Annotated in this window: 54 protein-coding genes (2 of these 54 running past the window's edge); 29 read left to right on the top strand and 25 right to left on the bottom strand. The window is 68.2% G+C overall.

Features of this window, described 5'->3' with window-relative positions:
* The 10 genes from ACFY3V_RS00885 to ACFY3V_RS00840 form a co-directional block, all read left to right on the top strand.
* Positions 1–256: the 3' portion of a GNAT family N-acetyltransferase gene (locus ACFY3V_RS00885; RefSeq protein ID WP_362895816.1), read on the top strand. The gene continues 194 nt to the left of window position 1, outside the view; 256 of the gene's 450 nt are visible here — the last part of the coding sequence; its start codon lies off the left edge, out of view; the stop codon is at positions 254–256.
* Positions 257–410: 154 nt separating this feature from the next.
* Positions 411–1,010, top strand: a complete 600-nt coding sequence (gene coaE, locus ACFY3V_RS00880; RefSeq protein ID WP_362895244.1) for a dephospho-CoA kinase — start codon at positions 411–413, stop codon at positions 1,008–1,010.
* A 57-nt stretch (positions 1,011–1,067) separates the two neighbouring features.
* Positions 1,068–2,246: an SLC13 family permease gene (locus ACFY3V_RS00875; RefSeq protein WP_362895242.1), complete on the top strand. Its 1,179-nt coding sequence runs from the start codon at positions 1,068–1,070 to the stop codon at positions 2,244–2,246.
* A gap of 149 nt (positions 2,247–2,395) precedes the next feature.
* Entirely contained in the window at positions 2,396–2,548 is a 153-nt protein-coding gene (locus ACFY3V_RS00870; RefSeq protein ID WP_362895240.1) for a hypothetical protein, read from the top strand.
* Positions 2,549–3,188: 640 nt separating this feature from the next.
* Positions 3,189–8,762, top strand: coding sequence for a LamG-like jellyroll fold domain-containing protein (locus ACFY3V_RS00865; RefSeq protein WP_389768706.1), 5,574 nt, complete (start codon positions 3,189–3,191; stop codon positions 8,760–8,762).
* A gap of 93 nt (positions 8,763–8,855) precedes the next feature.
* Positions 8,856–9,068 (top strand): hypothetical protein, encoded by a 213-nt coding sequence (locus tag ACFY3V_RS00860; RefSeq protein ID WP_362895236.1) that lies wholly within the window; start codon positions 8,856–8,858, stop codon positions 9,066–9,068.
* Between the two features lie 1,294 nt (positions 9,069–10,362).
* Entirely contained in the window at positions 10,363–11,679 is a 1,317-nt protein-coding gene (locus ACFY3V_RS00855) for a cellulose binding domain-containing protein (RefSeq protein ID WP_362895234.1), read from the top strand.
* Between the two features lie 361 nt (positions 11,680–12,040).
* Entirely contained in the window at positions 12,041–13,249 is a 1,209-nt protein-coding gene (locus ACFY3V_RS00850) for a cellulose binding domain-containing protein (protein ID WP_389768701.1), read from the top strand.
* Positions 13,250–13,517: 268 nt separating this feature from the next.
* On the top strand, positions 13,518–14,792 hold the full coding sequence (locus ACFY3V_RS00845; RefSeq protein ID WP_389768698.1) for an endo-1,4-beta-xylanase: 1,275 nt from the start codon (positions 13,518–13,520) through the stop codon (positions 14,790–14,792).
* A gap of 315 nt (positions 14,793–15,107) precedes the next feature.
* Positions 15,108–15,965 carry an SAM-dependent methyltransferase gene (locus tag ACFY3V_RS00840; RefSeq protein ID WP_362895228.1) on the top strand — a complete coding sequence of 286 codons (858 nt, stop codon included), beginning with the start codon at positions 15,108–15,110 and terminating at the stop codon, positions 15,963–15,965.
* A gap of 128 nt (positions 15,966–16,093) precedes the next feature.
* Here the strand turns inward: ACFY3V_RS00840 and ACFY3V_RS00835 are convergent, their stop codons facing one another.
* Both ACFY3V_RS00835 and ACFY3V_RS00830 read right to left on the bottom strand, forming a co-directional pair.
* Positions 16,094–16,312: a DUF397 domain-containing protein gene (locus ACFY3V_RS00835; protein ID WP_362895226.1), complete on the bottom strand. Its 219-nt coding sequence runs from the start codon at positions 16,310–16,312 to the stop codon at positions 16,094–16,096.
* On the bottom strand, positions 16,294–17,121 hold the full coding sequence (locus tag ACFY3V_RS00830; protein ID WP_389768693.1) for a Scr1 family TA system antitoxin-like transcriptional regulator: 828 nt from the start codon (positions 17,119–17,121) through the stop codon (positions 16,294–16,296). Before ACFY3V_RS00830 ends, ACFY3V_RS00835 begins: the two co-directional genes overlap by 19 nt.
* A gap of 252 nt (positions 17,122–17,373) precedes the next feature.
* Between ACFY3V_RS00830 and ACFY3V_RS00825 the strand changes: the two genes are divergently transcribed.
* Together ACFY3V_RS00825 and ACFY3V_RS00820 are read left to right on the top strand one after the other, a co-directional pair.
* Positions 17,374–17,793, top strand: coding sequence for an ATP-binding protein (locus tag ACFY3V_RS00825; RefSeq protein WP_389768690.1), 420 nt, complete (start codon positions 17,374–17,376; stop codon positions 17,791–17,793).
* Positions 17,790–18,008 carry a hypothetical protein gene (locus tag ACFY3V_RS00820; RefSeq protein ID WP_389768687.1) on the top strand — a complete coding sequence of 73 codons (219 nt, stop codon included), beginning with the start codon at positions 17,790–17,792 and terminating at the stop codon, positions 18,006–18,008. Before ACFY3V_RS00825 ends, ACFY3V_RS00820 begins: the two co-directional genes overlap by 4 nt.
* 290 nt (positions 18,009–18,298) lie before the next feature.
* Here the strand turns inward: ACFY3V_RS00820 and ACFY3V_RS00815 are convergent, their stop codons facing one another.
* The 10 genes from ACFY3V_RS00815 to ACFY3V_RS00770 form a co-directional block, all read right to left on the bottom strand.
* On the bottom strand, positions 18,299–19,096 hold the full coding sequence (locus ACFY3V_RS00815; RefSeq protein ID WP_362895218.1) for a hypothetical protein: 798 nt from the start codon (positions 19,094–19,096) through the stop codon (positions 18,299–18,301).
* Positions 19,097–19,226: 130 nt separating this feature from the next.
* The gene (locus ACFY3V_RS00810; protein ID WP_362895216.1) at positions 19,227–20,045 is read right to left on the bottom strand and encodes a DUF4259 domain-containing protein; all 819 of its coding nucleotides are present in this window, start codon (positions 20,043–20,045) and stop codon (positions 19,227–19,229) included.
* A gap of 109 nt (positions 20,046–20,154) precedes the next feature.
* Complete coding sequence (locus ACFY3V_RS00805) at positions 20,155–21,042, bottom strand: alpha/beta fold hydrolase (RefSeq protein ID WP_389768684.1); 888 nt, start codon at positions 21,040–21,042, stop codon at positions 20,155–20,157.
* Between the two features lie 6 nt (positions 21,043–21,048).
* A complete protein-coding gene (locus ACFY3V_RS00800) occupies positions 21,049–21,507 on the bottom strand; it encodes a Clp protease N-terminal domain-containing protein (RefSeq protein ID WP_362895212.1) in 459 nt (152 codons plus the stop codon).
* Between the two features lie 7 nt (positions 21,508–21,514).
* Positions 21,515–21,718 (bottom strand): hypothetical protein, encoded by a 204-nt coding sequence (locus tag ACFY3V_RS00795; protein WP_362895210.1) that lies wholly within the window; start codon positions 21,716–21,718, stop codon positions 21,515–21,517.
* Positions 21,719–21,881: 163 nt separating this feature from the next.
* Positions 21,882–22,424 carry a dihydrofolate reductase family protein gene (locus ACFY3V_RS00790; RefSeq protein WP_362895208.1) on the bottom strand — a complete coding sequence of 181 codons (543 nt, stop codon included), beginning with the start codon at positions 22,422–22,424 and terminating at the stop codon, positions 21,882–21,884.
* 63 nt (positions 22,425–22,487) lie between these two features.
* The gene (locus tag ACFY3V_RS00785; protein WP_362895206.1) at positions 22,488–23,669 is read right to left on the bottom strand and encodes a sigma-70 family RNA polymerase sigma factor; all 1,182 of its coding nucleotides are present in this window, start codon (positions 23,667–23,669) and stop codon (positions 22,488–22,490) included.
* A 55-nt stretch (positions 23,670–23,724) separates the two neighbouring features.
* A complete protein-coding gene (locus ACFY3V_RS00780) occupies positions 23,725–24,498 on the bottom strand; it encodes a sporulation protein (protein ID WP_362506650.1) in 774 nt (257 codons plus the stop codon).
* A gap of 30 nt (positions 24,499–24,528) precedes the next feature.
* Positions 24,529–25,779: an SPFH domain-containing protein gene (locus ACFY3V_RS00775; RefSeq protein WP_362895204.1), complete on the bottom strand. Its 1,251-nt coding sequence runs from the start codon at positions 25,777–25,779 to the stop codon at positions 24,529–24,531.
* On the bottom strand, positions 25,779–27,380 hold the full coding sequence (locus ACFY3V_RS00770) for an SPFH domain-containing protein (protein WP_389768677.1): 1,602 nt from the start codon (positions 27,378–27,380) through the stop codon (positions 25,779–25,781). Before ACFY3V_RS00770 ends, ACFY3V_RS00775 begins: the two co-directional genes overlap by 1 nt.
* A gap of 199 nt (positions 27,381–27,579) precedes the next feature.
* On the opposite strand from ACFY3V_RS00770, the gene uvrB reads away from it, so the two are divergent.
* A complete protein-coding gene (gene uvrB, locus ACFY3V_RS00765) occupies positions 27,580–29,691 on the top strand; it encodes an excinuclease ABC subunit UvrB (protein ID WP_362895200.1) in 2,112 nt (703 codons plus the stop codon).
* 259 nt (positions 29,692–29,950) lie between these two features.
* Positions 29,951–30,592: a hypothetical protein gene (locus tag ACFY3V_RS00760; RefSeq protein ID WP_362895198.1), complete on the top strand. Its 642-nt coding sequence runs from the start codon at positions 29,951–29,953 to the stop codon at positions 30,590–30,592.
* 54 nt (positions 30,593–30,646) lie between these two features.
* Here the strand turns inward: ACFY3V_RS00760 and ACFY3V_RS00755 are convergent, their stop codons facing one another.
* The 4 genes from ACFY3V_RS00755 to ACFY3V_RS00740 all read right to left on the bottom strand — a co-directional run bounded on the left by ACFY3V_RS00755 (position 30,647) and on the right by ACFY3V_RS00740 (position 33,553).
* Positions 30,647–31,228 (bottom strand): Uma2 family endonuclease, encoded by a 582-nt coding sequence (locus tag ACFY3V_RS00755; protein ID WP_362895196.1) that lies wholly within the window; start codon positions 31,226–31,228, stop codon positions 30,647–30,649.
* A 178-nt stretch (positions 31,229–31,406) separates the two neighbouring features.
* The gene (locus ACFY3V_RS00750) at positions 31,407–32,021 is read right to left on the bottom strand and encodes a hypothetical protein (RefSeq protein ID WP_362895194.1); all 615 of its coding nucleotides are present in this window, start codon (positions 32,019–32,021) and stop codon (positions 31,407–31,409) included.
* Positions 32,022–32,097: 76 nt separating this feature from the next.
* Complete coding sequence (locus ACFY3V_RS00745; protein ID WP_362895192.1) at positions 32,098–32,691, bottom strand: DUF4126 domain-containing protein; 594 nt, start codon at positions 32,689–32,691, stop codon at positions 32,098–32,100.
* 28 nt (positions 32,692–32,719) lie between these two features.
* Positions 32,720–33,553 (bottom strand): acyltransferase, encoded by an 834-nt coding sequence (locus tag ACFY3V_RS00740; protein ID WP_389768671.1) that lies wholly within the window; start codon positions 33,551–33,553, stop codon positions 32,720–32,722.
* A 186-nt stretch (positions 33,554–33,739) separates the two neighbouring features.
* Between ACFY3V_RS00740 and ACFY3V_RS00735 the strand changes: the two genes are divergently transcribed.
* The 11 genes from ACFY3V_RS00735 to der all read left to right on the top strand — a co-directional run bounded on the left by ACFY3V_RS00735 (position 33,740) and on the right by der (position 45,502).
* A complete protein-coding gene (locus tag ACFY3V_RS00735) occupies positions 33,740–35,410 on the top strand; it encodes a CTP synthase (RefSeq protein WP_350948231.1) in 1,671 nt (556 codons plus the stop codon).
* An 80-nt stretch (positions 35,411–35,490) separates the two neighbouring features.
* On the top strand, positions 35,491–36,114 hold the full coding sequence (locus tag ACFY3V_RS00730; protein ID WP_389770175.1) for an NUDIX domain-containing protein: 624 nt from the start codon (positions 35,491–35,493) through the stop codon (positions 36,112–36,114).
* A 12-nt stretch (positions 36,115–36,126) separates the two neighbouring features.
* Positions 36,127–37,053, top strand: a complete 927-nt coding sequence (locus ACFY3V_RS00725; RefSeq protein ID WP_389770172.1) for a tyrosine recombinase — start codon at positions 36,127–36,129, stop codon at positions 37,051–37,053.
* Positions 37,054–37,152: 99 nt separating this feature from the next.
* A complete protein-coding gene (locus ACFY3V_RS00720) occupies positions 37,153–38,100 on the top strand; it encodes a ParA family protein (protein WP_350948232.1) in 948 nt (315 codons plus the stop codon).
* Between the two features lie 30 nt (positions 38,101–38,130).
* Positions 38,131–38,964: a segregation/condensation protein A gene (locus tag ACFY3V_RS00715; protein WP_350948233.1), complete on the top strand. Its 834-nt coding sequence runs from the start codon at positions 38,131–38,133 to the stop codon at positions 38,962–38,964.
* The gene (scpB, locus tag ACFY3V_RS00710; protein ID WP_362895187.1) at positions 38,957–39,676 is read left to right on the top strand and encodes an SMC-Scp complex subunit ScpB; all 720 of its coding nucleotides are present in this window, start codon (positions 38,957–38,959) and stop codon (positions 39,674–39,676) included. Before ACFY3V_RS00715 ends, scpB begins: the two co-directional genes overlap by 8 nt.
* The gene (locus ACFY3V_RS00705) at positions 39,676–41,610 is read left to right on the top strand and encodes a pseudouridine synthase (protein WP_362895185.1); all 1,935 of its coding nucleotides are present in this window, start codon (positions 39,676–39,678) and stop codon (positions 41,608–41,610) included. Before scpB ends, ACFY3V_RS00705 begins: the two co-directional genes overlap by 1 nt.
* A 75-nt stretch (positions 41,611–41,685) precedes the next feature.
* Positions 41,686–42,045 (top strand): chorismate mutase, encoded by a 360-nt coding sequence (gene aroH / locus ACFY3V_RS00700; RefSeq protein WP_350948236.1) that lies wholly within the window; start codon positions 41,686–41,688, stop codon positions 42,043–42,045.
* 34 nt (positions 42,046–42,079) lie between these two features.
* On the top strand, positions 42,080–43,162 hold the full coding sequence (locus ACFY3V_RS00695) for a prephenate dehydrogenase (RefSeq protein WP_362895181.1): 1,083 nt from the start codon (positions 42,080–42,082) through the stop codon (positions 43,160–43,162).
* A 262-nt stretch (positions 43,163–43,424) separates the two neighbouring features.
* Positions 43,425–44,081, top strand: a complete 657-nt coding sequence (gene cmk, locus ACFY3V_RS00690) for a (d)CMP kinase (protein WP_362895179.1) — start codon at positions 43,425–43,427, stop codon at positions 44,079–44,081.
* Positions 44,078–45,502, top strand: a complete 1,425-nt coding sequence (gene der / locus ACFY3V_RS00685) for a ribosome biogenesis GTPase Der (RefSeq protein WP_350948239.1) — start codon at positions 44,078–44,080, stop codon at positions 45,500–45,502. Before cmk ends, der begins: the two co-directional genes overlap by 4 nt.
* Before the next feature lie 55 nt (positions 45,503–45,557).
* Here der and ACFY3V_RS00680 read toward each other — a convergent pair whose 3' ends face one another.
* Both ACFY3V_RS00680 and ACFY3V_RS00675 read right to left on the bottom strand, forming a co-directional pair.
* Complete coding sequence (locus ACFY3V_RS00680; protein ID WP_350948241.1) at positions 45,558–46,253, bottom strand: response regulator transcription factor; 696 nt, start codon at positions 46,251–46,253, stop codon at positions 45,558–45,560.
* Positions 46,250–47,254 carry a histidine kinase gene (locus ACFY3V_RS00675; RefSeq protein WP_350948242.1) on the bottom strand — a complete coding sequence of 335 codons (1,005 nt, stop codon included), beginning with the start codon at positions 47,252–47,254 and terminating at the stop codon, positions 46,250–46,252. The genes ACFY3V_RS00680 and ACFY3V_RS00675 overlap by 4 nt, the downstream gene beginning before the upstream one ends.
* A 173-nt stretch (positions 47,255–47,427) precedes the next feature.
* On the opposite strand from ACFY3V_RS00675, the gene ACFY3V_RS00670 reads away from it, so the two are divergent.
* The 4 genes from ACFY3V_RS00670 to ACFY3V_RS00655 are packed head-to-tail and all read left to right on the top strand — an operon-like array spanning position 47,428 to position 49,898.
* A complete protein-coding gene (locus ACFY3V_RS00670; protein ID WP_362895176.1) occupies positions 47,428–47,772 on the top strand; it encodes a hypothetical protein in 345 nt (114 codons plus the stop codon).
* A gap of 34 nt (positions 47,773–47,806) precedes the next feature.
* Positions 47,807–48,109, top strand: coding sequence for a hypothetical protein (locus ACFY3V_RS00665; protein ID WP_389768659.1), 303 nt, complete (start codon positions 47,807–47,809; stop codon positions 48,107–48,109).
* Positions 48,110–48,153: 44 nt separating this feature from the next.
* Positions 48,154–48,615, top strand: coding sequence for a CBS domain-containing protein (locus ACFY3V_RS00660; protein WP_389768656.1), 462 nt, complete (start codon positions 48,154–48,156; stop codon positions 48,613–48,615).
* Entirely contained in the window at positions 48,612–49,898 is a 1,287-nt protein-coding gene (locus ACFY3V_RS00655) for an SLC13 family permease (protein WP_389768653.1), read from the top strand. The genes ACFY3V_RS00660 and ACFY3V_RS00655 overlap by 4 nt, the downstream gene beginning before the upstream one ends.
* Before the next feature lie 162 nt (positions 49,899–50,060).
* Here ACFY3V_RS00655 and ACFY3V_RS00650 read toward each other — a convergent pair whose 3' ends face one another.
* The 7 genes from ACFY3V_RS00650 to ACFY3V_RS00620 all read right to left on the bottom strand — a co-directional run.
* Positions 50,061–51,623: an MFS transporter gene (locus ACFY3V_RS00650; protein ID WP_389768650.1), complete on the bottom strand. Its 1,563-nt coding sequence runs from the start codon at positions 51,621–51,623 to the stop codon at positions 50,061–50,063.
* Positions 51,624–51,625: 2 nt separating this feature from the next.
* A complete protein-coding gene (locus ACFY3V_RS00645) occupies positions 51,626–52,306 on the bottom strand; it encodes an LppX_LprAFG lipoprotein (protein WP_389768647.1) in 681 nt (226 codons plus the stop codon).
* Between the two features lie 59 nt (positions 52,307–52,365).
* A complete protein-coding gene (locus tag ACFY3V_RS00640) occupies positions 52,366–52,830 on the bottom strand; it encodes a MarR family winged helix-turn-helix transcriptional regulator (RefSeq protein WP_389768644.1) in 465 nt (154 codons plus the stop codon).
* A 120-nt stretch (positions 52,831–52,950) separates the two neighbouring features.
* Complete coding sequence (locus ACFY3V_RS00635; protein WP_389768641.1) at positions 52,951–54,393, bottom strand: aminopeptidase P family protein; 1,443 nt, start codon at positions 54,391–54,393, stop codon at positions 52,951–52,953.
* Positions 54,394–54,512: 119 nt separating this feature from the next.
* Positions 54,513–55,805, bottom strand: coding sequence for an ABC transporter substrate-binding protein (locus ACFY3V_RS00630; protein WP_389768638.1), 1,293 nt, complete (start codon positions 55,803–55,805; stop codon positions 54,513–54,515).
* Between the two features lie 4 nt (positions 55,806–55,809).
* Positions 55,810–56,970, bottom strand: coding sequence for a branched-chain amino acid ABC transporter permease (locus ACFY3V_RS00625; protein ID WP_389768635.1), 1,161 nt, complete (start codon positions 56,968–56,970; stop codon positions 55,810–55,812).
* Positions 56,963–57,250 carry the 3' end of a branched-chain amino acid ABC transporter permease gene (locus ACFY3V_RS00620; protein ID WP_362766613.1) on the bottom strand. It continues 603 nt past the right edge of the window, so the window shows 288 of its 891 coding nt (coding positions 604–891); the start codon falls outside the window, past its right edge; the stop codon is at positions 56,963–56,965. Before ACFY3V_RS00620 ends, ACFY3V_RS00625 begins: the two co-directional genes overlap by 8 nt.

The following is a 57,250-nucleotide window of genomic DNA, read 5'->3' as shown; positions in this document are numbered from 1 at the left end:
CCGCGGCCGGATGTCCGGAACGACCTGCCTGGTCGGTCGCCTGGTGGTCGCCCCCGACCGGCAGGGCGAGGGCATCGGCGGAGCCCTGCTGGTAGCCCTGCACGAGGAGGCCGCCACGGCACTCGCCTTCGACCTGTTCACCGGCCACCTGTCGGAGGGCAACCTGCGTCTCTACCGCCGCCACGGCTACCGCGAGACGCGCAGGGAGCGGATGACCGACCATCTCACCCTGGTGCACATGCGCAGGGAGCTCTGAGGGCACCCAGGAGCGTCTTCGTGCGCGAATCGATCCCGTTGGAGCGTTCTGCGCCTGAAGGGCGGCAGGCGTGACCTCCGGCGCCGAGAGGGGCGACTCCGGCTTCCGAGCCGACCATGCCGCAGCACGGCCGGTACGGCGTATGCTGCGGATCATGTTGATGGTGGGGCTTACCGGTGGCATCGGGTCGGGCAAGAGCGAGGTCTCCCGGAGGCTGGGCGCCCGCGGCGCCGTGATCATCGACGCCGACAAGATCGCCAGAGAGGTGGTCGAGCCGGGAACCCCCGGACTGGCACGCGTGACCGGGGTCTTCGGCACGGGCATCCTGCGCGAGGACGGCTCGCTCGACCGGGAGAAGCTCGGCTCGATCGTCTTCTCCGACTCCGAGAAGCTCGCCTCGCTCAACGCCATCGTCCACCCCCTCGTCGGCGCGCGGGTCGCCGAGCTGCAGGAGCAGACGGCCCCCGGCAGCATCGTGATCTACGACGTGCCGCTGCTGGCGGAGAACAAGCTCGCCCCCATGTACGAGGTGGTGATCGTCGTCGACGCCTCCGACGAGGTGCGCCTCGCCCGGCTGGTCGAGCTGCGCGGCATGAGCGAGCAGGACGCGAGGGCGAGGCTCGCGGCCCAGGCGACCCGCGAGGAGCGGCTGGAGATCGCCGACATCGTGGTGCCGAACGAGGGCACCCTGGAGGAGCTGGAGGCCCGGATGGACGGCCTCTGGTCCGACCTGAAGGCCCGCGCCACCGACTGAGCCCCCTCACCCCTCCTGGAGCGATCCGCCCAGGTGAGGCGTGCGATCATTTCCGATGTGCTGCGACGACTGACCCTCCTGGACTGGATCCGGCTCGCGCTGCTGGGCCTCGGACTCCTGTTCGTCGCGACCGGCCTGCTTCCCCTGCGGGAGGCCGAGAGCCAGATGGAGCGGATCGCCCCCATCCTGCTCTTCCTCGCCGCGGTGGTCGTCCTCGCCGACCTCGTCAAGGAGGCCGGGCTCTTCGACGTGATCGCGACCCGGCTGGCGATGCTGGGCGGCGGTGGGTACGCCGTGCTCTTCCTGCTCTGCACGGCCTTCGCGTCGCTGGTCACGATCTTCCTGAACCTGGACACCACCGCGGTACTACTGACGCCCGTGATGCTCGCCCTCGCGGCCAGGACCGGGATCGCCGCACTGCCGCTGGCCATGACGACCCTCTGGCTGGCCAACACCGCCAGCCTGCTACTGCCGGTCTCGAACCTGACGAACCTGCTGGTCCTGGGACGGGTGGAGATGTCCACCCGCGAGTTCGCGGGAAGGCTCTGGATCCCCCAGCTCGTCGCGATCGCGATCACCATGCTCTTCCTGTGGGTGTTCTTCTGGCGCCGAGGCCGGCGCGGCGCCGACCGCTACACCCCGCCGATTCCCGAGCCGGTCGCGGATCGGGCGCTGTTCGCAATCGCGGCCGGGGTCTGTGCGCTTTTCGTCGCCGCGATCCTCCTGGAACTGCCGATCCAGTTCGCCGCCCTGGCCGGGGCGGCCCTGATGGTCGCCGCCTTCGCCTGGCGGGACCGCGCCAAGCTCACCTTCGCCCTGTTCCCCTGGCAACTGCTCGTCTTCGTGGTGGGCCTGTTCCTGGTGGTGCCCACGCTGAGCCGGCACGGCCTGGCCTCGGTGATGGGCACCCTGATCGGAACCCACACGGGTGACGGGGCCTACGGAGTGGCGGCCGTCGGCGCGGTGCTGTCCAACCTGATCAACAACCTGCCCGCCTACACCGCGGTGGAGCAGGTCATCCCCGTCGGCGACCGGGAGGCGCTGTTCGCCCTGCTCATCGGCACCAACGTCGGCGCGGTGATCACCCCGTGGGCCTCCCTCGCCACCCTGCTCTGGTTCGAGTGGTGCCGCCGCAGGGGAGTACGGGTGCCGATACGCACCTTCCTGCTGGCCGGGACCGCACTGGTCGTGGTGGCCGTCCCGGCCACCGTGGCGGCCCTGCTGCTCACCGCCTGAACGGCGTACGGCTTGCCGACACCGCCTGCGCGCTCTCGGCGGTCGGCCTCTGCCGGCGCGGCGCCCAGGCCGTGCGGCGCGCTGAACGAGTCGTTCGTCATCGAGGCGAGTGGAAATTGCGCACTAAATCATGGCCCTAAAGTGGTCGGATGGTCTACATCCGTACGGTGAAGATCGCCTCCGGAGCGCGTACGGTGCAGATCGTTCACTCCTCCCGCCAGATTTCCCGGAATATCGAGCATATCGGCTCGGTCCATAACGAGGTCCAACTCGAACTGCTCAAGACCGTGGCTCGGCAATGACTCGCCGCCGGGCAGGGAGAACTCGACCTAGGTCTGGACACCCCGCTCTAGACTGACGGCCCATTATCGATCATCGCTTCCCGTAGGGGCACCCAGGGGATGCCCTGAGCGCCGCTTATGAGACCCTCGGGTTCGATAACGCAAGCGGCGGTAATGAGGTCTTCCGGCACCTGGTCCTGGCCCGGATCATCGAGCCGATCAGCAAGTTGAATTCGTTACGCGTACCGGCCGACAGGGGCATCGACGAGCAGGTCCGTGCTATCGCAAGATCGAGATCCAAGCCGGCGATCACATCATCACGGCAGCCGACCCGCTACCGACCGACATCCGGTCGGCCATCGAGGCGATCAAGGCCTGAGCCGCTGCGCACTAAATTGGCCTAACTCGGGTTAGCTATCTGCGTAACCCGACAGAATCATTCAGTGATGTTGCAAATCAATTAACAGGGAATCAACTCGTCATAGATATAAATCTGTAACATTTGCCCCTCTTGCTAGATTTTGCTGGTGCGGATAAAACTTTTCTGACTGATCATCCGAACATCCGGTGAATGAGAGGGTTTGTGAACGAATTAAAAATTCGGCCCATCTTCCGGATTGGCAGGCCATCCGGACGACTGGCGATTGCGACCGTACTCACAATGGCGGCATCGCTGTTGGTGTCCGCGGCCACAGTGGCGTCAGCCGATCCCGAACCTACTCCTACCGTGAAATCCGCTCCACCATCGATGACGACTTTTCCTAAACCGGAAGACCCGGACGCTCCGCTGCGGGCGGCGGTGGAGCAGGCGCGTCAGGCTGGCCGACCGGTGCCGGTGGAAGACGCCTTCACGGAGACCTCGCGGGTGTGGGCACTCCCTGACGGGCGTCTCACCACGCATGCCTACGGCGGGCCGGTGCAGCTCAAACAGGCCGATGGCACGTGGGGCTGGGTCGATACCAGCCTCGTGGAGCAGAACGGCGTGCTGAAGCCAAAACTGGCCAAGGCGGATGTGAGCTTCTCTCTGGGCGGCGACGGACCCTTCGCCTCGCTGACACGGGGTGACAAGCAGAGTCTCGCCCTGTCCTGGGATGCGCCGCTGCCGCGCCCCGAGATCACCGGCAACGTCGCCCGGTACATCGACGCGGCCGGCCCCGGTGCCGATCTTGTCGTGACGGCCCTGCCCTCGGGGTTCCAGCATGACGTGGTGTTGCGGGAGCGGCCTGCCAAGCCGGTGGAGTTCCGCCTGCCCGTGCAGACCGAGGGGTTGACGCTCTCAACGACGAAGGGGGGCGGACTGGCACTCAAGGACACGAAGGGTAAGACCACTTTGTCGGCACCGGCGCCTCGGATGTGGGATGCCGTCGCGGCCAACGCCGCCGACAACCAGCCGGGCCGTGAGGCCAAGGTCAAGACGAGCGTGGAGACCAAGGACGGCCAGACCGTCCTGGTGCTCAGGCCGGACGCGGCATGGCTGGCCGACCCGGCCACCCGGTATCCGGTGACCGTGGATCCCACCACCACGCTGGGTGTCACCCAGGAAGTGGGGATCCTCTCCCCGAACGGCCAGACCGCTCCCGGCACCGTCGCCCGGAAGAACTACCAACGATGCACGGGAACCTGGCCGAACCAGACGTGCGCCTACCAGCCGGAGGCCTGGCGCGCGCTGATGGCTTTCGACACCGCTCCGATCACCGGACGTCAGGTGGTCAAGGCCACCATGCAGCTGACGCTTCGCGCGGACGCCGACGCCTGTCAGGTCGACTACCAGTCGATTTTCGCCAACCGCATCACCCGCGCGTGGGTGGCCGACGACACATTCTGGAGCAACCAGCCTTCCACGACCGCGGAGGGACGCACCTCCATCAGCGCCTGTTCCCTGCCCCGTACCAGCGGTTCGGTGTGGAGCTGGGATCTGACCGCGATGACCCAGGCGTGGGCCGGGGGAACTGCCAACCACGGCCTGATGCTCCAGTTGACCAACGAATCCGCAGCATCCCAGAACACCACGGAAATCTTCGCCTTCTGGGGGCAGCTGTGGGGCCAGAACGTACCGAGGCTGAGTGTGGACTGGGTGCTGCCGCCGCAGATCCCGACCGTGACAGCGGAGTCGATCGACTCGCTGAACGGTAACGACGCGATCGCCCGCTCCACCGCGGTCAAGGTCACCTACAAGTCCAGCGTGCCGGAGGCCACTCCGCTGGACTACACCGTCAGCGTCAACGACTCCACGATGGCGCCCCCGCCCACGCAGCTGCCCACCGGTGAGGCCGCATACTGGAAGCTGGACGAGACCGCCGGTGCCACCGCGGCCGACGCCTCTGGAAACAACCGACCCGTCACTCTCTCGGGCGGCTACAGCCGCATCGCGGGACAAGTCGGCCAAGCCCTGGACCTCAACGGAGGGTCCGGTTCGACCTCCGGTCCCGTGCTCAACACCAATCAGAGCTACACGGTGACCTCCTGGGTCCGTCTCGACGACAGCACCAAAGACCAGGTGATCTTCTCCCAGCGGGGCGTCAACCAGCCCGCCTTCACCCTCGCCTTCGCCGCCTCCGGCTATTCGGGAGTGGACCAGCGGTGGGTCTTCGACCAGGTCACCCAGGACATCCCCAACACTATCTACGAGCGATGGGCGGTCTCCAAGAACGTCGCCCGAGTCGGCTTGTGGACCCATCTGGCCGTCCAGTACGACCAGTCGGCTCACAAGATCCGCCTGTTCGTCGATGGTGAACTGGCCGACGAACGCGACCACACCGTGGACTGGAACGCCCGTGGCTCCTTCCAGTTCGGCCGCGGCCAGATCGCCGGCATCACCACCCCTTTCACCGGCGCGATCGACGACGTCCACGTCTACCAGCGCGTGCTGTCGCCCGCCGACCTGCGCACGATGGTCACTGCCCCAGGTACCACCACCAACAACAACGTGCCCGCCAACCGGACCCCGGAGAGGATCTTCTCCCTCGACAACCCGGCCAGCTTCAAGTTCGTGGTCAAGGCCTGCCGCACCGGTGTCGTGCCGCCCTCCTGCAACGAGAGCCCGGCCTACCGCATCACCTCCGACGCGGCGACGCTGCCCACCGACACCGAAACCGGCATGGCCGACCCGACCCAACCCATCCTGAGCGGCATGGTCAACCGCCCCTCTGGCGGGTCGGTCACGGGCAAGTACTATCTCTACAAGCAGGACGGCACACCGGTCGGCACCGTGCCGCTAGGCACCCGCACCGTCAACGGCGGCGAGCGTGCTTCCCTGCAGATCCCCGCAAACACCGTGCAACCCGGCACCACCTACACCTGGCAGATGACCGCCTGCGCCGTCGGCCAAGGCGAGACCACGACCCCCAACCCGCAACCCACCCCCACACCCACACCGACCCCCACGCCGACACGCCCCGCGGGGCTGATCGCCGGCTACGGGATGAACGAGGGCACCGGCACCACTGTCGCCGACCCTGCGGCCACCACGCTCAACGGCACCGCGCAGAACACCACCTGGGTGGACGGCAAGTACGGCAAGGCGCTGTCGTTCAACGGCACCTCAAGCAAGGTGACCATCCCGCACCGGGCGGCGCTTGCCCTGCCTTCGGGCCACACGCTGTCGGCCTGGGTCAAGCCCGACGATCTCTCCTCCTGGAGCAGCATCGCCTTCAAGGGCCACACCAGCGGCGTCAGCTACGGCCTGTACGCTGCCAACGGCAGCGGCGTCCCGTCCAGTTGGATGCGCTCCGGTGCCAGCCACCTGAACGTGGACGGCACCAGCCCGCTACCCACCGGTTCCTGGACGCATGTGGCCGTCACCCACAACGGCACCACCGCCCGGCTGTACATCAACGGCACCCAGGTCGCCAGCGCCAACATCGGCACCTTGGAAGACAGCGGCACCGCCTTCACCATCGGCGCCAACACCTACTGGGGCGAACACTTCAGCGGCGTCATCGACGAACTGCGCCTCTACAACCGCGCGCAGACCAGGGCCGAGATCCAGGCGGACATGAACACCCCGCTCAACGCCCCGGCCCCGATAGCAACCCCTACCCCCACACCGACCCCGACAAGCACCACCCCCCCGGCCGCTAGTGGTGGCCTGGAGGAGATCTGCACTTCCAAGACTGCCCCGGTCTCCTTCACTACCCCCGGCACGCCCCCGGCGGACCCGGTCGAAGACGTCCACCACCTCACCTTGGGCAAGGACAACTTCGTCATCAAGACCGCCAAGGTCGATCCCACCGCCTGCGATGGTTCGCCCTGTACAGTGACCGACTCGACCACCATGCAGATCGGCGGCAGTGGCGCCGACAAGACGGTAGCGGTGATCGGGTTCAGGCTCGACGAACTCCCTGACGGCGCCAGGGTGTCCGAGGGCGTTCTCAAACTCGGCACTCCCACCTGTTCGACGGGTACGTGTCCAACCGACACCGTGATCACCATGACGACTCTGAAGAACCCGGTGACCGATGCGAGCAAGGGGGCGGATCTGGCAGGTGACGCCGACACGACGGATACGCCGTACTCGCTGCCGCTGACGGCTCTTCAGGCTGACATCGCAGGCAACGCGTACCAGTGGCTGCTGCTCACCTCCAACAAGAACGAGGTCATCACTTTCGGCGAGGCAGCATCAGCCGAGCAGCCGTCTTTGGCGCTCACCTATGTCCCGGCCGGGCCACCGAGTAAGGTGCTCAACCTCGCTGTACAGGCCGGGGATGGCGGAGCCAGCGCAAGTTGGGGTCTACCTGAATCCAATGGCAGTCTCGCGATGCTCGACGGCTACGACGTCGAGGTAACCGAAAGCAGCGGTACGGTCGTCAAAACCCTCGACGTCAAAGACCCGTATGTCGCGATCACCGGGTTGACGAACGGTTCGGCCTACTCGGTGAAGGTACGCGCCAAGACGGCTTTCGGCGTCGGCGAGTGGGAAGCCGCTTCGGTCACTCCTAAGGCGGTGCCGCCGCCACCGGTCAAGGGCGCGGGCGAGACGTGCGTGCTTGAAAGCGGCCAGTCACCGCAGATGAAGACCACTTCTGTGGCGTCCGGTGCGCAAGAGTACCTCCAGCGCATCACAGCCTATTATCAGGCGCAGGACGCCGTCCTGGAAGGTCGCGCGGAAACGGTGTGGGACGCCCCCGGGATAACGCCCGAAGCATCGAGCACCGCTAAACTTTCCCTTCTGAACACCAATCTGGTTCGCCTCCGGGAGGCGATGCAGGATGGTGGCATCACCCGGAGTAATTCCACGGTGGAGTTGTCCGACAGCGTGGTGCTGGCCCGGCCGGACGGTAGCGTCATGGTCTTCACCAAGGTGAAGCGCACCTGGACGGAAATCGATGGCTCCACGGATGGCACTGGACAGAGCAGACGCTCGGTGACGTCGACGGCAGCGGCCGCAGGAGGGCAGGTGGAGCCGAGTGAGCCGAGTATCGATGTGTTCGTGTTCGACCGCTGCGGAGACATCACGATCATCAACGTCCCGCTGCCGCAGTATGAGGACCAGACGGATTATTTCGATGCCTGCGGCGGTAACCTCATCCCAGGAGATTCTGGCGGAACCCTCAGAGTGGCAGCAGATGACCCGCCCACCAGTGCATGCGTTTCAGCCCCGTCCAACGAGCACCTCTGTGCGAGCATTCGCGCGAAGGGGAACAACTGCGTGACGTTGGAGGCGCAGCCCGGGTTCGAGACGGATCCGTTCGACAAGAAGACCGTCAAGCCCATGAAGGGTTTGACGTTCCGAGGGTCGGGTGTTGTGGCATGGCGGGATCATGAATACGAGATCGTCTCCGTGCTGAACATAGCGAAAAGCCGCATCTGGGTGCAGGCGTACATGACCAAGGCCTTCATTAAGAAGTATGGGATGGAGGATTTCGTCAGGAAGATGAAGATATCCGCCAAGGCGCGCTGGTGTGGTGTGGTCCTAAATGGCAGTATCGGCGTCACGTATCCTCCGGAGTTCACGCCTTCAACTGCGGAGGACTGCAGGGAGAAGGTAGTGAGCGATAATCCTGAAGGTGTTCAGTTGCTGCATTATCCAACGGGCGGCAACGACAGTGCGCGTATTACCTGTGCCGGCACGTGTGATATCCGGAGGTTCAAGTTCGCCTTCACTGCGGAACTTTTCCTTCCTTACGCGGACAAGAAGATCCGGCCCGGAAGGGTGCCCATCGGCTGCGAAACCCGATGGTTGCTCCCGCTCGAAAGAAACCCATCTCCGATGCCTGGCCCGGAGCCTAAGCCATAGCTGTAAGGTATGAGTAGGGTAAAGGGCCGCATCTCCGATTCGATGCGGGGTGCGGCCCTTGTCCGTCACGCGAACTAGGATCGAGGACAGAAGATGTCTGAGCAACGTTCACTTGTCGGTTGTGGCGTGCTTATTCTTCTCGGAGCCGCCGCATTGCTCTTTTTGGCAGCCATTCTGGCGTTGTCAAGTAAGACGCTGATCGTGTTCGTGCTGGGTATAGCATGCATTGGCGCCATGATTATCTGGTCGACCCTTATGATCACGTCCGCGATTGACAGCCAGTCGAAGAAGGCTGATCGGCCATGACTTTGCAGGGCCGGTCCCTCTGGGGATGGGCGGTCAGCTCGGAGCGAGGCTGATTGGCCAACGTGTGAGGGAGTTCAATAGCGTCGAGCGTCGCGGGGAACTCACAGGAGTCAAGGGGCGGAGAGATCTGAAACGGAATCCGGCGTTAACGATGGTTCGCGCTGTTCATGTAATTTATCCGCTCATCCTCTGATGTCGGGGTAAACGCCGGATCCCGCATCCATCACATGGGCTCATGAATACTGCGGCGTGGTCTACGGCGAAAGCGAGGCGGCCGATACGTGCTACGTGATCGCGGCGCTGAGTAGGCTGCACTTCTGGACCCGTGGGGGGTACGGAGACTGGCGTTTCCGAGGTGACTACGATGCGCGGGCCTGCGCGCCTCCCGAACCCACTTGGATATATGTCGCGTGGGGGTTGAATTTCTCGAAACGGGGGCCGGGTGAATGCGAGCTTCTCCGTGAATAGCTGTGGTTTCTGATCAGATTCTGTAATCCTCGACTCAAGGTTGAAACAGCTGTCTTAGTATTGGGTTTCTCCGCTCGAAGAGAGTGATGCGCCTGCCCCCGAGGCAGTCGAACCTCGACCTGCGAAGGTGTAGAGCCGGGGCCTGCAGGTACAGGCCGCGGAGCAGGCGGGATGCGGGGTCGGCGGGAGGTGGGAGAATAATCTCGATTGTCATTGCTGGCGCTTTGTTGGTCAATCCGCTCTCGCGACCGCTCCTATAAAAGACGGTTTCGCGAAGTGCATCCAATGATGTCGGGCCTATCGACATAAGCGCATCCATCGGGATAACGACTCGTGGCGCTCCAACGCCGTGACCTGCGTTCTCGCTGCTGATCCGAGTCGCCCGTCGGCGCCTTCGCGATGAAAGTTTCACCCTGTCGACTGGATCCACGCATGAGCCCCACCCCCTTACTTGACAGCCCGGCTTTCGCGCGCCTACCGTAACGCGCAATCCGACGCGCTGAAATGCTAGCGTTAACAATCGCCGACCTTACTTTGGAGATATAGCCAGGACTGTGATCGGCTGGTGCGTCGATTTGCCGATGGCGCATGCCGAATCATGATGTCGGTGCTGCTTTCTCCGACGATTGCCGCCGTGTGCGAGAAACATGCGGCAAAGGTTCGACGGCCGATTCGGTCCGCCGGGCTGAACCCCCCCACCACAGGCCGGCGACGGCCTGCGCGCAGACCCTGGTGTGCCCCCCCATCGGCACTCCCGTGCCTGGTCCGAGAGGAAGGAGTGAGGGTTCCCAGCCACGTCGTCGAGACCAACTTCAGAGAAGGCAACGTGATCTCACGAACTCAGTCCATTTTCGCCGCGGCCGGCATCGCGGCGCTCCTCGTCCTGACTCAAGTTCATGCGGCGCTGAGCCACAGCGCCGGCACCACCTCGTCCGGAAGCCTGGCCGCGATGGCCCCGACCGCCGGGTGCGGCAAGGCGCCGACCCTGCGCAGCGGCACCTACTCGATCCAGAACAACGGCAAGAACCGCTCCTACATCCTGCGGATTCCCGACGGCTACGACAACAACCGTCCCTACCGGCTGATCTTCGGGTTCCACTGGCTGGGTGGCACCGCCACCGACGTGGCGACCGGGCAGACCGTCCAGCGCGACGTATGGGCCTACTACGGGTTGCAGAGGCTGGCCAACAACAGCGCCATCTTCGTCGCTCCCCAGGGGCTCAACAACGGATGGGCCAACTCCGGTGGTGAGGATGTCGCCCTGGTCGACAACATCCTTCGGCAAATCGAAGCCGATCTGTGCGTCGACACCTCCCAGCGTTTCGCGCTGGGGTTCAGCTACGGCGGGGCGATGTCCTACTCGCTGGCGTGTTCCCGTCCCACCGTCTTCCGCGCCGTCGCGGTGCAGTCCGGCGGGCTGCTCAGCGGCTGTAGCGGCGGCACCCAGCCCATCGCCTACCTGGGAATTCACGGGATCAGGGATTCGGTCCTCGGTGTCGGCAGCGGCCGGTCTCTGCGGGACACGTTCGTCCGTAACAACGGATGCACCGCGCAGAACCCTCCCGAGCCCAGCCAGGGCAGTCTGACGCACCGCGTCACCACCTACTCCGGGTGCCGGGCGGGTTATCCGGTCGCCTGGGCCGCCTTCGACGAAGGTCACATCGCCGCCCCGCAGGACGGCGCCCCCGGTGACAGCGGCTCCAGGACATGGGTGCCGGCAGAGGTGTGGAAGTTCTTCACGCAGTTCTCCTCCACCACCACTCCCTCACCAAGTCCGTCGCCGAGCGCCACCCCAAGCCCGTCACCGAGCCCCACACCCGGGACGGGGGCGTGCCGGGTGGCGTACACGATGAACAGCTGGAACAACGGTTTCACCACCGCCATCAGCATCACCAACACCGGCTCGACGGCGTTGAACGGCTGGTCCCTGAGCTTCACCCTGCCTTCGGGCCAGGCCATCACCAGCGGCTGGAACGCCACCTACAGTCCCACCACCGGCACCGTGAACGCCACCAACGTCGGCTACAACGCCGCCCTGGCCCCCGGGGCCAGCCTTGAGATCGGCTTCCAGGCCACTCATACCGGCAACACTTCCAAACCCAGTTCCTTCACCCTCAACGGCAATACCTGCACCACCGCCTGACCCGGTCACCAGCGGCGAGGGGATGGGAGCCAACGCTCCCATCCCCTCGCCGGGACACCGCGGCAGGCCGGGGTGACCGTTCATCGCGACGACGCATGGCCTCGCCTTCCGGCCGGGCGAGGGAACCCCGTACCACGTGGAACAGCCCGCCCTCCCGGTCGCCGGGCGGCCCGCAGGCGAGCAGCGGAACCTCGGCCACCGCCGTAGCGAGTCCTCGGCCGGGGTTCCGCGATGACGCTTTCTTCCTGCGGAACGCCATGTCTCGAGATTGGAATGATCGATGCGACACCTCACTTCCCTCCGCCTGCGGTTAAAGCCGTCGGCAGCCGTCGCAGCCGCGCTGTTGATGGTCGGTGCCGGTGTGGCCGGTACACACATCGCGTCGGCGTCGGCGTCGGCGGCCGGATGCCGGGTCAATTACACGGTCACCAACCAGTGGCAGGGCGGCTTCGGCGCGAGTGTGAACGTCGACAACCTCGGGGACCCGATCAATGGCTGGAAGCTGACCTGGTCGTTCCCCGCGGGACAGACCATCACCCAGCTGTGGAACGGCACCGTTGCCCAGTCCGGGGCGCAGGTCACGGTGACGAACGCCCCCTACAACGGCGGCATCCCCAGTGGAGGCAGCACGAGCTTCGGGTTCAACGGAAGTTGGAACGGCTCCAACCCGGTGCCGTCCAGTTTTGCCTTGAACGGCGTGACCTGCACCGGCGTCATCGCCTCACCCACCCCGACGCCCACTCCTTCTCCCTCTCCGACGCCGACCCCCACGCCGACTCCCGATCCTTCCAACCGGCCGCTCATCGAGAACAACTTCCCGGTCACGCGGGAGGGGGCGTACGGCACCAACCGCTACACGGTGTACAGGCCGACGAATCCGGCGGCCCTCGGGCGCGCCATGCCCGTGCTGCTCTTCGGTAACGGGGCGTGCGCCCACACCAACGGGAGCGAGGTCGTCCGAGCGCTGACGTTCGTCGCGGCCCGCGGAATCGTCGTGGTGAACACCGCGTCGGTCGACAACTCGCCGAACGGGGTGGCGAGCGGGTCTCCGATCCCGTCGCTGCTGACCGACGGGATCGGCTGGGCCGAACGGGAGAACGCCCGCGCCGGCTCACCGCTCTACCAGCGCCTCGACCTGTCCAGGGTCGCCACGGCCGGCCACTCCTGCGGAGGGCTGGAAGCGCTGATCGCCGCCCAGGACCAGCGGGTCAAGGGTGTCGTCTCACTGGACAGCGGACTCTTCGCGGACGGCTCGTTCGGGTATCCGCGTTCGGAACTGTCCAAGCTGCACACCCCGGCGATGTTCATGCACGGCGGACCCTCCGACATCGCCTACGACAACAGCCGGGCCAACTACGACCTCGCGCGCGTACCGTCCGTGCTGGCCGAGCATCCGCAGGCCGGTCACGTCGGGTTCATCACCGGCGCGCAGATGAACGAGGGCATGACCGCGGTGGTCCAGTTCCTGGACATGACCCTCAACGGCAACGCCACGGCACGCGCCTACATCCTCAGCCCCTCGGGGCTGGCGGCGAGGGCCCCCTGGACGGTCCGCACCAAGAACTTCTGACCCGCGTACCCGCACCGTCGACCACCGATCCTCAAGGGAACGAGAGTGAGAATTCGGCCCCGGCCGCCGATGGATCCGGCGACCGGGGCCGAGAGGCCGTACACGCGAACGCTCCCGTGACCTCCCGCATCGTCGGTCCAGCCATGGAGGCTCAGGCATGAGTTCGCACGCGTCACCCCCTTTCCGAACCCGCGGACGTTCCCGTGGCCTTCGACGTGCGCTGCTGGCCACAGCTGTCGGAATCCTCGGCATCGTCTCCGCGCAGACGATGCCACTCCCGGCCGACGCGGCCGCGTCCACGCTGGCCGCGGCGGCCCAGCAGAGCGGGCGATACTTCGGCACCGCGATCAGTGCCGGCAAGCTCGGTGACTCGGCGTACACCACGATCGCGAACCGTGAGTTCGACATGATCACCGCCGAGAACGAGATGAAGATCGACGCCACCGAGCCGAGGCGGGGCCAGTTCACCTTCACCGGTGGCGATCGCATCCACGACTGGGCGGTGCAGAACGGCAAGCGGGTGCGCGGACACACCCTGCTCTGGCACCCCGGCCAGCCGGCCTGGATGCAGTCGCTCTCGGGCAGCAGCCTTCGTCAGGCGATGATCGACCACATCAACGGTGTGATGGCCCACTACAAGGGCAAGATCTACGCCTGGGACGTGGTGAACGAGGCCTTCGCCGACGGCAACTCCGGCGGCCGGCGCGACTCCAACTTCCAGCGCACCGGCAACGACTGGATCGAGGTCGCCTTCCGCACCGCGCGGGCCGCCGACCCGGCCGCCAAGCTCTGCTACAACGACTACAACATCGACAACTGGACCTGGGCCAAGACCCAAGCCGTCTACAACATGGTCCGCGACTTCAAGGCGCGCGGTGTGCCGATCGACTGCGTCGGCCTGCAGGCCCACTTCAACAGCGGCAACCCGTACGACAGCAACTTCCGCACCACCATCTCCAGCTTCGCCGCCCTGGGTGTGGACGTGCAGATCACCGAGCTCGACATCCAGGGCGCCCCCGCGCAGACCTACGCCAACGTGGTCAACGACTGTCTGGCCGTGGCGCGCTGCACCGGCATCACCGTGTGGGGTGTGCGCGACCAGGACTCCTGGCGTTCGAGCGACACCCCACTGCTGTTCAGCGGCAGCGACAAGAAGCCGGCCTACAACGCCGTGCTGAACGCGCTCAACGCCGCGAGCCCGAACCCCACCCCGACCCCGAAATCCACACCGACCCCCCGGACCGGCGAGTGCTCGGCGACGATGCGGACGAACAACGTCTGGCCGGGTGGCTTCCAGTCGACGGTGACGGTGAGCGCGGGCAGCGCGCCGATCAACGGGTGGACCGTGCGGTGGACCTGGCCGGGCGGGCAGAGCATCAGCAGCCTGTGGAGCGGCGAGCACACCGTATCCGGCTCCAACGTGACCGTCCGCAACGTCGACTACAACGGTTCCGTCGCGGCGGGAGCCCCGACCACCTTCGGCTTCATCGCTCACGGCACGGCGGCCACCCCGTCGATCACCTGCGACAGCCTGACGGGATGAACCCCGGCCCGGCGGCGAGAGCACGCCTTCACCGGAGACGAAACCGTTTCAATGGTCACGCGCCGTACCCCGCGAACAATGAAATGGTTCATCGAATCGCGAAGGATGGCATTTTTTGAGAGCTTGATGTGGATATGAGCTGTATGCGCCGGAGATAGGTTCATCGGGTCGCCCCGCACATTAGTCATGAGCATCGACGCAGGCCATCAGTCGATACGCATAAGCGGCGAACTGGTTGGTAACGGGCTACAGTGTGCGATGTCGCGTTCTGTATCGACGGACGTATCGGTACAGTCACATCTTCGAGGAGCATCAATGGCCGATTCCATCAACCGATTAAGTGCGCAGGCGGCCGATGCCAATGCGCCCGGCGCACGAATCGACCCGACGATCCCTCATCCGGCACGCGTATATGACTATCTTCTGGGCGGTAAAGACCACTTCGCCGCCGACCGCGAGGTGGGGGAGCAACTCGTCAAACTCTCACCCGGCACGCGGGAAGGGGTACGCGCCCATCGGGCGTTTCTCGGCCGAGGCGTACGCTATCTGGCCGCCGACGCCAAAATCACCCAGTTTCTGGACATCGGCACCGGCATCCCCACGCAGGGGAACACCCACGAGATCGCTCAGCAGGTCAACCCAGCAGCTCGCGTGGCGTATGTGGACAACGATCCCATCGTCCTGGTGCATGGGCGCGCTCTGCTGGCGAGCAGCGAAGAAGGTATGACCACGGTGATCGAGGCCGATCTGCGGGATCCGGACCGGATCCTGTCGCATCCCGAGATCACCGAAGTCATCGACTTCACCCGGCCGGTGGCGCTCATCTTGGCCGGTGTCCTGCACTTCATCACCGAGGAAGAAAAGCCCCACGAGCTGGTCGAGCGATACAAGTCCGCCGTCCCCTCGGGCAGCCAACTGCTGCTGTCGCACGTCACGCTCGACTTCGCACCGAAAGGGCCAGAAGAGCAGTTCACCAAGCCCTTCGACAAGGGGGCGGCGCCCATGGTCCCGCGAAGCCACGCGCAGGTGACGGAATTCTTCCAAGGCTGGACGATGGCGGCTCCCGGACTCGTCGAAGTGGTCACCTGGCGACCGGACGAGGACGAATACCAAGAACCGATTCCCGGCGGCGGCCACGCGTGGGCCTACGGTGGCCTGGCCGTAAAACCGTAAGACCTCGCGGGCGGTCACCTCGCACGACCGCCCGCCCATCGACCCACGCCGCCATCTACTGACCGTCGTTCTGGACGCTTTCTGCCGTTGGCGTGTTCGGAGGCGAGAGCCGGGGATGGCTCTGCCGGTCAGTCGAACCGGCCCGACTTCACGGCGGACAGGAAAGCACCCCATTCGCCCGGAGAGAGGATGAGGGCCGGGGCAGTGGGGTTTTTGCTGTCGCGGATGGCGATGGTTCGGGGGAGGTTGGCGACTTCGACGCAGTTTCCGCCGCTTCCGCCGCTGAGGGAGCTCTTCTTCCAGGTGGCGTTGGAGAGGTCGGGGCCGTTCAGGTCTGTTGCTTCCATTGGTCCCTCGCTTCTTTGATCATTTCTAGCGACAGGCTGGAACGAAGTGCCTCTGCCCGGAGCCGGTCATATCTGTCCCATACGGTGGTTACCAGATTGTGCTCCGCTGACACTTCGCCTTCCCCGGCAGACTCTATGGAGACGGTGGTCGGTGCGTCCGGCATTTGGGCGAGTACGAATCCGGACATCAGACCCGCAGTGCAGAAGGTGTCGTGAGGGACGAGTTGCACTTTCACGTTCTGCCGACCGGCGACGGTAGCGAGATGGTCGAGCTGTTCGTACATGACCTCCCGGCCTCCGATCGGGCGACGGAGGATCCACTCGTCGAGAAGCGCCCATAGCATGGGCGGACCGTCCTTTGTGAGGATGATTTGCCGTCGCATACGGGCGCTGACCTGGTCTTCGACCTCCTGTTCCGAAGTGGCCAAGTCGCCACGGAAGACGGCTCGCGCGTAGTTCTCCGTCTGGAGCAGGCCGGGGACCAGGAGCGGGTCCCAGCAGCGCAGCACGCGGGCGCGGGGCTCGATCTCCTCGGACCATCTGACGTACCAGCGTGGCCCGGTGGGGGCGGTGATGTTTCGGCAGAGATGGGTGAAGTGGTCGTCCGTCTTGAAGAGCTCGTCGCAGCGGGCCGCCATGTCGAGGCCGGGCTTCCGGTTGCCGGTCTCGATGTGTCCGATGAGCGATGTCGAGACGCCCAGGTGGATGCCGAGCCGCTCCTGTGACAGGCCCGCCTCCCTGCGGGCTCGGCCGAGCTCGCGGCCGAAGCGTTGGGTCGGGGTCAGATGTGGGTCGAAGCCGTTTCCCATGTCATCACTCCAGCATTTCGATGACATCGGCCGTCGAATAAACGACAAATTACTACACCGGGTGTAGGAGTTAGTCGTTTATTTGTCGGTCGATTCTTTCTGTAACGGCAGCCTAACTCTGTGCACTCTATGGTGCCAAGCTTTTATCCGGACGATGTCAAAGAACTAAATGGACAATTCGCCCGGTTAGCGGAGAGATTGTGACAGGTGAATTTATGGCGCCTGGCACCTCGCAGGAATGGCGGTGGTCGAATGGATGCCGAAGCGGTTCCCGTGCTCGGTCTGCTGGGCAGTGTCGAGCTGCCAGGGGTGGCCGAGTCGGTCGGTGCGGCCCGGCGATATGTCAGAGGCGTGCTGGAGAACTCGGGGCGACGGGATACCTATGACGCCGAGCTTCTGGTCAGCGAGCTGGTGTCGAACGCGGTGAGGCACTCCGAGTCGGGACGCGTCGGCGGGCTGGTGACGGTCGTGGTCGCGAACTGCGGTGAGACCATCCAGATAGCGGTGGCAGACAAGGGCTCCGCCACCTGCGCACCCGAGATCCCGGCCGAGCCGGACGAGGAGGCCGAGGGAGGCCGTGGGCTCCGGCTGGTGAGCGAGGTGGCCCTGTCCTGGGGCTGGCACGAGGGGGCGGCGGGCCGGATCGTCTGGTTCCGACTGGCGCGGCGGTGACCGGGGGACCGGGGGAGATCGCCATCCTCGTCGCCAGGTACGGCAGGCACTGGCTCATCTCAGAGGCGGCTGAAGGCGGATATCACGCGGTACGCCGACACAGCCTGTCCGAGGAGAGCGGCCTGTCCAACGTACTGTGCGCGGCCACCCTCGGTGAAATGGCGCGCCGCCTGGCGGCCGAGAACGAGCGTGAGAATCGGCTGTCGGCGCAATGACCCGAGAACCGGCAGGGAAACCGGCGCGGGCGGGCTCTTCTCCGGCTCCGGTCGCGGTTCTTCGCATGCGGATGAGGCGAATTGTGAGCAACGATCGTTCGAATGTCCGAGGAGGATTCCGAGAACGCCGATCCTCGCCTGCCGGATTTAATCCGCTCTCAGAAAAGGCGAGATCCCCGAGAGGCCGGCCTGGATTCCGGAGAACGGAAGCCGGGCCGGTCGCGCGGGGTGGCGTGAGACGCCGCCGTGATGGCGGAGACCTCGGAACCTCAGAGAGTCCAGGAAGTCGGTTACGAGACCTTGGCGGAAGGGGCCGTCCAGGTCTTGCAGGATCCGGGGTTGGCGGTGGAATAGCCCCGCTTGGTCCAGTGGACGAGATTGGCGCCCTTGCCGAAGTAACGGGGCTTGCCCTTGGGGTCGGCCTCGGCCTTGGCGAGGTCCAGCAGGCGGCGGGCGTCCTTGGCGGGGTAGCCGAGGGCGGACCACATGCTCCTCGCGGTCACTCCGCCCAGACACTTCGCCTGCAGGTTGAAGCGGCGGAGCTGCTCCAGGATCTCGTCGCCGTTGTCGGCGTGCAGGGCGTTGTAGCCCTCGGTGATGTCGACCAGGCTCAGCACGTGCTCGGCGTAGGCGGAACTCAACTCCGCGAAGATCGGGACGTCGTCGGAAGATTTGATCCAGTCGGGACGGATATGCACGGAGAGGAAGGTCCCGAAGCAGTGGACCACCTCCGACTTGGCGGGATTCATTTTGGCCCCGAAGCAGTAGCGCTCGTACTTCTTCTCCAGGGTGGTTCCGTACATCTCCACCTTGGGCGCTACGAACGACAGGTCGGCCTGCTTCAAGTAGGGATCCCAGGTGTCGTTCATGCAGGTGACGAGCGCTTTGACGTGCCTCTTCACCGAGGCGAGGCTCTTGCCCTTGGCGGGTTTCCTCGCGCAGCTCGCGGCGGGGAGCTTGCCGGCGGAGTAAAGGGGGTTGCCGGTCAGGAGCGGGGCGTCCTCGACCGGATATGCGAAGGCGGTGGCCGTACCGGGGAAAAGCAGAACGAAGGCGACGGCCATCGCCATGATCGTGCGAATTTTCATAGTCACCGACATTAGGGCATATAGCAGCACTTGATTAGCTAATTTACGGCTTATCTGGGCAAGCGGGACAATGCCTCGCGCCTGGCTTCCCTACGCCGGTCGGCCCCGACTGGCGGACGAAAACCTGGCGTCACCCCGGCAGGGTGGGAAGCGGGGGGACGGGATCGAGGCGGAGATAGCGGCTCACGGCGGCCAGAGCCTTGCGGACATCGCCGAAGACCTGCTGGGTGACGGATTCCCCGAAGTCCTCGTGGGAGTGGCCGAAGTCGATCCAGGCTTCGGCCGTGGTGCGGCCACGAGAGATCCGCTCCGTGTACGCCCCTGGCGTGAGATGACCGAAAACAGTGAGTTCCTGCAGGTTGGCGGGACGCCACCATGCGAGCCAGGCCGGTGCCTCGTTGACGGCCAGGACGAGGCGTTTCGCCGCGTCCGCGTAGGCGGTGTCGTCCGGCAGTCCTTGGGCACCGATATCCCAGTACGCCTGCAGCCACTGGTTTTCCTGACGGGAGAGGTCCGGGACGAACGGGATCGGCAGGTTCTGCGGCTCACCGTGGAGGGCCTTGCCGTAGGGTTCCAGGTGCTCCAAGAACACCTGCCAGTCTCCGGCCCGGACCTCGTGGAGCCAGTTGTCCCGCGAACGGGTGGTCAGGGTGAACGCAGCGCGGGCCAGCAGACGCAGGTCCTCGGAGACGGTGAAGGGGATGCGGTCCAGCCAGTGATGGGCGGCCTCGTCGGGGGCGATGCCGGAGATCCGGGCGGCGACCAGGCATGCGAACGCCAGCGCCTCATCCGCGGCTCCCTCTTCGGCGTACTCCTCGTTTTCGCGCACGAACGCGTCGAGTGCCTCGGCCATCGTCGCGGCGGCGTCCTCTCTGCCCTCCAGCTCCGCGATGGCGTCAGAGCCCTCGTCGCTGTCGAAAGGGCCCTCGAAGAAGGGGGAACTGTCCATGCCGCAGGTCCTTTCCGGAAGGTTCGGCCAGGACGAGGTCGTGTTCGTCACTGTGGAGCGTGTGAATTCTTTTGGAAGAGACCTGGGAAATCGCTACTGCGCCGGCGCGTCATCGGCTCCGTGGCGGCATGTGGTCGTTGGTGAAAAAGTCGGCCAAGGCGTGGGCGACGCGGTCGGGGTGCCCACCGTTGTCCGCGGCCAGGTGGCCCAGATGGGGCAATTCCACCCGGAGGGCATGCGGGATCACGGTGTGCAGCGCGGTGAGCGCATCCTTGAAAGGGCGTGCGCTTCTGCTACCACCGAGTAGAAGGACCTCGGCTCGTACGGTGGTGGACGACGAGATCAGATCGGCCGCGTCGAGAACGAGGCGGGCCTCCTGCTGCATGGTGGGGACGAGGTCCTTGAGGGGGACGTCGCCGTCGGCCTGCCGGGCTTGAGCGCGCATCCCCAGGCCCATGAGCGGCACCAGGACGGCTCGGGGCAGCATCCTGATCACGCGCGAGTCGTCGTTGGTGCCCTTGGCGACGGTCACCAGCGCGGCCGCGGTCCGTCCCCGTGCCATTTCCCGCTCGTAGCGGGGCAGCCACGCCACCGGCGAGTGGTCGCCGACCGGCAGCGGCGGCTCGTACAGAGCGATCTTGTATTCCTCGGGACAGGTCAGCGCCCACCGCAGGACCGGGATCGCGCCGGCGCTGAGTCCGAAGACATTGCGCGCCCCGGTCTGCTCCATCAGGGCCTGCACATCCTCTGCGGCGTGCCGCAGCGTGAAGTCGGGGCCGTACGGGCCGCTCATTCCCCGGCCACGGCGATCGGGCAGGTAGACGGTGAAGTCGCCGCTGAGCGTCGCGCCCAGCCGCATGAAGTTGTGGCAGGCCATCATCGAACCGTGCATCAGCACGACTCCTGGCCCTGCCCCGAACCGGCGGTAGCCGATGATGGTGCCGTCCCCGGAGATGACCTTGCCGGTATCGTAGGAAACTGTCTTGGCATCACTCATCAGGTCTCAGCCCTTTCCCAGCCGGGTGCGGACCACGGTGCGATCCACGCTGAGTGTGTCCAGCAGCACGGCCGCCGGGTCAGGGTGTTTGTGGGACAGCAGGCCGAGCAGCACGTGATGGATGCCGATCCGCTCCCGGCCCGCCTGTTTTCCCAGGCCGGTGAAGACCGCCTTGGCCGCCGGAGTCAGCGGGAGGCGATCACGTTCGCGGCCGGGGAAGACCGGCCCTGGAGACGTCGCCTCGATTCCCATCGACTCCAACGCGTCCTGGTCCAGGCGCTCCAGTGCTTCGCGGGCGGCGTCCAGGCTCACTCCCAGCGCATGGGCGGTGTTCGAATCAGAGTCGATCAGCAGCGCCAGGAGCACGTGCTCGGTGCTGACCTTGCGGTCACCTCTGCGCAGGGCCTCGGTGTTGGCGTCCAGGTATACCTGGCCCATGCCGAACGGCGGCTTCAGTCTCACCACCGCTGCCTCACTTTCCGTACTTGGTGTGGATGGATTGGCGGGTGACGCCCAAAGCGTCCCCGATCTGCTGCCAGGACCAGCCCGCGCGACGGGCGGCGGCCACCTGATTGGCCTCTAACCGCTCGGCGAGCCGTCGCAGTGCCAGCACTGCCCGAAGGCCCTTCGCTGGGTCATCGGACGTCAATGCGGGTGACGGATGATTCACAGGCATGTTTGTCAGTTTGGTTTGACATATCCAGGATGTCAAACCAAACTGACAAACATGCGATGAGAAACCAATGTCATGGCCGACAGCGCCAAGCTCGATCCCCGTGGCGTGCTGCCCGCGAAGTAGGCGCCCGACGCGCTCTTCGAGCTTGTGAGCCGGAAACGGCTCAGCCGACGACGCGGAACCGGATGCTCGTCGCGTGCGGCACGTGGGTCAGCTCGATACGTTCCAGCCTGATGTTGGTCCCGCCCGGGTGGTCGAACAGCCGGACACCGTCGCCCAGCAGGACGGGCGCCACGAACACGAGGATCTCGTCGAGCAGCCCCGCTTCAAGGCACTGCCGGGCGATGTCGGCGCCGAGGATGTTGACGTACTTCTCACCCGCGGCGGCCTTGGCCGCGGTGACGCCACCGCCGAGGTCGTCGACGAAGGTGATCCCCGGTACCGGCATGTCCGGGATGTGATGGGTGAGCACGAACTGCGGTCCGCTCCACCCTCCGCCGAACGCCTTGCCCTCGCTGTCCGTACCCTTGTGAGGGTCGTCGCCGCCGAAGGTGCGGTTGCCGACGAGAAGCGCGCCGATCTCACCGATGAGCCTGTCGACCGTTGGGTTGGGGCCGAGGTGCTCGGTCAGCCAGGACATGTCACCGCCAGGACCGGCGATGAAGCCGTCCAGCGACATGGTGACCGAATACAGCGTCTTGCCCATGAGGTGCCTCCGTCAGGATCGGTTTTGGGTGACCTGTCCTGAGACGGGGGATCGCGCGAAAACTCATCGGTGTTCTGGAGAGAGCGTCGTGGGCAGGGCGAACGTCGCGAACAGGCCGGGGTCGTGGAAGGCGACGATCTCCGCGATCCGGTCGTCCTCGATCCGCAGCACGGAGATCCCGAAAGCGCGGTGGGCGGGCTCGCCGAGCCCTCGTACGTAGGCCGCCACGGCCGGTTGCCGGTTGGCCCGGACGGGGAGCATCCGGAACCGGCCCACGTATTCGGGCGAGCCTGCGTCCCAGCTCGCCGCCAGTGCCGCCACGACCGCGTCACGACCCCTGAACCACGTGGGCCACGGCGGCATCTCCGTCCGTACGTCCTCGGCGAGCAGGTCGGCGATCGCGACGAGGTCGGCGCGTTCCATCGCGTCCATGTAGCGCCGCAGCACCGCCCGCTCCCGCTCGGTCGGCTCGGCCGACGGCGCCCAGTCCAGGCGGCGTTCCGGCAGATGCTCCTTGAGCGTCGCCCTGGCCCGCTGCAGCGCGCTGTTCACCGAGGCCACGCTGCCCTCCAGCAGCGCCGCGACCCGCTTGGCGGGCCAGCCGAGCACGTCGCGCAGGATCAGCGCCGCCCGCTGCCGGGGCGGCAGGTGCTGGAGCGCGGCGAGGAACGCCAGCTCGATCGTCTCCCGGGTGACGGCCACGGAGTCAGGCTCGGCCTCGCTGGGCGCGACCGGCTCCCAGAGCCGGTCGGGGTACGGTTGCAGCCACGCGATGTCGGCCGGGGGCGAGAGTGCGGCGCTCGGATCCGAGGGCCCGGCCAGGTGGCGGGGGAGCACCCGGTGGGCCCGGCCGTCGAGGGCGTCGAGGCACGCGTTCGTCGCGATCCGGTACAGCCAGGTCCGGAGCGTCGAGCGCCCCTCGAAACCGCCGAGGCTCTTCCAGGCGCGCAGGAATGTCTCCTGCACCAGGTCCTCCGCCTCGTCGAACGAGCCCAGCATCCGGTAGCAGTGCACGCGCAGCTCACCCCGGTGACGCTCGACGAGCGCGGTGAACGCGGACTCGTCGCCCGCCCGTGCGGCGGCCACCGTCTCGTCGCCGTCACCCGCGCCCACCCGACCGCCCTTCGTTCCCGTTCCGGCCGTCGGCCGGTCTTTGGCGGGAACCCTACGCCAGGTGGGACGACGTCGCGGCTCGGCGCTTCCCGCGCTGCGTACGAAGCGCCCCCACGCGTTCCGTACGAACACGCGAAACGGGTGTGCCCCGGCGGACCGGGGCACACCCGCACGTGCGCGAGGGAGGCTAGAACCAGCCGCGCCGCTGGGCCATGGCCTGCAGGCCGGCGCGCAGCGACTGCTCGACCTGGCCGGGGTGGTCGTTGTAGTGGACGGTGAAGCGGCTGTAGGTGTCGTGGCTGGAGGACAGGAAGCCGCCGCGCTTGTCGGCCTCCAGGATGACGTCCATCGACTGGGGGCCGGAGATGAAGGTGAGCTCAAGCTCGTTGAAGTGGCGGTGGTACTCGCCGCCCGCGTAGTACTCGATCTCCTGGAAGAACGGCATCCGCGAGCCGTGCAGGGTGCCCCGCTCCAGGTCGGCCTTCTTGAAGCGGAAGCCCATCCGGTCCAGCGCGCCGAGCAGGTGGTCCTGGGCGGGCAGCGGGTTGACGAACAGCGGGTCGAGGTCACCCTTGTCGAGCGCGCCGGCGAGGGCGAGCTCGGTGGAGACGCCGAGCTTCATACCGTGCAGCGGGTGGCCGCCGACGGCGCTGATCGGGGTCTCCCAGGGGACCTGGATCTGGAAGGGGGCCGACTGCGGGGCGCCCGCGGCGAGGTGGAACGGCCCGGTGATCTGCTGGCGCAGGAAGCTGTACGTCGACTTGTACTCGTTGTCGCCGCTCTCGACCTCGACCACGGCGGTGAAGTCGATGAATATGCCCTCCACCTTGTAGTCGGAGCCGCCTCCGCGGAAGTTGACCTGCCCGCGCAGGACCTCGCCGGGCCGCACGTGCGAGTTCTGCAGCACGGTGTCGACCTCGACACCGGCGCCGAACGCGGCCATCAGCTTACGGAACACCATCTGGACTCCTGGGGTCTGGAGAATTTCTCATCAGGGGGTTTGACTCTGTGGCTTGGTCTGGCCGTTGCCGCTGCTCAACTCGGGCAGGATCTGGGCCAGAAGCATGGTGGACAGGATGGAGGGGTCGCCGGAGGCGCCGGAGGTGCGGACGACGACGGGACGCGGGGCGCTGTCGGCGAGTTTGGCGCCCACGTCGAGCCTGCGGCGGGCCAGCTCGTACTGGAGCACCGCGCGGTTGTCGCGGTAGGAGTCGGCGAGCCTGCGCAGCCCCTTCGCCTCGTTCTCGGCGGAGGTGAGCTCGGCCCGGCCCTTCGCCTCGATCTCCCAGCGCACCCGCTGCGCCTCGGTCTCGTGCTCCTCCAGCATGCGGGCGACGTCCTTACGCGCGGTGTTGGCGGCTGCTCTGACCTCGACGATACGCGCGTCCCGCGTCTTTTTGGAACGTTCGATCTCCATCAGCAGGGTGTCGATCCTGCGCTTGCGGGTGAGCTCCCACTCGCGCTCGAACGCCGACAGCTCCTTGGCGACCTTCTCGCGGGTGGCGAGGTGCTGCTGGTACTGGTCGGGCAGCTGCACGTCGGGGATGTTGGCGCCGGTGATGCGCACGCCGTACCGGCCGAGCTGGCGGGTGAGGAGCTCCTGCATGTCGCCGACGTCGGAGCCGCGCAGGTCGTAGGCGCGCTCGGTGTTCACCCGGCGGCTGCGCTGGCGGATGGCGTCCTGTACGGCGCTGCTGAGCACCAGGTCGAAGTTGCCGGCGCCGATCGTACGGACGAAGGCCACCGGGTCGACGATGCGGAACTTCAGGAAGAACTCGATCGACTTGAGCGGGACGTTCTCCGCCGTCGGGCAGGCCACGATCGGCGCGGAGTAGGGGATCTCGGTGGAGGTGTCGACCACCGCGTCCACCCGGTCCCACGGCAGCCACAGGTAGTGGCGCCCGGGGGGCAGCGTGCCGACGATGGCGCCCCACCGGCTGCGCACGCCCGTGGTGCCCTCCTCGATCTCGATGATCGCCCGGCGCCACAGCCACACCAGCGCCGCGATCAGCGAGAACACCGCTCCGATCGCGGCCAGGAAGGAGAGTGCCCCTCCGGCGAACGCCGCCGTACCGGCGAGGTACAGGGAGAAGAAAAGGAGCGTCACCCAGGCGAAGCCGCGGCGGTCCTTGGGGATCACCACGGGGACCAGCTGGCCGGACTCGCCGCCGCGCAGCAGCTGGCGGATCTCCGACCAGGAGGCGAGGGATTCCTTGATCTTGGAGAACTCTCTGCCGCTCATCAGACCTCATCTTCCTGCGCGACGCGTCCCGCGACGGGGACGGGAATGGGGACGGTGGTGTCGGCGGGCGGGTTGAGAAGGGAGCTGATCTCCGCCCCGCGCCTCTCGACACGGTCGCCGATCTCGATCATCCGTGCCCTGATCGCGGCCATGTCCGCCTGGGAGAACAGCTGGGCCTCGGGGTTGCCGACCAGCTGCCTGGCGAGGGTGAGCAGGTCGATGTCGACGGTGTCGCCGACCTGCACCAGGCGGGGCAGGTGCGAGGCGACGGACTCCAGCTTGTCGAGCAGGTCCTGCTGGAAGCGGTAGTCGAGGATCTCCGGCGCCTCGGCGGCGCTGAGCGAGCGGATGTCCAGCGCCTGGGCCTCCAGCAGCGCCGCGTTCGCCTTCGCGATGGACTCCGCCTCCACCAGCCGCTGGCCGCCCTGGGCCTTGGCCTGGTGGGAGGCACGCTCCAACGCGGTGTCGATCCTGGCCTGGTGCCCGGCGATCTCGGCGTGGATGGCCGACAGCTGCTCCTGCAGCCCGGCGAGCTCCCTGATCAGGTCGCCCTCGTTCTGCTCCTTGCGCAGCTGCAGCTCGTACTCGTAGGTGTACGCCTCCTTCGCCACCCTGATCATCTCGGGGGCGGCGAGGTCCATCCGGTACTCCTGGCTGGAGGGCTCGGCGTGCGTGATGTTGACGTCGGTGAGCCGCACGGCGGGCATGAACTGCTGGTTGAGGTTGTCCAGCATGCCCATGGTGCTCTCGCCCACCAGGTCGTAGATCTCCTCGGCGCGCTGGGCGTAGATGAGGGAGCGGGTGACCTCGCTGACGGCGTTCTGCAGCTTGGCCTGGAAACCGCTCACCGAGCCGAGCACGAAGATGAACTCGGCGGGGTTCTCGATCCGGAACTGCAGGAACAGGTCGACGCTCGCCTTGACGCCCTGCTGGGTGGGAGCCTCGCGGATGGGGGCGTTGAAGGGATACTCGCGGGTGGTGTTGACGATGTAGCTGACCCGCTTCCACGGGTTGAACAGCGTCACCCGGCCGGGCTCGGCGATGGTCACGAGCTTGCCGAACTTCGTGATCAGAGCCTTGCACCCCTCGGGCACCATGACCACGCTCCTGCGCCACCACAGGAACGCCGCGGCGAGCACCAGCACGGCCCAGTAGTGCGGGCCGAACAGCACGCGGAAGGCGTCGGGCAGCCCGGTGGCGACGAGCCCGACCAGTCCGAGCCCGGCCAGCACGACGAGCGGGACGACCACCCTGGCGGTGGTGCTCTTGGGGATGACCACGGGGGAGATGACGTGGACCGGCTCCCCGGCGGGGCCCCTGCCGCTGAAGCTCTGGTTGACGATCTCCCCGGCCTCGTTGAGGGCGGCGCTGCGGGCCTCGATGATCGTGCCCATGGAGGAACCCTGATCACGGGCGGCCATGAAGTCGGAGGGGTCGAGGGAGAAGCTCCCGTCACCGGCGGACCTGGTGCCCCTGGCCTGCCCCTGTCCGGTGACCTGCTCGGCCACCTGCCCGGCGTACTGCCCCACGGCCTGCCCGACCATCTGGCGTACGTCGCCCCCCTGTCCTATGGCTTGCGCCGCGGCTCTCGCGTACTGCATGGCTTCTCTTGGGCGGGACATCACACCTCCAGGTTCGGGATACGTCGAGAGCTCGATATATCACGCTTTGTGATCGTTGGCACGCGGGACAGTAAAGGGGATCCGACTTGCGGATCGCTTGCCACGCGGTTGACACCTGCCCACTCGTACGTGGACCTGTGAGGAAGAATTGTCGGTCACGCCGCCTACAGTGGGACAGGTGAGGCCGGTAACAGATTTGCAGCGCAAGGTGGCACCCTTCGAGGTCGTCACCGACATGACCCCCTCGGGCGATCAGCCCGCCGCGATCGCCGAGCTCGAACGGCGCGTCAAGGCCGGTGACAGGGACAACGTCCTGCTGGGTGCCACGGGCACGGGCAAGACCGCCACCGTCGCCTGGCTGATCGAGCGCCTCCAGCGGCCCACCCTGGTCATCCAGCCCAACAAGACGCTCGCCGCCCAGTTCGCCAACGAGCTGCGCGAGATGATGCCCAACAACGCGGTCGAATACTTCGTCTCCTACTACGACTACTACCAGCCCGAGGCGTACGTCCCGCAGAGCGACACCTACATCGAGAAGGACTCCTCGATCAACGAGGAGGTCGAGCGGCTGCGCCACTCGGCGACCAACTCGCTGCTGACCCGCCGCGACACGGTCGTGGTGGCCTCCGTCTCCTGCATCTACGGCCTGGGCACCCCGCAGGAGTACGTCGACCGCATGGTGAGGCTCAAGGTCGGCCAGGAGATCGACCGCGACACCCTGCTGCGCCGCCTGGTCGACATGCAGTACACCCGCAACGACATGGCCTTCACCCGGGGCACCTTCCGGGTGCGCGGCGACACCGTCGAGATCATCCCCAAGTACGAGGAGCTCGCCGTCCGGATCGAGATGTTCGGCGACGAGATCGAGAAGCTCGCGACCATGCACCCGCTCACCGGCGAGGTGATCACCGAGGACACCGAGCTCTACATCTTCCCCGCCTCCCACTACGTCGCGGGCGCCGAGCGGATGGAGAGCGCGATCCGGGGCATCGAGGCCGAGCTCGCCGAGACCCTGGAGACGATGGAGCGCCAGGGCAAGCTCCTGGAGGCCCAGCGGCTGCGCATGCGCACCACCTACGACCTGGAGATGATGCGCCAGATCGGCACCTGCTCCGGCATCGAGAACTACTCGCGCCACATGGACGGGCGCACCCCGGGCAGCGCACCCAACACCCTGCTCGACTACTTCCCCGAAGACTTCATGCTGGTCCTGGACGAGTCCCACCAGACCGTCCCGCAGATCGGCGCGATGTACGAGGGAGACGCCTCCCGTAAGCGCACGCTCGTCGACCACGGCTTCCGCCTGCCCTCCGCGATGGACAACCGCCCGCTGAAGTGGGAGGAGTTCCTGGAGCGGATCGGCCAGACGGTCTACCTGTCGGCCACGCCGGGCTCCTATGAGCTGGGCCGTTCCAAGGGCGACGTGGTCGAGCAGGTCATCCGGCCGACCGGGCTGATCGACCCCGAGGTGATCGTGAAGCCGACCAAGTCGCAGATCGACGACTTGGTCCACGAGATCCGCACCCGCACGGAGAAGGACGAGCGGGTCCTGGTCACCACGCTGACCAAGAAGATGTCGGAAGACCTCACCGACTACCTGCTGGAGCTCGGCATCCGGGTCCGCTACCTGCACAGCGAGGTCGACACCCTGCGCCGCATCGAGCTGCTGCGCGAGCTGCGGATGGGCGAGTTCGACGTGCTGGTCGGCATCAACCTGCTCCGCGAGGGCCTCGACCTGCCCGAGGTCTCGCTGGTGGCCATCCTCGACGCCGACAAGGAGGGCTTCCTGCGCTCGGAGACCTCCCTGATCCAGACCATCGGCCGCGCGGCCAGAAACGTCTCCGGCCAGGTGCACATGTACGCCGACCGGGTCACCCCCTCCATGGAGCGGGCGATCGACGAGACCAACCGCCGCCGGGCCAAGCAGATCGCCTACAACGAGGCCAACGGCATCGACCCGCAGCCGCTCCGCAAGAAGATCGCCGACATCCTCGACTCGCTCAACCGCGAGGACGCCGACACCGCCCAGCTCCTCGGCGGCAGCGGCCGTCAGCAGTCGCGCGGCAAGGCCCCCGTCCCGGGCTTCGCGGTCAAGCAGGCCGGCCAGCACGCCAGGGCGATCGCCGGAGAGATGCCCAGGGCTCAGCTGGAGGCGCTGATGGAGTCGCTCACCGAGCAGATGCACCAGGCCGCCACCGACCTGCAGTTCGAGGTCGCCGCCCGGCTCCGCGACGAGATCAAGGAGCTCAAGCGCGAGGTGCGCGACATGCGCGAGGCGGGAGTCTCCTGACCCGGTCGCTTTCGGGGTGATCCGATATGCCGTGGGGGCGACCGGCGGCCGAGGGCGACGGGGGACCGGGGACCACGCGGAGATTCCGGAAACCATGTGAGGACTCCGGGGATCACCCGGGGAGCGAGAAGCGTTCGGTGGACGGTGCGGCCGGGCCGGGAGGCCAGGCGGAGGAGCGAAAAGCGAAGCGTTCAGGGAGGGGCGGGGCCGGAGTGAAAACGGCTCGCCCGTCACGGGCGCGGCCGGATACGGTCGCCTGATGCGACGATGCGACGACTGCGGCTGCTGGGAGTACGGCGGGGCGCCCGACTGTGCCCGATGCGCGGCGTTGGTCGACCGGATCGTCGAGGACGGCTGGCGGAGGTTCCTGCGAGAGCGGTTCGGTGCGGCCGAGCCGTCCGCCGAGCCTGGCGAGGCCAGGCCGTCCGCGAGACATGGCCGATCAGGCCGGCCCACCGGATCCGATGCGGCGGGAGTGCCCGGTGAGGTCGGGCTGTCCGCCGAGGAGGAGTCGGCGATCGCCGAGATGGTCGCCGAAGAGCCCGACCGGCACGACTGGCGGGTCGTCGACGCCGCCCTCGACCGGCTGGTCTGCCCCGACTGCGGGGCCCGGCTGGGCAGGGGGCCGCTGGGCTGCCCGCCCTGTGACCTCGCCGACGGTTTCCGCTACTCGGCAGTCGAGACCGACCGCCCGAACGTCCCGCCCGGCAACGAGCACGCGATCAGGGTCGGCGTCTCGGTGATCCGCGCCGGGCACCGGCAGTCGCCCGCGGCCCTGCTCGGTTGGCGCGTCGGTCTCCCCGCCCTGCTCGAAGGCTTCCTGCCCACCACCGCCCAGGCCCAGGCCATGCGGGCCCGCATCAACGCCGGAGCCACCTACGACGACCTCGTGGGGAGCTGACCTCGTCACACATGCCCGGCGCGGAGGCTCTCGGCTTTGACCGCCGAGAGCGTGTCAGGCACCGATGAACTTTCCGAGGTCGAGATCGATGTCGACGTCGAAGCCGATGTCCGTCTTCAACCGCCCCCGGTGAATGCCCGTCGGGACGTAGGCCTTGACGGAGGGTTCCAGCTCGAAGGTGTAGACGACGGGTTTGTCGTCCTCCTGCTCCACGCGCCAGAGGTGCCTGATCCCGGCGCCGGAGTATTTGATCGGCTTGGTGGTGCGGTCTCGCTCCAGCGACTCGGGGGAGACCACCTCGACCACCAGGTGCACGTCCTCGGGCTTGAACGAGGTCGTTCTCAGGCTGGTCAGGGCGGAACTCGCCACCACCATGATGTCGGGCTCGGGTCGCTGCCTCATCCCCAGGGTCACGGTCATCTCACGGACGACGGCGAGATCGCTAGGAGGCGTGAGCTCTCTTTCGAGAAGTCTGAGCATGAGCATGTGAAAAGTGGTCTGCGGAGACATCATGATGAGCGACCCGTCGATCAGTTCGACATGCCGGGGCGCACCGGGGGGGAGATGATCGAGCATGTCGGCGGTCCACCCGCCTGCCGGCCCCGGGTAGAACCACTCGGGGAAAACGGCTGCCATCAGAGAACCTCCTTCGGTGACATCCGGAAACATTACCTGACGGAGTCATCCTGACACTCACCGTGTCTGGTGTGTGGGGTGTTCGAGACGCGGCGACCTCCAGGGGCCGCCGACGGTTTTCGCCGATGGTCTGCCCGGCTGTGGTCCCTTCGCGAAGGGACCACAGTGAGGGGACTGCTCAGCGGGAGTCGTCGGGGTGGGCGCGGTTGACCATCGTGCGGTTGTAGAGCTCGTCGATCTGTTCCAGGGGGTCGGGGGCGCGGCGGCGCGCCTCGATCTCCAGGTCGGTGCGGCCCTGGATCGCGTCGATGCTCCCGGCCGAGTGCGCCATCTGGTCGTTGCGCAGGTCGGCCCTGATCCTGGCGCAGGAGGTGGTGAGCTTGGCGTGGTGCTCGCGCAGGCGGTCCAGCGCCGTGTGGTCGATGTAGGGCGAGACCCGGCGCTCCTGGGCGTAGTGGGCGAGCTGGGCGTCGAGCTGCTCGGCGTGCACCGCGATCTCGGCCACGAGGTGGGGCAGGTCGCCCAGGCCCCAGCCGTCGCGCAGCGCGTGGTCGACGGCCTGGCGGGTGAGAGAGACCTCGCGTCGCAGGTCGAGGCGCATCCGCTCGGTCTCCGCGGCGTCGCCGGTGCCCATCGCCGCCACGTGACTGGCGACCCTGGTGGAGACGGTCCTGGCCTTCTTCGTGGCCTTCTTGCCGATCTTGACCAGCAGGTAGATCCCGGCCGCTCCCAGGAGAAGGAAGAACAGCAGGATCACCATCAGGACGATGAGGAAATCGCCGATCGGAGCCACCTCCCTGCGGGGACTGGACGGGATGTTTCGAGCATAGCCCGCGCCGCGATCCTCGCGCGGGCGCGCGGACGCGGTCTCATCGTGGGCTCGGGACGGCCACTCGCCGCCGTCGTCGTATCCTGCGGGTCGCCCACCAGGCGAACAGCGCCAGTCCCGCCACCATCACGATGACCAGGACCGGTAGGAAGATCGCCACCAGGGCGATGCCCAGTGATCCGGCGTCCTCGACCGTGCTGGCCACGGGGGCGCCCACCCCGGCCGTGGTGGTGTTCACCACGGGCCTGGTGACCGCCTTCATGGTGTGCACGGCCAGGGCGATCGCGATCCCCAGGACCCAGCTGAGCCAGGGGTTGTGGCTCATCCAGGTCGAGCCGTCCAGCCGGGCCGCGGCCTCGGTGGCGCTGAAGACCACGCCGCCGGAGGCGGGGCGGACGACGGTCTGGATCATGTCGTTGACGCTGTCGACCACCGGGACCTTGTCGAGCACGAACTCCGCCAGGAGCAGCACGCCGATGATCCCCAGCACCCAGCCGTTGGACAGCCAGGCGAACTCCTGCGGCAGCCGTACCTGGTCGGTGAAGTTGGCGAGCAGGCCGACCACCAGCAGCGGGATGTAGGCGTTGAGCCCGGCCGCCGTGGAGAGTCCAAGGCCCGTCAGTGCCGCGAGCATCGCACCTCCGTAGTGTCTCTCTCCCCCTTCAACGGTTACCGGCCGTCGATCGATCCCGATCCGTCCCCTCGCGGGGTATCACTCCGGTCTCGGTGTCGATGCCCTCCGCCGCCCCCGAGGCCCCGAGGTCCATGACCTCCATGCCCTCTGTGCCCTCTGTGCCCTCCACGACCTCCGCGACCTCCGCGACCCTCGTGACCTCCACGGTCCTCGCCGTTTCCACGGCGTCCACTGTTTCCGCAGTCTCCACGGTGTCCAGGTGGGGTGGCAGCCAGCCCTGGCCGGGCACGTAGTGGCGCACCACCTTGGCGGGGATGCCCGCGATCACGCTGTGGTCGGGGAACTCCCCGCGCACCACCGCCCCGCCCGCCACCACGCTCTGCCTGCCGATCCGGGTGCCGGGCAGGATGATCGCGCCGGTGCCCAGCCACGATCCCGACCCGATGGACACCGGGTTGTTGCGCGGCCACTGGCGGCCGATCGGTGCCTCGGGGTCGTCGTAGACGTGGTTCTGGTCGGTGATGTAGACGTACGGGCCGGTGAAGACGTCGTCGCCGATGTCGATCGACTGGTGGCCCACGATGTGGGTGCCCCTGCCGATGGAGCAGCTTCCGCCGATCCGTACGATCGAGTCCGGGCCCAGGTCCACCCCGGGACCCATCCCCGCGGAGATGGAGACCCGCTCGCCGATCAGGGTGTGGTCGCCGATCTCGATCCAGGCCTCGCCGAAGATGGCTCCAGGCGGGAACGACAGGCAGGCGCCCTCGCCGAGGCGCCTGAAGCGGTATCCGGCGGGGCTGACGGGGGTGATGGTGCCGGCCGCGCGAACAGCTGCCCAGAGCCGGTGCACGAGGCTGCCCATGGCCCGCCTTACCACACCATGAAGTGACATAACGGATCAAATTACCGCTTGGTTGGGTTTGAGAAAAATGCGGGTGGGGGGTTGTTCGGGCAGTTCGCCTGCACCGTTTGATATTCTGAGAGCCCGTGGACCTGTAGGCCATTCACAAGGGTGAGCCGACGATCTGTAACGACCACGGGAGCCTTCTTGCGCAGCGCCGCACACACCAAGCATCTGTTCGTCACCGGCGGCGTCGCCTCCAGTCTCGGGAAGGGACTGACGGCCTCCAGCCTCGGGCGCCTTCTCAAGCTGCGCGGCCTGCGGGTCACCATGCAGAAACTCGACCCCTACCTCAACGTCGACCCCGGCACCATGAACCCGTTCCAGCACGGTGAGGTGTTCGTCACCGACGACGGCGCGGAGACCGACCTCGACGTCGGCCACTACGAGCGCTTCCTCGACACCGAGCTGCACGGCTCGGCCAACGTGACCACCGGCCAGGTCTACTCCAACGTCATCGCCAAGGAGCGCCGCGGCGAGTATCTCGGCGACACCGTGCAGGTCATCCCGCACATCACCAACGAGATCAAGGACCGCATCCGGTCGATGGCCGGGCCCGACGTGGACGTGGTCATCACCGAGGTCGGCGGCACCGTGGGCGACATCGAGTCGCTGCCCTTCCTGGAGGCCGTCCGTCAGGTCCGCCACGAGGTCGGCCGTGACAACGTGTTCTTTCTCCACGTCTCGCTGCTGCCGTACATCGGGCCGAGCGGCGAGCTGAAGACCAAGCCGACCCAGCACTCGGTCGCCGCGCTGCGCAGCATCGGCATCCAGCCCGACGCGATCGTGTGCCGCTCCGACCGGCCGATCACCAACTCGCTCAAGCGCAAGATCAGCCTGATGTGCGACGTGGACGAGGACGCGGTCGTCTCCGCCATCGACGCCGCCAGCATCTACGACATCCCCAAGGTCCTGCACTCCGAGGGCCTGGACGCCTACGTGGTGCGCCGCCTGGGCCTGCCCTTCAGGGACGTCGACTGGAAGGAGTGGGAGCAGCTCCTGCGCCGGGTGCACCGCCCGGCCAACGAGGTCACGATCGCGCTCGTCGGCAAGTACATCGACCTGCCCGACGCCTACCTGTCGGTCACCGAGGCGCTGCGCGCGGGCGGCTTCGCCAACGACGCCCGCGTCAACATCCGCTGGGTGAAGAGCGACGACTGCGAGACCCCCGAGGGCGCGGCCCGCGAGCTCGACGGCGTCGACGGAGTCCTGGTCCCCGGCGGCTTCGGCGTACGCGGGATCGAGGGCAAGGTCGGCGCGATCCGGCACGTCAGGGAGAACAAGATCCCGCTGCTCGGCATCTGCCTCGGCATGCAGTGCATGGTCATCGAGGCCGCCCGCAACCTGGCGGGCATCGAGGACGCGGGAAGCACCGAGTTCGACACGGAGACCACCCACCCGGTCATCTCCACCATGGCCGACCAGGAGGACGTCGTCTCCGGCGAGCGCGACATGGGCGGCACCATGAGGCTGGGCCTCTACCCGGCCAGGCTCGGGGAGGACACGCTCGCCCGCCGGCTGTACGGCATGGCGAAGGTGGACGAGCGCCACCGCCACCGCTACGAGGTCAACAACTCCTACCGCGAGCAGTTGGAGAAGGCCGGCATGGTCTTCTCCGGCCTCTCGCCCGACGGACGCCTGGTGGAGTACGCCGAGCTGCCCGCCGACATCCATCCCTTCTTCATCGGCACCCAGGCGCACCCGGAGTTCCGTTCCCGGCCGACCCGGGCGCACCCGCTGTTCAAGGGCCTGATCGGTGCCGCCCTCACGTACGCCGACATCCGCGGCACCGTCGCCAAGGCGGGGCGGGGAAAGTGAGCAGTTCGCGAGCGGGTGCCGGGGAGGACCGGAAGGCCCACGAGGTCGACAGGAGACAGGACATCCCGGTGGCTCAGGAGGTGAGGGACGATCTGGAGGTCGTGGACGCCTGCGAGGAATGGAAGGTCGTCTCCTCCACCGAGCACTTCCGTGCCCGTGTCATCACCGGGGTCACCGACGCGGTCGTGATGCCGGACGGAGAGGTCGTCAACCGCGACTACGTCCTGCACCCGGGCTCCGTGGCCGTCGTGGCCCTCGACGACAGGGACCGGGTCCTGCTGATCCGCCAGTACCGCCACCCCGTACGGCGGTTGCTGTGGGAGCTGCCCGCGGGGCTGCGCGACGTCGAGGGTGAGCCCCTGCGGGTCGGGGCGGCCCGCGAACTCGCCGAGGAGGCGGGCTACCGGGCGGACACCTGGCACACGCTGGTCGACACCTTCGTCTCGCCGGGAATGAGCGACGAGCGCACCCGGATCTTCCTCGCCAGGGACGTCAGCCCCATCCCCGAAGGGGAGCTCGACTTCGTCCACCGGCATGAGGAGGCCGACATGCCGGTGGTGTGGATTCCCCTGTCCGACGCGGTTCGGCGTGCCATGGCGGGAATGATCCACAATTCCCAAGCCGTGACCGGTATTCTCGCCGCATACGCCGCTTCGGCGGATGGATTCGCCTCACTGCGGCCCGCCGACGCACCGGAGGCATGACAGGAGGACACCCTGAGCGAGACGGAGGCCGTCCTCTCCAGTTACCTCGCCCACCTGGCCGTGGAGCGGGGCCTGGCCGCCAACACCCTGGCCTCCTATCGCCGTGACCTCCTGCGATATGTGGAACATCTCAAGCAGCGCGGCCACGTCACCTTCGGCCAGATCGCCGAGGGTGACGTCGCCGCCTTCGTGGCGGCGCTCAGGGAAGGCGACGGCGAGCACCAGGCCCTCGTCGCCGCCTCGGCGGCGCGGGCCGTCTCCGCGGTGCGCGGCCTGCACCGCTTCGCGCTGAGCCAGGGCGTCTGCCGGCACGACCCGGCCTACGAGGTGCGCTCGCCGCGCCAGCTCAGACGGCTTCCCAAGGCGATCAGCGTCCGCGACGTCGAGCGCCTGATCGCCGCCTCGGGACCGGACGGAGCCCCGCTCACACTGCGTAACCGGGCGCTGCTCGAACTGCTGTACGGCACCGGCGCGCGCATCTCCGAGGCCGTGGGGCTCGCCGTCGACGACGTCGAGCTGGGTGCCGAGGCCCGGCGGGTGTGCCTGCGAGGCAAGGGCGGACGCACCCGCCTGGTGCCGCTGGGAGGCTTCGCGGAGGAGGCGCTGCGCGCCTACCTCACCCGCGCGCGGCCCCGTATCGCCTCACACGGCCGGGGCACCTCGGGGCTCTTCCTCAACGCCAGGGGCGGGCGGCTCACCCGCCAGGGCGCCTGGGAGGTCCTTCAGGGCGCCGCCGAGCGTGGCGGGCTCGAAGGAGTGTCGCCACATATGTTGCGACATTCGTTCGCAACTCACCTCCTTGACGGGGGTGTGGACGTTAGGGTGGTTCAGGAACTACTCGGCCACGCCTCGGTGACCACCACCCAGGTCTACACGCAGGTCACGGTCGACAAGCTCCGCGAGGTCTATGCCGCGGCGCATTCGCGCACGCGGGATTGACCTTGCTTATGTCCGGGCGTGCCGCCTTGCCGCATACGTGTTGACGCCATAGTGTCCGTCCGGACGGTCCGGTTAGAGGCCGTCAGGGAGGTTCGACTGGTGACTGTGACCGCCGACGGTTCTATCCGGGGAGCGACCCCGGCAAACCCCGAGAATCCCTGGGGCGACACCAAGACCGCCGGGACCCCTCGCAGTGGGGGAGTCCTCGGCCCGACCGGACGTCCCCGACCGGTCTTCCCCGACCCGCCCCCGCGCACGGTGCACGGGCCGGCGAGGGTCGTCGCCATGGTCAACCAGAAGGGCGGCGTCGGCAAGACGACCACCACCATCAACCTGGGCGCCGCGCTGGCGGAGGCCGGGCTCAAGGTCCTGCTGGTCGACTTCGACCCGCAGGGCGCCCTCTCGGTCGGCCTCGGGATCAACCCCCTCCAGCTCGACCTGACGGTCTACAACCTCCTCATGGAGCGGCAGATCACCGCAAGGGACGTGCTGCTGGAGACCGGCGTCGAGGGCATGGACCTGCTGCCCAGCAACATCGACCTGTCGGCCGCCGAGGTCCAGCTCGTCACGGAGGTCGCCCGTGAGCAGGTGCTCGGCCGGGTGATCAAACCCCTCCTGCCCGAGTACGACGTGTGCCTGATCGACTGCCAGCCCTCGCTGGGCCTGCTCACGATCAACGCGCTCGCCTGCGCGCACGGCGTCATGGTGCCGCTGGAGTGCGAGTTCTTCGCGTTGCGCGGTGTCGCGCTGCTCATGGACACCATCATCAAGGTGCAGGAGCGCATCAACGACGAGCTGGTCATCGAGGGCCTGCTCGCCACCATGTACGACGCGCGCACCCTGCACGGCCGCGAGGTGCTGGCCCGGGTCGTCGAGGCGTTCGACGACAAGGTCTACCACACGGTGATCAACCGGACGGTTCGCTTCCCCGACGCCACCGTGGCCGGTGAGCCCATCACCAGTTTCGACTCCTCCTCGCTCGGCGCCAGCGCGTACCGCGAACTGGCGAGGGAAGTCCTGGCCAGGTGGGCCGCGCTGGAGCAGTGATCTCGCCTCCGGGTGCGGGACAATGGAGGGATGACCGAGCCGCCGAAGACCGACGATGGCACCTTCAAGGTGCATCTGGAGGTCTTCGAGGGCCCCTTCGACCTCCTGCTCGGCCTGATCTCCAAGCACAAGCTGGACATCACCGAGGTCTCGCTCAGCCAGGTCACCGACGAGTTCATCTCCTACATCCGGGCGAGGGGCCCGGAGTGGGATCTGGACCAGACGAGTCACTTCCTGCTCGTCGCGGCGACCCTGCTCGATCTCAAGGCCGCGAGGCTGCTGCCCTCGGGTGAGGTCGACGACGAGGAGGACCTCGCCCTCCTGGAGGCCCGTGACCTGCTGTTCGCCCGCCTTCTGCAGTACCGGGCCTACAAGGAGGTCGTGAAGGTCTTCTCCGGCCGGATGGCCGAGGAGGCGCTGCGCTTCCCCCGTACGGTGCCGATGGAGGCCGAGTTCGCGAGCCTGCTGCCGGAGTTGATCCTCGGCATCGGCCCCGACCGCCTCGCGGAGATCGCCCGGCGGGCCTTCGCCCCCAAGGCGCCCCCGTCGGTCTCGGTGGCCCACATCTACCAACCGCTCGCCAATGTCCGCGAGCAGGCGGTTATCCTTGTCGAGCGGCTGCGGCGGTTGCGCCGGGCGACTTTCCGGGCCCTCACCTCCGACTGCGCCGGCACCTTCGAGGTCGTCGCGCGTTTCCTGGCCGTCCTGGAGCTCTACCGGGAGGCCGCCGTCTCCTTCGAGCAGGTGGAGCCTCTCGGGGAGTTGCACGTGACCTGGACCGGCAGCGACGACGGCGACGTCGCCGTGGCCGACGACTACGACGAGACCCTGAACAGCCAGAAGGAAGAGCCCGCCGATGACTGACCTGGCACCCGAGGCCGGTCCGCGTGCCGGGGCCGGACCGTACGCCGACCCCGAGGCGCGAGCCGAGCCCGGTTCGCGCGCTGAGGCCGGACCGTTCGGCGAGCCCGGTTCGAATGCCGGGGCGGGGCCGAGCGCAGAGGCCGGTTCGCGTGCCGAGGTCGGCCCGAGTGCCGAGCCGGACCTGCGCGCCGGGCTGGAGGCCATCCTGCTGGTGGTCGACGAGCCCGTCGCGGAGGTGACTCTCGCCCAGGTTCTGGAGCGGCCCGTCCACGAGATCAGCCGGGCGATTCGTGAGCTTTCGGCGGAATATACCGCTTCCGGGCGGGGTTTCGACCTGAGAGAGGTAGCGGGCGGCTGGCGGTTCTACACGCGGGCCGAGTGCGCGCCGCTCGTGGAGCGGTTCGTCCGCGACGGCCAGCAGACGCGCCTCACCCAGGCCGCTCTGGAGACCCTGGCCGTGGTCGCCTACCGGCAGCCGGTGAGCCGGGCCCGGGTGGCGGCCATCCGCGGTGTCAACAGCGATGGCGTCATGCGCACGCTGATGACGAGAGGGCTGGTCGAGGAGGCCGGCACCGAACCGGAGAGCCAAGCCGTGCTCTACCGGACAAGTTCGTATTTTCTCGAGCGGATGGGCCTGCGGGAGCTCGGTGAGCTTCCCGAACTGGCGCCCTTCCTGCCCGACGACATGGAATCCCTAGAGGAGCAGAAGTAGTGAACGACAGGCGCAGTACCCCGTCCGGTGATGGACGCGGTCAAGGCCGTGGCGGAGCCCCGCGCGGTGGCAATCCCCGTGGGGGCTCGCAGTCCGGTGGATTCCGGGGCGGCCCCTCCCGAGGCGGATCCTCCTCCGGCTCCTCCCGTGGAGGCTCCCAGGGCGGTTACCGTTCCGACGGTCCGCGTCGTGACGACCGCGGTGGTTTCCGCGCGGAGCGTGACGGTTCGCGGAGCCGGTACGAGCGGCCCTCCGGCGGCTCCCAGGGGGGTTCGCGGGGCGGTTACCGCTCCGACGCTCCGCGCCGTGACGACCGCGGTGGCTCCCCCTCCGGTGGCTACCGTTCCGACGGCCCGCGTCGCGACGATCGTGGCGGCTCGTCCTCCGGTGGCTACCGTTCGGACGGCCCGCGCCGTGATGACCGTGGTGGTTCGTCCTTCGGTGGTTCGCAGGGCGGTTACCGCTCCGACGCTCCGCGCCGTGACGATCGCGGTGGTTTCCGTGCCGACCGTGACGGTTCGCGGAGCCGGTACGAGCGGCCCTCCGGTGGCTCCCAGGGGGGTTCGCGGGGCGGTTACCGCTCCGACGCTCCGCGCCGTGACGACCGCGGCGGTTCACAGGGTGGCTACCGTTCCGACGCTCCGCGCCGCGATGATCGCGGTGGTTTCCGTGCCGACCGTGACGGTTCGCCGAGCCGGTACGAGCGGCCCTCCGGCGGCTCGCAGGACGGTTACCGCTCCGACGGTCCCCGCCGCGACGACCGCGGCGGTTCACAGGGTGGCTACCGCTCCGACGCTCCGCGCCGCGACGATCGTGGCGGCTCGTCCTCCGGTGGTTCGCAGGGCGGTTACCGTTCCGACGGCCCGCGTCGGGACGACCGCGGTGGCTTCCGCGCGGAGCGCGACGGCTCGCGTGGCAGGCCCGGCTCCGACCGTGGTCGCGGCGGCGCTCCCGCCGGTGGTTCCCGTGGCCGCTTCGGCAGGACCGGGCGCCGGGACGAGATCCAGACCATCGGCGGCAACCGCGCCGAGGCGTACGGCGAGCGCCGTGCACCCTCCGACCGGGCCGCCAGCCGCGCGCCCAAGGCGAAGGCGCCGCTCAGGCCGGGGACGATCGCGAACGACCGGTTCAAGACCTCCCGTCAGCCCAAGCGCGACTCCGACTTCTACGACCGCGACTACACCGACGAGCGCGACACCACCGAGGTCCCCGACGGCATCCGGCTGCAGAAGGTGCTCGCCCAGGCGGGCGTCGCCAGCCGCCGGGCCTGCGAGGACATGATCGGCGAGGGCCGGGTGACGGTCGACGGTCAGGTGGTCCGCCGCTTCGGCGCCCGGGTCGATCCCACCAGGCAGGTCATCCACGTCGACGGCAAGCGCCTGCCGACCATGCCCGACCTGGTCTACCTCGCGATCAACAAGCCGATCGGCGTCGTCAGCACCATGTCCGACCCGGACGGCCGCCCCTCGCTGGCCGACTTCGTGGCCGACCGCACCGAGCGGTTGTTCCACGTGGGCCGCCTCGACACCGAGACCGAGGGCCTCATCCTGCTCACCAACGACGGAGAACTGGCCAACAGGCTCACCCATCCGAGCTACGGTGTCCAGAAGAAGTACTGGGCGAAGGTTCCCGGCCGGATCGAGCGCGACCTCGGCCGCCGCCTGAAGAAGGGCATCGAGCTGGAGGACGGCCTGGCCAAGGCCGACTCCTTCGCCCTGGTCCAGGAGCACGGCCAGCAGGCTCTGGTCGAGATCGTGCTGCACGAGGGTCGCAAGCACATCGTCCGCCGCATGCTGGAGGAGGTCGGGCACCCGGTCATCGACCTGGCACGCATCGAGTTCGGCCCGGTCAAGCTCGGCCGCCTCAAGCCGGGCACCGTCCGGGCACTGACCCTCACGGAAGTCGGAGAGCTCTACGCCGCCGTCGGGTTGTAGCCTTCCTGAAACATGTATTGAGACGCGCCGGATCACCCTGAGGGTGATCCGGCGCGGTGAAGTGGAGGTGCGGCGATGATGCGGGCGATCCGAGGAGCGATCCAGGTCGGTGCCAACGACCGGGACGAGATCCTCTCCGGCGTCACCGAGTTGGTGACGGAGGTGATGGGGCGCAACAGGCTCACCACCGATGACGTGATCAGCGTGATCTTCACGGCCACGCCCGATCTCACCGCGGAGTTTCCCGCTCTGGCCGCCCGCAAGCTCGGCTTTCACGACGTTCCGCTGATCTGCGCCTCCGAGATCGACGTTCCCGGCGCGCTGCCCCGCGTGGTGCGGCTGATGGCACACGTCGACGTCGATCGGCCCCGCCAGGACATCCAGCACGTCTACCTTCGTGGCGCGGTCGCTCTTCGCGTGGACATCGCCCAGTGAATCCCACGTGCGTCACCATTTCGGAGGAACGCGCGTGAGCGGCCTCGAAAGCGTCCTGGTCGTCGGTACGGGCCTGATCGGCACCTCGATCGCCCTCGCCCTGCGCGAGCAGGGCGTGGCCGTCCATCTGGCCGATCGTGACGCGGGATCCCTGCGGCTGGCGCGGGAGCTGGGCGCCGGTGTCGAGTGGGCCGAGGGCGTGACCGTGGACATCGCGATCATCGCGGTCCCGCCACAGGCGGTCGCCGGGCAGCTCGCCGCCCTGCAGGGCGCCGGAGCGGCCCGTTTCTACACCGACGTGGCGAGCGTCAAGGCGCTCCCGATCAGGGAGGCCGCGAGCCTCGGCTGCGACCTGACGACCTATGTCGCCGGGCACCCGCTCGCCGGACGTGAGCGTTCCGGCCCGGCCGCGGCGCGGGCGGACCTGTTCCTCGGGCGCCCGTGGGCGCTGTGCCCGACCGAGGAGACCTCGCCGGACGCCGTGGAGGCCCTGCACGGGCTCGTCAAGCTCTGCGGGGGCGAGGCGGTCAGGATCGCCGCCGCGGAGCACGACAGGGCCGTCGCGGTCGTCTCGCACGCCCCTCACGTGGCCGCCTCGGCAGTGGCCGCCCGCCTCGCGGAGGCGCCGGTCACCGCGCTCGGCCTCGCCGGCCCCGGGGTGCGCGACGTCACCCGCGTCGCGGCGAGCGACCCGAGGCTCTGGACCGGGATCCTGTCGGGTAACGCGCTGCCGGTGGCCGAGGTGCTGGAGGCTGTCGCGGCCGACCTCGCCGCCGCTGCGGCCTCTCTGCGTGCCTCGGCGGTCTCCGCCGACTCCGGCGCGATGACCCGGGTCACCGATCTGCTGCACCGGGGCGTCACGGGTACGGGCAGGATTCCCGGCAAGCACGGTGGTCCCGCGCGCACCTACGCGGTCGTCCAGGTCATCATCGGCGACCGTCCCGGCGAGCTCGCCCGGCTGTTCCAGGTGGCCAAGGAGGCAGGCGTCAACATCGAGGACGTCAGGCTTGAGCACGCCCCCGGCCTGCCGCTGGGCGCCGCCGATCTGTGGGTGCAGCCTGAGGCGGTGACGGCGCTGGCCGAGGCCCTGCGCGCGAACGGCTGGCACCTGCCGTGATCCTCGCCCCTGCGTGATCACGCGGTGTTCGCACGACGATCCGTCAAGGGTTCGGCGGAGCCCGCCGCCGAACTCCGGGGTGATCTCTCGTGAGGCCCGCTCATGTCCGGGTGGGCCTCACGCATCCCGCGTCCCGAGCGAGCCTGTCCCGTAAGGCCCGCTCATCTCCGGAGCGGGCGCCCCTGTTCGATGCGCGGTTCCTTCCCGCCTCCCGGTAGCCTCGTACGGACAATTGAAGCGGGCTGTAAGGGAGAGGCGCGTCGTGACCGGACTGGTCGTCGCCATGGATGGTCCTTCGGGATCCGGCAAGTCGAGCGCGTCGCGAGGAGTGGCGCGAGCCCTGGGGCTGCGTTATCTCGATACCGGCGCGATGTACAGGGCGATCACCTGGTGGATGCTCCAGCGGGGCGTCGACCTCGCCGATCCCGAGGCGATCGCCGCCAGGGCGCTCGACCCGGTTCTCACGCTGGGCACCGACCCGGACGCGCCGGTGATCGCGGTCGACGGCGTCGACGCCCTCGCGCCGATCCGCACCGCGGAGGTGACCGCGGCCGTCTCGGCGGTGAGCGCGGTGCCCGAGGTGCGGCGCCGTCTGGTGGCCGAGCAGCGTGAGATCATCGGCGAGGGCGGCATCGTCGTCGAGGGCCGTGACATCGGCACGGTGGTGGCGCCCGACGCCGCGGTCAAGATCTACCTGACCGCGAGCGCGGACGCCAGGGCCCTGCGCCGTACGGCGGAGCTGAGCGGCACCACGGTGGACGCCCAGCGGGCCGCGATGGCCCGCCGCGACACCCTCGACTCGACCAGGAAGGCAGACCCGCTGGCGAAGGCGGCCGACGCCGTCGAGCTCGACACCACGGCGCTGAACCTCGAAGAGGTCATCGCCGAAATACTGCGTGTGATTAAGGAAAAAGCGTGACCGGGGAATACGACGACGACAACGGCTGGATCGACGCGGAGCTCGCCGATTCAGGGACCGATGACAGCTCGCAGCGGGAGGCGGGGCCCGACACCTCCCCGCAGCCGGTCGTGGCCGTGGTGGGCCGCCCCAACGTGGGCAAGTCCACCCTGGTCAACCGGATCATCGGCCGCCGGGAGGCGGTCGTGGAGGACGTGCCGGGGGTGACCCGCGACCGGGTCACCTACGACGCCACCTGGCGGGGGCGCCGGTTCACGGTGGTCGACACCGGAGGCTGGGACCCCGACGCGACCGGCATGGCGCTGAAGATCGCGGAGCAGGCCCAGATCGCGGCCGAGCTGGCCGACGTGATCCTGTTCGTGGTCGACGCCGTCGTGGGTGTGACCGACGCGGACGAGATCGTCGGCCACGTGCTGCGCGGATCGGGCAAGCCGGTCATCCTCGCCGCCAACAAGGTCGACAACCAGCAGATGGAGCTGGAGGCCGCCGGGCTGTGGTCCCTCGGCCTCGGCGAGCCGCAGCCGGTCTCGGCCCTGCACGGCCGCTCCAGCGGTGACCTGCTGGACGTGATCCTCGACAAGCTGCCCGAGACGCCCGAGCAGCGCTTCGGTCCCGAGCGCGGTCCGCGCAGGGTCGCCCTGGTCGGCAAGCCTAACGTGGGCAAGTCCTCGCTGCTGAACAAGCTGGCGGGCGCCGAGCGGGTGCTCGTCGACCCGATGGCGGGCACCACCCGCGACCCGGTGGACGAGCTGATCGAGCTCGGCGGCAAGACCTGGCGCTTCGTCGACACCGCCGGAATCAGGCGGCGCGACCGTGAGCTCAAGGGCGCCGACTTCTACGCGAGCATGCGCACCCGGGGGGCCCTGGAGCGCTCGGAGATCGCGGTCGTGCTCATCGACGCGAGCGAGGTGCTGACCGAGCAGGACCTGCGGATCATCTCCCTGGTGATCGAGTCCGGCCGGTGCATGGTCGTGGCGTTCAACAAGTGGGACCTGCTGGACGAGGACCGCCGCTACTACCTGGAGAAGGAGATCGACCGCCAGCTCGTCCGCGTGCCGTGGGCGCTGCGGATCAACATCTCCGCGAAGAACGGCTGGCACGTCGACCGGATCGTCCCCGCGATCGAGAAGGCGCTCGACTCCTGGTCGACCCGGGTGCCCACCGCCAGGCTCAACGCCTTCCTGACCGACCTGGTCGCGGCGACCCCGCCCCCGGTCCGCAGCGGCAAGCAGCCCAAGATCCTCTTCGCCACGCAGGCGTCGACGGAGCCGCCGAAGTTCGTGCTGTTCACCTCGGGCTTCCTGGAGGAGACCTACCGCCGCTTCATCGAGCGCCGGATCCGCGAGGAGTTCGGCTTCGCCGGGTCGCCCATCGAGGTCACCATGAAGATCCGCGAGAAGCGCCAGGGGCAGAAGAAGTAAGAGCCTCACCGCGAACGGCCCGGCCCACGCCGGGCCGTTCGTCGTTTCCCGAGGGTCAGGGTTCGATCAGGCCGGCGCGGATGGCGTAGCGGGTGAGGTCGAGGCGGTCGCGCATGCCGAGTTTCTGCAGGATGTTGGCGCGATGCCGGTCGACGGTCTTCACGCTGATGAAGAGGGTCTCGGCGACCTGCTTGGCGGAGTTGCCCTCGGCGATCAGCTTGACGATCTCCTCCTCGCGCGGGGTGAGGATGCTGTCGGGCATGCTCTGCCCCATCCTGTCGCGCTGCAGGTAGTGCCTGATCAGGGCGGTGACGGCGCCCGGGTAGAGGAACGGCTCGCCGCGCATCGCCGCCCTGCACGCCTCCAGCAGGTCGCGGTCGGCCACCGACTTCAGCACGTAGCCCGAGGCTCCCGCCTTGAGCGCCTCGAAGAAGTACTGCTCGTTGTCGTACATCGACAGGATCAGCAGCCGGATGCCGGGGGCGCGCCGTGAGATCTCGCGGGCCGCCTGCAGGCCGGTCATGCGAGGCATCGCGATGTCGAGGATGGCGAGGTCTACCCCCTCGGGGGTGGCCGCCTCCACCGCTTCGGCGCCGTTGGCGGCCTCGGCCACCACCGTGAGGTCGGGCTCGGCGTCCAGGATGAGCCGCAGTCCGCGGCGGACCAGGGCGTGGTCGTCGGCGAGCAGGATCCTGGTGGGGCTCGAGACGCTTACAGGGGTCACGGGGGTCCCGGGGGTCACAGTGCTCATGAGGGTCTCCGTTCGGTGTCGGCGACCGGTACGGTGAGGCGGACGTCGGTGCCGCCGTCCTGCGGAGAGGTCACGGTCAGCTGGGCGCCGATGAGCAGGGCGCGCTCCCGCATTCCGCGGATCCCCGCCCCGTCCTGGCGTACGCCGCCGCGGCCGTCGTCGGTGATGCGCAGTTCCAGGAGGCCGGGCCGGACGGTGAGCGACAGCTCGACGCTGGACGCCTTGGCGTGCCTGGCCGCGTTGGTCAGGCCCTCCTGGGCGATGCGGTAGAGGACCAGCTCGACGTCCTCGCTCAGCGAGGGCAGGTCCGCCTCGACCCTGCGTGTCACGGGAACGCCGGTGCTCTGGGAGAAATCGCTGCTCAGCGCGCTGAGGGCGCTCTGCAGGCCGAGGTCTTCCAGGACGCCGGGACGCAGGCGGCGGGCGACCTGCCCCACCTCGTCCAGGCTCGCGCGGACGCTCTCCTGCACCGCGTGCAGGTCCTCTCGCAGATCTTCAGGCGCTCGGTTGGCGGCGTGTTTGAGGCTCAGCAGGACCACGGTCAGGCTCTGGCCGATCTCGTCGTGCAGCTCGCGGGCGATGCGGCGTCGCTCGCCCTCCTGAGCCGCGAGGGCGTGGGCGCTGCTGGCGCTGCGTTCGGCCTCCAGCCGGTCCAGCATCGCGTTGAAGGTGTCGATCAGGTGGGCGAGATCACGATTGCCGCCGCTGGGCAGCCGATCATGGGGATGCAGCAGGTCCACCCGCTGCATGAGGGCGGTGAGCGCGTCGAGCGGTGCCAGACTGGTGCGCAGAAGCAGGGCGTTCGCCGTCAGGATCACCGCCAGGCCGACCGTCAGCACCGGGATCTCGGTCAGGAGCACCGGGGAGGAGACGGTGGCCGGTGAGAGGGCGAGCACCAGCGTACCGACGGTGAAGACCAGCCCGTTGATCGCGAACAGCCGCCTGAACAGGATGCGCCCCGGACTGCGCGCCCCTGCTTGACGGTGGGTGCGTTCGCTCATCTGACCAGCTTCCTCGTTGCGGCACGGGCCTGTCCATTCGGGGTGTCTCCCATACCCCTGTGCCGTCCCTACATGTTTCACCCCTGCTCAGATGGGTGCCGACCCCAATGGCGGAGAAGAGGTGGGACCGATGGGATGAAAGGGCGGCGAGCACCGGCAGACGGGAGAGGGCTATGGGTACGAGCGATGTCGGCATTCTCTGGCTGGACGCCGTCACCCGCGACGGTGTCACGATCACGGTGAACGCGGCCGCCCGAGCCTTCATCGCCGATCCCGTGGCGTGCGCCTCCTACCCGGGCTCACCGGACGCCGCCAAACTCGCCGCCGTCGAGGCGGAGGTCCGCGACTACGTCGGGCGGCGCGACCTGTCCCGGCTGTCCAAGCGGGTCGACCTCGTCTGCGCGGCCGGCGACGAGGCCCGCCACTGGGGCGTCGAGGTGGCACTGGTGGCGATCACCCGCGTCGAGGTGCGGCGCCGAGAGGACCTGATCCGCTGGGCGGAACGACTCGCGTCGTGACGGCGACCACGAGTGGAAGGAAGTGATCGCCGATATGGACATCACCCGCACGACCGTACCCGGTACGGGAACCCTGTTTCACTTCGCCACCCGAGACGGCCAGCGACTCGCGGTCATGGTGGAGGGCGACGGACCGCGGCGGCTTCTGGTGTACGGCGCGGGCGACGAGCCTGCGCAGGCCATCGCGCTGGAGCAGGACGAGGCCGACCAGATCGCGCAGGTCCTGCACAGCCGGTCGGTGGACGACAGGCTCGCCGCCCTCGAACGACGGATGGCCGACATCGCCAGGGCCACGAAGGCCACAGGGGTCACAGGGAGCACAGGAGGGGCCTCGTGAGCACACCGCCCGCGGTACGCCACCTCCTCCGACGGGAAGGTGCCATGCAAGCGCGCGACATCGCGGTGACCATTCCGACGGTCATCAGGGGTGACTCCGTCGCGAAGGCGGTCAGGATCATGGTGATCGGCCGCCTGCCGGGGCTCATCATCGTGGACGACCTCTCGCGGCCCCGGGTGGTGCTCCCCGGCACCCAGGTGCTGCGGCTCGCCGTGCCCGGTTCCTACCAGGAGGATCCCGCCCTCGCCAGGACCATCGACGAGGACTACGCGGACCAGTTCTGGCAGGATCTGGGCAACCGCACGGTCGGCGACTGCCTGCCGCGCGATGCCGCCAGGCCGGTGACCGTCTCCGCGAGCGCGAACCTGCTCGAGGTGGCCGCGCTGATGGCCAGGACGCGCAGCCCGATCGTGGCCGTGGTCGATCGAGACGCCTCACTCATCGGGGCGATCACGCTGGAGCGGCTCCTCACCAGCCTGGCGGTCTTCGGTCTCGGTGAGTCTTGAGCGCCCTGCTCGCCCTGTCGATCTTTCTAGTCGCGTTCTTCTTCATCGCCACCGAGAAGGCCAACAAGGTCAAGGTGGTCCTCATCGCCGCCGGTGTGATGGCGGTCCTGGGGTTGATACCGGGCTCGGAGGTCTTCTTCTCCGAGCACGAGGGCATCGACTGGAACGTCATCTTCCTGCTGCTCGGAATGATGATCATCGTAGGGATCATCAAGCAGACGGGGATCTTCGACTACCTGGCGATCTGGGCCGCCAAGCGGTCCAAGGGCGATCCGTACCGGCTGATGGTCATGCTGATGGTGATCACAGCCATCGCCTCGCCCTTCCTCGACAACGTCACCACGATCATGCTGGTGGCGCCGGTCACGGTGGTCGTGTGCGACCGGCTGCGGATCCCGGCGCAGCCCTACCTGATCGCGGAGGTGCTCGCCTCCAACATCGGTGGTGCGGCCACCCTCATCGGGGACCCGCCCAACATCATCATCGGCAGCCGGGCGGGGCTCACGTTCAACGACTTCCTGGTGCACATGGCACCCATCGTGGTCGTCATCTTCGTGGTGTTCGTCCTGCTGACCAAGGTGTTGTTCAGAAGCTCCTTCCAGTACAACCCCGAGCACGTCTCGGCGGTGATGGCCCTGCAGGAGAAGCGGGCGATCACCGATCCACGTCTGCTCGTGCGATGCCTGGCGGTGCTCGCCGTGGTGGTGGTGGGGTTCGGGATGCACGCGGTGGTGCACATCGAGCCGTCCATCGTCGCCCTCGTGGGAGCGGGGGTGATGCTCCTGCTGTCGCGCCTGTCGGTCTCGGAGGTGCTGGCGGAGGTCGAGTGGCCGACGCTGGTGTTCTTCATGGGACTGTTCGTGATGGTCGCGGGTCTGGTGCAGACCGGTGTGATCGCGACGATCGGGACGTGGGCCATCAACGTGGTCGGCGACGACTACTTCCTCGCGGCGACGTCGCTGCTGTTCGGCTCCAGCGTGCTGGGGGCGTTCTTCGACAACATCCCCTACGTCGCGACGATGGCGCCGGTCGTGGAGGGGATGGTGGCGCAGGCCCCCGACCCGGCGACCGGGCAGGCGCTGTGGTGGGCGTTCGCGCTGGGTGCCGACTTCGGCGGCAACGGTACGGCGGTCGCGGCCAGCGCGAACGTGGTCGCGATCGGCATCGCGGCGCGGACGGGACACCCGATCAGCTTCTGGCAGTTCACCAAGTACGGGATCGTGGTGACGGTGCTGAGCACGCTCATGGCGTGGGTGTACGTCTGGCTGCGTTACTTCACCTGACCGCCTCGCGGGGCTGGTTCCGGTCCGCGTCGGGGGCCGGAACCGGGCCGGTCCGTGTCGAGGTCGTGCCCGGTTCGGGATCGTGTCCGCTTCCGATCTCGACCCGCGCGGCCGGGTCCGCGCCCGGTTCCGGCTCGTGCCCGGTCGGCGCGGGTGTCGAGGTCAGGTCCGGTCGGCCCGCCGGGACCCGCGGGGCAGGAGCAGCGCGACCAGCGCGCCCACCCCGCACAGGACGGCCGTGATCAGGAAGATCTCGCTGTACTCGATGTGCAGCGCCTCCTTCACCTTTTCCTGGTACTCGGCGAGCCGCCCGGCGTACACGACGGGGTCCACCCCGAAGGGCAGCGGCGTGTCCAGGTCGGCGGTGAGTGACTGGAAGCGGTGGAAGCCCCACGCGGACAGCGCCGCGACGCCGAGCAGCATGCCCATCATCCGGGCCACGACCACCGCCGCCGAGGCCACCCCGTGCTGGACGGCGGGCACGGCCCGCAGCACCGCGGAGGAGACCGGGGCGATCACCAGGCCGAGACCCAGGCCGGCGACGACGAGGTCGACGTCCATGCGGTATCCGGCCGAGGCCAGGTCCAGGGGCCACTGACCGATGCGCGCGTACCCGGCCGTGGCCACCGCGAGCCCGAGCACCGTCACCGCGCGCTCGCCGTAGCGGCGGGACATCACGCCGCCCACCAGCGCGGCGACCGAGAGCGCGACGAGGAAGCGCGACAGCACCAGGGCGCCGTCCAGGCTGTCGAGCCCCAGCAGCGTCTGCGCCGACAGCTGCACGTCGACCAGGGTGACCAGCAGCGCGGCGCCGGTCAGGAAGCTCACCCCGAGCGTGGCGAAGAACGGGCCGCGCCGCACCCCCGTCATGTCGATCAGCCGGGTCGCGGAGCGCCACTCCCAGGCGACGAACGCCGCGCCGGACACGACCCCGGCGACGATCATGGGCATGCCCCACGGGGGGAGGACCGACCGGCCGGGGTCGGGGTTGTAGAGACCGGCCACGAGCAGGCCGAGCGAGAGCGCGAGCAGCAGCCCACCCACCACGTCGACGCGCTTTCCCGCCCCGGGTTCCCTGTCGCGGGAGGGCGGCGGCACCGACCGCTGCACGGCCACCGCCGCCAGGGCCACCAGCGGGACGTTCAACCAGAAGATCGACCGCCAGCCGCCGAGTTGCACGCCGCCGATCTGGAGCCCGGCGGGGACGAGGGCGGCGAGGGCGGCGCCGTACAGGGGACCCAGCACGCTGCCGAGTTCCTGGGCCGACCCCACCGCGCCGAGCGCCACCGGGCGCTCGTCCTCCTCCCACAGGTCCCCGATCAGGGCCATGGTGATAGGCAGCAGCGCGCCGCCCGCCACTCCCTGCAGGGTCCGCCCCGCGACGAGCCAGGGCACGGTCTCGCCCAGTGCGGTGATCACCGAACCCGCTGCGAAGCCCGCCAGGCACAGATGGATGAGCGGGCGCCTGCCGTACCGGTCGGAGAGCTGGCCGAGCAGCGGCATGGCCGCGATGTAGCCGAGCAGGAAACCGGTGACGATCGGGGTGGCCCGCTCCAGGTGGTTGAGGGGGACATCGACGTCCCTCGCGATGTCGACGAGGACGGTCACCACCACGTAGGCGTCCAGGGCCGCGAGCAGCACCGCGGTGCCGCCGACGCCGAGGGCGGTCCGCCGCCGGGCGGGGAGGGCGTCGCCCGAGGAGGTGCGGGCCCCTGCGTGGGTCACCGTCACTCCGCCGGAGCGGTGACCTGGACCGGCACGTCGTAGTCGCCGAAGGTCACGATCACCTTGCCGTCGGTCAGCGGCAGGTCCGCCTTGAGCAGCCGGTTGGTGGCCTTGTCGATCCAGAGCACCGCGTCGACATTCTGCGTGAGACCGGGCACCATCGTGGCGAGCACCTGCTGGGAGAGCGTCGCCGAGACCCGGTAGGTGTCGACGCCGTCCAGCTTCTCCGCCGCCTGGGTCTTCGCGTCGAGCGCGTTGGTCAGTAGCTGTACGACGCCCTTCTCCGGGTTGAGGATGGCGGACGGGTCGTAGATCGCCGCCAGCTGGCTCCGCGACATCTGCTGGAAGCCGCCGGTCACGCCCTTGAAGTGGACGGTCTCCCCGATCAGCACGAAGTTGATCTCCTGGAGACTGCCCAGTACGTCGATCTGGAGGGTGCCGTCCGCGTCGCCGGTCCCGCTGAGACGACCGGAGGCCTTCTTGACCGGTACAGGCGGGGTGCCCTCGGTCTCCAGGGAGAAGGTGGCGGACTTCACGGAGCGCGTCGCCTCCGCGGACTTCTTGACCAGATCCGCCCCGCTGGGAAGGGCTGTCGTGCCGTCGGAGGCACCGCCGCCACTGCATGCGGTGACCAGGGATAACGCGGCGATCACCGCGGTGATGAGGATCCGGCGAGCAGACATGGGCGGATCGTAACGACCTTCCGGTCTACTAACGAGGAACGACCGGTATCGGTTTCGCGTCAGCGGATGCTTTTGAGGTGCTTGACCACCGGGGCGTACGCCGCTTCCAGCTCGACCAGCTGGTCGTCGGTGAGCAGGTCGATGAAGTGACGGCGCACGCCGGCCACGTGGTGGGGCGCGACCTTCTGGATGGTGGCCCAGCCGTGCTCGGTGAGGACGGCGAAGGTGCCGCGCCTGTCGTCGGCGCAGGTCTCCCTGGTGACCAGACCGGCGGCCTCCATCCGGGAGATCTGGTGTGACAGGCGGCTGCGGGACTGGATCGTGGCCTCCGCCAGATCGCTCATCCGCATGCGGTGACCGGGGGTCTCCGACAGGTTCACCAGAATCTCGTAGTCGTTGAACGAGAGCCCGAAGGGCTGGAACTCACGGTCGAGGCGATGCTCCAGGAGCTTGTGCGCGGCGAGGTGGGCACGCCATGCCCGCTGCTCGACGGAGGACAGCCAGCGAGGCTCCTGATCTTTCACCGGCCGCTCACCACTTTCGTTCACCGCGCGTGTGACCACGACTCCGACGGGTTCACCCCCCAGTCGACCACTCCGCTCGCCGGGCGGGGCTTGCTTCGCGGTCATAGATCAGAATCTACCTCAGAAGGCGTCGTTCGCTCGTGGTGGCTGTGCGGCGAGGTCCATCCATCTCTCCACCTCGTCGGGGTGGCGGGGCAGCCCGGCCGACATGAGGCGGGCGCCGTCGGAGGTGATGATCAGGTCGTCCTCGATGCGCACGCCGATACCGCGAAGCTCCGGCGGAAGCGTGAGGTCGTCCGGTTGCAGGTAGAGGCCCGGCTCGACGGTCAGCACCTGTCCCTCCTCCAGCACACCGTCCAGGTAGACCTCCGAGCGGGCCCTGGCACAGTCGTGCACGTCCATGCCGAGCATGTGACCGCTGCTGCACAGCGTGTAGCGGCGGTACAGGCCGCTACCGGGCTCCATCGCCTCGTCCGCGCCGATCTTCAGCACACCCCAGTCGTGCAGTCCCTCCGCGATGACCCTCATGGCCGCGCGGTGGAAGTCACGAAAGCTCACACCGGGGCGCAGGGTGGCGATCGCCGCCTCCTGGGCCTCGTACACCAGCTCGTAGACCTGACGCTGGACCGGGCTGAAGCGCCCGGAAAGCGGGAGGGTCCTGGTGATGTCGGCGGTGTAGAGGTGGTCGGTCTCCACACCCGCGTCGAGGAGCAGCAGTTCGTTCGCGTCCAGCCGCCCGTCGTTGCGGATCCAGTGCAGGACGCACGCGTTGGCGCCGGAGGCCACGATGCTGTCGTAGCCGACCGCGTTGCCCTCCAGGCGGGCGCGGAGGCCGAAGACCCCCTCCAGATAGCGTTCGCCGCGCCGGTGTCCCAGCGCGGCCGGCAGGGCCCGCACCACGTCCTCGAACCCGCGCACGGTGGCGTCGATCGAGAACTGCAGCTCGGCGACCTCCCACTCGTCCTTGATCAGTCGCATCTCGGACAGGAACGTCTCCAGCTCCTCGTCGCCGTCGCCGGGGGAGACCCGCGCGTCGACGGACGCGTCCACCCCGCGCAGCACCCGCGCCGGTCCGCCGAGTACGTCGTCCAGCCTGTCGATCGGCGCGCAGGCGATCTGGTGCAGGGCTTCGGCCTCGGCCAGGTCGGGGCGGCGGCCCACCCAGAACTCGCCGTAGCGGCGGTCGCGGTAGAACTCCTGCCCGGCCTCGCCCGGCGCCGATCTCGGTGAGCGGGGGCGCAGGAACAGCGTGGCCTCCCCTGAGGGCTCGACGACCAGCACGTCGTCGGGCTCCTGGTCGCCGGTGAGGTAGGCGAAGGCGCTGTGCGCCCGGAACCGGTAGTCGCTGTCGTTGCTGCGGACCTTGAGCGTGCCGGACGGGACGACCAGCCGCTCGCCGGGAAAGCGGGCGGCGAGCGCGGCGCGCCGCTTGGCGGTGTAGGCGGCCTGCGGCAGCGGGGCCAGGTCGTCGCGGTGCGTGTCGGCCCAGCCGGTGTTCATGAACGCGGCGAGGGCCTCGGAGACCGGCAGGTCGTGGCTGCCGGTGTTGAGCTTCTGGGTCATCGTGTTCCCGGGAGCGGAGGTCTCTGGTCGCCCCCACGCTAGCCCGGAGCGGTGCGGCCCGCACACCCGGCGCGTACCGGGCCGCACGGAGGACACGGGGGAGCACAGAGGACCGTGGGTCAGCCCACCGGGACCCGGTACTCCCTGGCCAGGTCGGACGTCGCGGCCTCCTCGAAGACGACCGCGCCGCCCAGGGCCGCCTTGTCCGGCTTGGCCACGTACGACAGCAGCGAGGCGGGCCTGTCGAAGGTGGTGAAGTCCATGATCGTGCCGAACTCCTCGCCCCAGGCCGACTGGCCGCGGTGCGCGGCGACCACGGCCGCCCGGGTCAGGTCCTTGCCCTCGCAGGCCTTCTTGAGCGCGTCGACGACGATCGCCGCCGCCGAGTAACCCGCAGGAACGCCGCTGTCGATGGCCGTGTCCGGATATTTCGCCGTATAGTCGGCGGCCAGCTTCTTCAGGGCGGGCAGTTCTGAGCTGATCGGCGTGCCGGCGGTCATGTAGTAGAAGTCCTTCAGCAGGGCGGGCCCGGCCGGAGTGGGCAGCAGTTGCGGGGAGTAGGCCGAGTTGCTGCCGACGAACGGCACGTCCATGCCCTTGGCGAGCGAGACACCGACGAGCGAGGCGGTCTGCCTCGGACCGACGGAGACGAGGACGGCCTTGACGCCCTCCGCCTTGAACGCGGCGACCTGGGCGCTCATGTCCTGGTCGGTGGCCTTGATCTTCTGTTCCACGAGCGTGAGGCCGAGCTTCTCCGAGGCGTACTTGGAGCCGTTGAGGGCGCTCTCACCGTAGTCGCCCTCGAAGTACAGGTGCCCGATTCTGTCCCCGGACCTGAGGCCCTTCTCCCTGGTCAGGAAGTCAACCCCGTTGATCATGTCGATGTCGTAGGTCGTCCCGGTGACCTGGATGGCCCTGCTGCCGAGCAGCCCGGTCGCCCAGGCCTGCGGGAGGGTGAGCATCTGGTCGGTCTCGATGCGCTGCTTGAGCGCGTTGACCATGGGCGAGCCGACGACGTGGGCGAGCGCCACCACCTTCGGGGCGATCTCGGTGTAGGCCGCGACCGCCTTCTGCGCGTCGTAGCCGTGGTCGCGCACCAGGGCCTCCAACTGCCGTCCGCACACGCCCCCGGCCGCGTTCGCCTGCTCGAAGTACAGCTGCTGCGCCTGGGTCAGGCTCTTGCCGAACGAGGCGTACGGGCCGGTGAGGTCGGTCATCAGACCGATCGTGATCTTGTCGGCCGTGACGCCGGGTCCCGTCTTCACACCGTCCCCTCCGACGGCGGAGGGGACGGAGGCATCCCCGCCGCCCCCGGTGGCCTTCTCACTGGCGCACGCGGTGACGGTCAGGGACAGGGCGGCCAGGGCGGCGAGCGCCGCGACGCCTCGGACCGGGGTTCTTGGGATTCCCATGTCATCAGTTCCTTGTGTCGGGGGAGTCGGGGGATGGCGGCGGCGATGGCGGGGCCTTCGTCGCCGCGGGAGCCGGGGAAGTGGGAGCGGGGGAAGCGGGGGCGGGGGCGAGCCGCCGACCGGCGGCCGGGCGCAGGCGTCCGGCGAGGCCGAGCAGGCCGCCGGGCAGGAAGAGGACGATGACGACGACGGCGGCGCCGTACAGGACGCGGGCCGCCTCCGCGGGCGAGACTCCGCCGGAGCCCGGCTCGGCCACCAGCGGCAGGGCGTCGCTGTAGCGGCTGAGCAGCTGGGGGAGCATCGAGACGAAGAACGCGCCGATCACCGCGCCCGCGACGGAGCCGAGTCCACCGATGACGATCATCGCAAGGTAGTCGAGGGAGAGCAGCAGGCCGAAGTAGTCGGGTACGGTGCGCTGGAAGATCAGCGCGAGCAGGACCCCGGCCAGCCCCCCGTACATCGACGAGAGCACGAACACCCCGGCGCGGTAGCGGGCCACGGGCACGCCCATCACCCCGGCCGCGATCTCATGGTCGCGGATGGTGTTCATGGCCCTCCCGGGACGGCCGCGCAGCACCCCTCGGGCGAACAGCGCCGCGCCGGTCAGCAGGACCAGGCCCAGGAACCACAGCCGCTCCAGCGAACCGAAGGGCACTCGCGCGACTACCAGTTCGGGGGTGTCGGCGAACACGAACCCGAACAGCTCCATCGGTGGTACCGGGCGCCCGTTGTACCCGCCCGTCACGGGTTCGGCGTTGAACAGCACGTGCTGGCCGACGAAGATCAGCGCGAGGGTGGCGATGCCGAGGTAGGCGCCTTTCAGGCGTCCCGCGATGGGGCTGAACACGCCGCCCGCGACGCCCGCCGCGAGCACCGCGAGCAACGCCGCCACGGGTGTGGGCAGGCCCAGGCCGCCGAGGGCGTGTGCGCCGCCCTCCGGCTCGGAGGCGAGGTAGACGTAGGCGTACGCGCCGACCGCGAGGAAGAAGGCGTGTCCCATGGACAGCTGGCCGGTGGCACCGGTCAGCAGGTTGACACCGATCGCCCCGATCGCCGCCGACATCGCGAAAAGTCCGGTCTGCAGCCAGAAGCCCTCCAGGTAGAACGGTACGGCGACCGCCACCACGGCCAGTGCGGCGCAGGAGAGGATGATCTTCCTAGACACGTGCCGGCTCCCTCGTCCCGAACAGTCCCGCGGGGCGGATGAGCAGGACCACGATCATCACGAGGAACGGCGCGACGTCGCCGATGCCCCGGCCGAGGAAGGCGAGGTCGTTCTGGTAGCCGCTCATCATGGCCTCGGTGACACCGATGATCAGTCCTCCGGCCAGCGCTCCCGTGGTGGAGTCGAGGCCGCCCAGGATCGCCGCGGGGAACGCCTTCATCGCCGCGAAGGCGGTGCCGCGGTCCAGCCCCGGGGTCGGGAAGACGCACAGGAAGAGCGC

This window comes from Streptosporangium sp. NPDC000095 (genome assembly GCF_042899335.1).
Lineage (GTDB): Bacteria > Actinomycetota > Actinomycetes > Streptosporangiales > Streptosporangiaceae > Streptosporangium.
This window is presented reverse-complemented; position numbering and strand designations above follow the sequence as displayed.

What these genes read in the sequence shown, in the direction of transcription:
- ACFY3V_RS00635 (WP_389768641.1), bottom strand. Translation starts at nt 54,393, where the DNA reads ATGACCCAGAAGCTCAACACCGGCAGCCACGACCTGCCGGTCTCCGAG.
- ACFY3V_RS00815 (WP_362895218.1), bottom strand. Translation starts at nt 19,096, where the DNA reads ATGAAAATTCGCACGATCATGGCGATGGCCGTCGCCTTCGTTCTGCTT.
- ACFY3V_RS00840 (WP_362895228.1), top strand. Translation starts at nt 15,108, where the DNA reads ATGGCCGATTCCATCAACCGATTAAGTGCGCAGGCGGCCGATGCCAAT.
- ACFY3V_RS00665 (WP_389768659.1), top strand. Translation starts at nt 47,807, where the DNA reads ATGGACATCACCCGCACGACCGTACCCGGTACGGGAACCCTGTTTCAC.
- ACFY3V_RS00825 (WP_389768690.1), top strand. Translation starts at nt 17,374, where the DNA reads ATGGATGCCGAAGCGGTTCCCGTGCTCGGTCTGCTGGGCAGTGTCGAG.
- ACFY3V_RS00775 (WP_362895204.1), bottom strand. Translation starts at nt 25,779, where the DNA reads ATGAGCGGCAGAGAGTTCTCCAAGATCAAGGAATCCCTCGCCTCCTGG.
- ACFY3V_RS00670 (WP_362895176.1), top strand. Translation starts at nt 47,428, where the DNA reads ATGGGTACGAGCGATGTCGGCATTCTCTGGCTGGACGCCGTCACCCGC.
- ACFY3V_RS00795 (WP_362895210.1), bottom strand. Translation starts at nt 21,718, where the DNA reads ATGCCTGTGAATCATCCGTCACCCGCATTGACGTCCGATGACCCAGCG.
- ACFY3V_RS00755 (WP_362895196.1), bottom strand. Translation starts at nt 31,228, where the DNA reads ATGGCAGCCGTTTTCCCCGAGTGGTTCTACCCGGGGCCGGCAGGCGGG.
- ACFY3V_RS00740 (WP_389768671.1), bottom strand. Translation starts at nt 33,553, where the DNA reads ATGGGCAGCCTCGTGCACCGGCTCTGGGCAGCTGTTCGCGCGGCCGGC.
- ACFY3V_RS00805 (WP_389768684.1), bottom strand. Translation starts at nt 21,042, where the DNA reads ATGAGTGATGCCAAGACAGTTTCCTACGATACCGGCAAGGTCATCTCC.
- ACFY3V_RS00780 (WP_362506650.1), bottom strand. Translation starts at nt 24,498, where the DNA reads ATGGTGTTCCGTAAGCTGATGGCCGCGTTCGGCGCCGGTGTCGAGGTC.
- ACFY3V_RS00810 (WP_362895216.1), bottom strand. Translation starts at nt 20,045, where the DNA reads ATGGACAGTTCCCCCTTCTTCGAGGGCCCTTTCGACAGCGACGAGGGC.
- ACFY3V_RS00845 (WP_389768698.1), top strand. Translation starts at nt 13,518, where the DNA reads ATGCCACTCCCGGCCGACGCGGCCGCGTCCACGCTGGCCGCGGCGGCC.
- ACFY3V_RS00715 (WP_350948233.1), top strand. Translation starts at nt 38,131, where the DNA reads ATGACCGAGCCGCCGAAGACCGACGATGGCACCTTCAAGGTGCATCTG.
- aroH (WP_350948236.1), top strand. Translation starts at nt 41,686, where the DNA reads ATGATGCGGGCGATCCGAGGAGCGATCCAGGTCGGTGCCAACGACCGG.
- ACFY3V_RS00660 (WP_389768656.1), top strand. Translation starts at nt 48,154, where the DNA reads ATGCAAGCGCGCGACATCGCGGTGACCATTCCGACGGTCATCAGGGGT.
- ACFY3V_RS00830 (WP_389768693.1), bottom strand. Translation starts at nt 17,121, where the DNA reads ATGGGAAACGGCTTCGACCCACATCTGACCCCGACCCAACGCTTCGGC.
- coaE (WP_362895244.1), top strand. Translation starts at nt 411, where the DNA reads ATGTTGATGGTGGGGCTTACCGGTGGCATCGGGTCGGGCAAGAGCGAG.
- ACFY3V_RS00865 (WP_389768706.1), top strand. Translation starts at nt 3,189, where the DNA reads ATGGCGGCATCGCTGTTGGTGTCCGCGGCCACAGTGGCGTCAGCCGAT.
- ACFY3V_RS00675 (WP_350948242.1), bottom strand. Translation starts at nt 47,254, where the DNA reads ATGAGCGAACGCACCCACCGTCAAGCAGGGGCGCGCAGTCCGGGGCGC.
- ACFY3V_RS00645 (WP_389768647.1), bottom strand. Translation starts at nt 52,306, where the DNA reads ATGTCTGCTCGCCGGATCCTCATCACCGCGGTGATCGCCGCGTTATCC.
- scpB (WP_362895187.1), top strand. Translation starts at nt 38,957, where the DNA reads ATGACTGACCTGGCACCCGAGGCCGGTCCGCGTGCCGGGGCCGGACCG.
- ACFY3V_RS00870 (WP_362895240.1), top strand. Translation starts at nt 2,396, where the DNA reads ATGGTCTACATCCGTACGGTGAAGATCGCCTCCGGAGCGCGTACGGTG.
- ACFY3V_RS00630 (WP_389768638.1), bottom strand. Translation starts at nt 55,805, where the DNA reads ATGGGAATCCCAAGAACCCCGGTCCGAGGCGTCGCGGCGCTCGCCGCC.
- ACFY3V_RS00745 (WP_362895192.1), bottom strand. Translation starts at nt 32,691, where the DNA reads ATGCTCGCGGCACTGACGGGCCTTGGACTCTCCACGGCGGCCGGGCTC.
- ACFY3V_RS00790 (WP_362895208.1), bottom strand. Translation starts at nt 22,424, where the DNA reads ATGGGCAAGACGCTGTATTCGGTCACCATGTCGCTGGACGGCTTCATC.
- ACFY3V_RS00760 (WP_362895198.1), top strand. Translation starts at nt 29,951, where the DNA reads ATGCGACGATGCGACGACTGCGGCTGCTGGGAGTACGGCGGGGCGCCC.
- ACFY3V_RS00835 (WP_362895226.1), bottom strand. Translation starts at nt 16,312, where the DNA reads ATGGAAGCAACAGACCTGAACGGCCCCGACCTCTCCAACGCCACCTGG.
- ACFY3V_RS00770 (WP_389768677.1), bottom strand. Translation starts at nt 27,380, where the DNA reads ATGCAGTACGCGAGAGCCGCGGCGCAAGCCATAGGACAGGGGGGCGAC.
- ACFY3V_RS00680 (WP_350948241.1), bottom strand. Translation starts at nt 46,253, where the DNA reads ATGAGCACTGTGACCCCCGGGACCCCCGTGACCCCTGTAAGCGTCTCG.
- ACFY3V_RS00860 (WP_362895236.1), top strand. Translation starts at nt 8,856, where the DNA reads ATGTCTGAGCAACGTTCACTTGTCGGTTGTGGCGTGCTTATTCTTCTC.